Origin of the sequence: Parafrankia irregularis (assembly GCF_001536285.1) — a bacterium.
Classification (GTDB): Bacteria; Actinomycetota; Actinomycetes; order Frankiales; family Frankiaceae; genus Parafrankia; species Parafrankia irregularis.
This window is the reverse complement of the sequence record NZ_FAOZ01000003.1, coordinates 460,664-518,334: the sequence shown is the minus strand read 5'-3', so window position 1 is coordinate 518,334 and position 57,671 is coordinate 460,664. Positions and strand designations below refer to the sequence as shown.

Annotated in this window: 46 protein-coding genes (2 of these 46 running past the window's edge); 12 read left to right on the top strand and 34 right to left on the bottom strand. The window is 71.4% G+C overall.

The genetic code is table 11. The annotated features are described in order from the left end of the window. Both AWX74_RS07055 and AWX74_RS07050 read left to right on the top strand, forming a co-directional pair. A protein-coding gene (locus tag AWX74_RS07055) for an enoyl-CoA hydratase/isomerase family protein (protein WP_207550266.1) crosses the window boundary here: on the top strand, positions 1–431 show its 3' end. 475 nt of this gene lie to the left of the window's left edge; the window shows 431 of its 906 coding nt (coding positions 476–906); the start codon falls outside the window, past its left edge; it ends in the stop codon at positions 429–431. 13 nt (positions 432–444) lie between these two features. After that, positions 445–1,659: a cytochrome P450 gene (locus AWX74_RS07050; protein WP_226930843.1), complete on the top strand. Its 1,215-nt coding sequence runs from the start codon at positions 445–447 to the stop codon at positions 1,657–1,659. Between the two features lie 118 nt (positions 1,660–1,777). Here AWX74_RS07050 and AWX74_RS07045 read toward each other — a convergent pair whose 3' ends face one another. The 10 genes from AWX74_RS07045 to AWX74_RS39425 all read right to left on the bottom strand — a co-directional run bounded on the left by AWX74_RS07045 (position 1,778) and on the right by AWX74_RS39425 (position 12,952). After that, complete coding sequence (locus AWX74_RS07045) at positions 1,778–3,079, bottom strand: MFS transporter (RefSeq protein ID WP_091272833.1); 1,302 nt, start codon at positions 3,077–3,079, stop codon at positions 1,778–1,780. Further along, complete coding sequence (locus AWX74_RS07040) at positions 3,076–4,086, bottom strand: ABC transporter substrate-binding protein (protein ID WP_242666113.1); 1,011 nt, start codon at positions 4,084–4,086, stop codon at positions 3,076–3,078. The genes AWX74_RS07045 and AWX74_RS07040 overlap by 4 nt, the downstream gene beginning before the upstream one ends. After that, positions 4,083–4,964, bottom strand: coding sequence for an ABC transporter ATP-binding protein (locus AWX74_RS07035; protein ID WP_091272830.1), 882 nt, complete (start codon positions 4,962–4,964; stop codon positions 4,083–4,085). Before AWX74_RS07035 ends, AWX74_RS07040 begins: the two co-directional genes overlap by 4 nt. Continuing rightward, entirely contained in the window at positions 4,961–6,178 is a 1,218-nt protein-coding gene (locus AWX74_RS07030) for a FecCD family ABC transporter permease (protein WP_242666112.1), read from the bottom strand. The genes AWX74_RS07035 and AWX74_RS07030 overlap by 4 nt, the downstream gene beginning before the upstream one ends. Positions 6,179–6,214: 36 nt before the next feature. Beyond that, on the bottom strand, positions 6,215–7,603 hold the full coding sequence (locus AWX74_RS07025; RefSeq protein WP_091272829.1) for a YcaO-like family protein: 1,389 nt from the start codon (positions 7,601–7,603) through the stop codon (positions 6,215–6,217). A gap of 41 nt (positions 7,604–7,644) precedes the next feature. Further along, positions 7,645–9,015 carry a YcaO-like family protein gene (locus AWX74_RS07020; protein WP_091272827.1) on the bottom strand — a complete coding sequence of 457 codons (1,371 nt, stop codon included), beginning with the start codon at positions 9,013–9,015 and terminating at the stop codon, positions 7,645–7,647. Beyond that, positions 9,012–10,829 (bottom strand): CocE/NonD family hydrolase, encoded by a 1,818-nt coding sequence (locus tag AWX74_RS07015; protein WP_091272825.1) that lies wholly within the window; start codon positions 10,827–10,829, stop codon positions 9,012–9,014. Before AWX74_RS07015 ends, AWX74_RS07020 begins: the two co-directional genes overlap by 4 nt. Continuing rightward, complete coding sequence (locus tag AWX74_RS07010) at positions 10,826–11,704, bottom strand: hypothetical protein (RefSeq protein WP_091272821.1); 879 nt, start codon at positions 11,702–11,704, stop codon at positions 10,826–10,828. Before AWX74_RS07010 ends, AWX74_RS07015 begins: the two co-directional genes overlap by 4 nt. Before the next feature lie 127 nt (positions 11,705–11,831). Then, positions 11,832–12,020 (bottom strand): streptamidine-related RiPP repeat protein, encoded by a 189-nt coding sequence (locus AWX74_RS07005; RefSeq protein ID WP_054567594.1) that lies wholly within the window; start codon positions 12,018–12,020, stop codon positions 11,832–11,834. Positions 12,021–12,490: 470 nt separating this feature from the next. Further along, positions 12,491–12,952, bottom strand: a complete 462-nt coding sequence (locus tag AWX74_RS39425) for a DUF3592 domain-containing protein (protein WP_131799417.1) — start codon at positions 12,950–12,952, stop codon at positions 12,491–12,493. A 17-nt stretch (positions 12,953–12,969) separates the two neighbouring features. On the opposite strand from AWX74_RS39425, the gene AWX74_RS39420 reads away from it, so the two are divergent. The 6 genes from AWX74_RS39420 to AWX74_RS06965 all read left to right on the top strand — a co-directional run bounded on the left by AWX74_RS39420 (position 12,970) and on the right by AWX74_RS06965 (position 17,535). Next, positions 12,970–13,317: a hypothetical protein gene (locus AWX74_RS39420; protein WP_131799416.1), complete on the top strand. Its 348-nt coding sequence runs from the start codon at positions 12,970–12,972 to the stop codon at positions 13,315–13,317. A gap of 237 nt (positions 13,318–13,554) precedes the next feature. After that, a complete protein-coding gene (locus AWX74_RS06985) occupies positions 13,555–14,031 on the top strand; it encodes a rubrerythrin (RefSeq protein WP_091272813.1) in 477 nt (158 codons plus the stop codon). Positions 14,032–14,113: 82 nt separating this feature from the next. Continuing rightward, positions 14,114–15,001, top strand: a complete 888-nt coding sequence (locus AWX74_RS06980) for a hypothetical protein (protein ID WP_091272811.1) — start codon at positions 14,114–14,116, stop codon at positions 14,999–15,001. 370 nt (positions 15,002–15,371) lie between these two features. Then, complete coding sequence (locus AWX74_RS06975) at positions 15,372–15,797, top strand: FG-GAP repeat domain-containing protein (RefSeq protein ID WP_091272809.1); 426 nt, start codon at positions 15,372–15,374, stop codon at positions 15,795–15,797. Between the two features lie 24 nt (positions 15,798–15,821). Then, the gene (locus AWX74_RS06970) at positions 15,822–17,072 is read left to right on the top strand and encodes an FG-GAP repeat domain-containing protein (RefSeq protein WP_207550265.1); all 1,251 of its coding nucleotides are present in this window, start codon (positions 15,822–15,824) and stop codon (positions 17,070–17,072) included. Positions 17,073–17,085: 13 nt separating this feature from the next. After that, positions 17,086–17,535 (top strand): HEAT repeat domain-containing protein, encoded by a 450-nt coding sequence (locus AWX74_RS06965; protein ID WP_091272805.1) that lies wholly within the window; start codon positions 17,086–17,088, stop codon positions 17,533–17,535. A gap of 38 nt (positions 17,536–17,573) precedes the next feature. On the opposite strand, the gene AWX74_RS06960 is transcribed toward AWX74_RS06965, so the two are convergent. The 10 genes from AWX74_RS06960 to AWX74_RS06915 all read right to left on the bottom strand — a co-directional run bounded on the left by AWX74_RS06960 (position 17,574) and on the right by AWX74_RS06915 (position 29,937). Next, positions 17,574–18,419 carry a sugar phosphate isomerase/epimerase family protein gene (locus tag AWX74_RS06960; RefSeq protein ID WP_091272973.1) on the bottom strand — a complete coding sequence of 282 codons (846 nt, stop codon included), beginning with the start codon at positions 18,417–18,419 and terminating at the stop codon, positions 17,574–17,576. A 66-nt stretch (positions 18,420–18,485) separates the two neighbouring features. Beyond that, positions 18,486–19,475 carry a beta/alpha barrel domain-containing protein gene (locus AWX74_RS06955; RefSeq protein ID WP_091272802.1) on the bottom strand — a complete coding sequence of 330 codons (990 nt, stop codon included), beginning with the start codon at positions 19,473–19,475 and terminating at the stop codon, positions 18,486–18,488. Continuing rightward, a complete protein-coding gene (locus tag AWX74_RS06950) occupies positions 19,472–20,728 on the bottom strand; it encodes a CaiB/BaiF CoA transferase family protein (protein ID WP_193209658.1) in 1,257 nt (418 codons plus the stop codon). Before AWX74_RS06950 ends, AWX74_RS06955 begins: the two co-directional genes overlap by 4 nt. A gap of 86 nt (positions 20,729–20,814) precedes the next feature. Then, positions 20,815–21,609, bottom strand: a complete 795-nt coding sequence (locus tag AWX74_RS06945; protein ID WP_091272799.1) for an IclR family transcriptional regulator — start codon at positions 21,607–21,609, stop codon at positions 20,815–20,817. Between the two features lie 64 nt (positions 21,610–21,673). Further along, positions 21,674–22,432 (bottom strand): maleate cis-trans isomerase family protein, encoded by a 759-nt coding sequence (locus AWX74_RS06940; RefSeq protein ID WP_091272797.1) that lies wholly within the window; start codon positions 22,430–22,432, stop codon positions 21,674–21,676. A 114-nt stretch (positions 22,433–22,546) separates the two neighbouring features. Beyond that, entirely contained in the window at positions 22,547–24,583 is a 2,037-nt protein-coding gene (locus AWX74_RS06935) for an oxidoreductase (RefSeq protein ID WP_091272795.1), read from the bottom strand. Then, positions 24,580–25,410 carry a TauD/TfdA dioxygenase family protein gene (locus AWX74_RS06930; RefSeq protein ID WP_091272793.1) on the bottom strand — a complete coding sequence of 277 codons (831 nt, stop codon included), beginning with the start codon at positions 25,408–25,410 and terminating at the stop codon, positions 24,580–24,582. The genes AWX74_RS06935 and AWX74_RS06930 overlap by 4 nt, the downstream gene beginning before the upstream one ends. A gap of 117 nt (positions 25,411–25,527) precedes the next feature. After that, positions 25,528–26,358 carry an SDR family NAD(P)-dependent oxidoreductase gene (locus AWX74_RS06925; RefSeq protein WP_226930845.1) on the bottom strand — a complete coding sequence of 277 codons (831 nt, stop codon included), beginning with the start codon at positions 26,356–26,358 and terminating at the stop codon, positions 25,528–25,530. Then, positions 26,355–28,061 (bottom strand): thiamine pyrophosphate-binding protein, encoded by a 1,707-nt coding sequence (locus tag AWX74_RS06920; protein ID WP_091272789.1) that lies wholly within the window; start codon positions 28,059–28,061, stop codon positions 26,355–26,357. The genes AWX74_RS06925 and AWX74_RS06920 overlap by 4 nt, the downstream gene beginning before the upstream one ends. Before the next feature lie 49 nt (positions 28,062–28,110). Further along, positions 28,111–29,937, bottom strand: a complete 1,827-nt coding sequence (locus AWX74_RS06915; protein ID WP_091272786.1) for a flavin-containing monooxygenase — start codon at positions 29,935–29,937, stop codon at positions 28,111–28,113. Between the two features lie 421 nt (positions 29,938–30,358). Between AWX74_RS06915 and AWX74_RS06910 the strand changes: the two genes are divergently transcribed. Together AWX74_RS06910 and AWX74_RS06905 are read left to right on the top strand one after the other, a co-directional pair. Then, positions 30,359–31,597, top strand: coding sequence for a MaoC family dehydratase (locus AWX74_RS06910; protein ID WP_091272784.1), 1,239 nt, complete (start codon positions 30,359–30,361; stop codon positions 31,595–31,597). Next, on the top strand, positions 31,594–32,337 hold the full coding sequence (locus AWX74_RS06905; protein WP_091272782.1) for an SDR family NAD(P)-dependent oxidoreductase: 744 nt from the start codon (positions 31,594–31,596) through the stop codon (positions 32,335–32,337). Before AWX74_RS06910 ends, AWX74_RS06905 begins: the two co-directional genes overlap by 4 nt. 50 nt (positions 32,338–32,387) lie before the next feature. Here the strand turns inward: AWX74_RS06905 and AWX74_RS06900 are convergent, their stop codons facing one another. From AWX74_RS06900 to AWX74_RS06865, 8 genes are all read right to left on the bottom strand, one after another. Continuing rightward, positions 32,388–34,151 (bottom strand): ABC transporter ATP-binding protein, encoded by a 1,764-nt coding sequence (locus AWX74_RS06900; protein ID WP_091272780.1) that lies wholly within the window; start codon positions 34,149–34,151, stop codon positions 32,388–32,390. Positions 34,152–34,172: 21 nt separating this feature from the next. Then, positions 34,173–35,408 carry a phytanoyl-CoA dioxygenase family protein gene (locus tag AWX74_RS06895; protein WP_091272778.1) on the bottom strand — a complete coding sequence of 412 codons (1,236 nt, stop codon included), beginning with the start codon at positions 35,406–35,408 and terminating at the stop codon, positions 34,173–34,175. A gap of 417 nt (positions 35,409–35,825) precedes the next feature. Next, positions 35,826–37,049, bottom strand: coding sequence for a glycoside hydrolase family 1 protein (locus AWX74_RS06890; RefSeq protein WP_091272776.1), 1,224 nt, complete (start codon positions 37,047–37,049; stop codon positions 35,826–35,828). A gap of 40 nt (positions 37,050–37,089) precedes the next feature. Continuing rightward, positions 37,090–38,019, bottom strand: coding sequence for an SMP-30/gluconolactonase/LRE family protein (locus AWX74_RS06885; RefSeq protein WP_242666111.1), 930 nt, complete (start codon positions 38,017–38,019; stop codon positions 37,090–37,092). A gap of 14 nt (positions 38,020–38,033) precedes the next feature. Then, positions 38,034–39,563, bottom strand: a complete 1,530-nt coding sequence (locus AWX74_RS06880) for an aldehyde dehydrogenase (NADP(+)) (RefSeq protein WP_091272773.1) — start codon at positions 39,561–39,563, stop codon at positions 38,034–38,036. Between the two features lie 40 nt (positions 39,564–39,603). Beyond that, entirely contained in the window at positions 39,604–40,617 is a 1,014-nt protein-coding gene (locus tag AWX74_RS06875) for a zinc-dependent alcohol dehydrogenase (RefSeq protein WP_193209659.1), read from the bottom strand. Beyond that, positions 40,614–41,798, bottom strand: a complete 1,185-nt coding sequence (locus AWX74_RS06870; protein WP_091272771.1) for a mandelate racemase/muconate lactonizing enzyme family protein — start codon at positions 41,796–41,798, stop codon at positions 40,614–40,616. Before AWX74_RS06870 ends, AWX74_RS06875 begins: the two co-directional genes overlap by 4 nt. Further along, positions 41,795–42,814, bottom strand: a complete 1,020-nt coding sequence (locus AWX74_RS06865; RefSeq protein ID WP_091272769.1) for a U32 family peptidase — start codon at positions 42,812–42,814, stop codon at positions 41,795–41,797. Before AWX74_RS06865 ends, AWX74_RS06870 begins: the two co-directional genes overlap by 4 nt. 253 nt (positions 42,815–43,067) lie before the next feature. Between AWX74_RS06865 and xylA the strand changes: the two genes are divergently transcribed. Both xylA and AWX74_RS06855 read left to right on the top strand, forming a co-directional pair. Further along, on the top strand, positions 43,068–44,246 hold the full coding sequence (xylA, locus tag AWX74_RS06860) for a xylose isomerase (protein WP_091272767.1): 1,179 nt from the start codon (positions 43,068–43,070) through the stop codon (positions 44,244–44,246). Positions 44,247–44,273: 27 nt separating this feature from the next. Next, a complete protein-coding gene (locus AWX74_RS06855) occupies positions 44,274–45,812 on the top strand; it encodes an FGGY family carbohydrate kinase (protein WP_091272765.1) in 1,539 nt (512 codons plus the stop codon). Positions 45,813–45,911: 99 nt separating this feature from the next. Here AWX74_RS06855 and AWX74_RS06850 read toward each other — a convergent pair whose 3' ends face one another. The 6 genes from AWX74_RS06850 to AWX74_RS06825 all read right to left on the bottom strand — a co-directional run. Next, positions 45,912–48,398, bottom strand: coding sequence for an alpha-L-rhamnosidase (locus tag AWX74_RS06850; RefSeq protein ID WP_091272762.1), 2,487 nt, complete (start codon positions 48,396–48,398; stop codon positions 45,912–45,914). Positions 48,399–48,420: 22 nt separating this feature from the next. Further along, positions 48,421–50,856: a glycoside hydrolase family 3 N-terminal domain-containing protein gene (locus tag AWX74_RS06845; protein WP_091272759.1), complete on the bottom strand. Its 2,436-nt coding sequence runs from the start codon at positions 50,854–50,856 to the stop codon at positions 48,421–48,423. Positions 50,857–51,040: 184 nt separating this feature from the next. Continuing rightward, positions 51,041–52,360, bottom strand: coding sequence for an ABC transporter substrate-binding protein (locus tag AWX74_RS06840; RefSeq protein ID WP_091272757.1), 1,320 nt, complete (start codon positions 52,358–52,360; stop codon positions 51,041–51,043). 71 nt (positions 52,361–52,431) lie between these two features. Continuing rightward, complete coding sequence (locus tag AWX74_RS06835) at positions 52,432–55,299, bottom strand: branched-chain amino acid ABC transporter permease/ATP-binding protein (RefSeq protein ID WP_091272755.1); 2,868 nt, start codon at positions 55,297–55,299, stop codon at positions 52,432–52,434. Positions 55,300–55,304: 5 nt separating this feature from the next. Continuing rightward, positions 55,305–57,524: an ATP-binding protein gene (locus tag AWX74_RS06830; RefSeq protein ID WP_091272752.1), complete on the bottom strand. Its 2,220-nt coding sequence runs from the start codon at positions 57,522–57,524 to the stop codon at positions 55,305–55,307. A gap of 57 nt (positions 57,525–57,581) precedes the next feature. After that, positions 57,582–57,671, bottom strand: partial view of a glycoside hydrolase family 3 N-terminal domain-containing protein gene (locus AWX74_RS06825; RefSeq protein WP_091272750.1) — the end only. The gene runs 2,370 nt beyond the window's last position; only the last 90 of its 2,460 coding nucleotides appear in the window; its start codon lies beyond the right edge, outside the window — the gene reads right to left on this strand; the stop codon is at positions 57,582–57,584.

Sequence of the window (57,671 nt, the reverse complement as noted above, 5' to 3'; positions counted from 1 at the left end):
CCTGCGACCTGGTCGTCGCCGCCGACAACGCCAAGTTCATCGAGATCTTCGCCCGCCGCGGGCTGGCCGTCGACGGCCTCGGGACCTGGCTGCTGCCGCGGCTGGTCGGCCTTGCCCGCGCCCGCGAGCTGGTCCTGCTCGCCGAGGACATCCCGGCCACCCGCGCCGCCGAGATCGGCCTGATCGCGCGGACCGTGCCCGCCGAGGAACTCGCCGCGACCGTCGACGACCTGGCCACCCGGCTCGCCGCCGGGCCGACCCGCGCACACAGCGCCAACAAGTGGCTGCTCAACCGTTCGCTGGACGTCGACCGGCACACCCTGGCGCAGGAGGAGGCCTGGGTCGTGGAGGCACTGTCCTACACCGAGGACGCCGACGAGGGCGTGCGCAGCTTCGTCGAACGCCGCCCCACCCGCTTCCGCGGCTTCTGAGCAGGGGGAGACCATGACGCAGGGGGAGACCATGTCCACCGCCACCGACGTCTACTACGACCCCTACGACACGGACATCGACGCCGAGCCGCACGCGGTGTGGCGGCGGATGCGCGACGAGGCGCCGGTGTACCGCAACGACCGGTACGACTTCTGGGCGCTGTCGCGGCACGCCGACGTGGACGCGGCGTCGCGTGACCCGCGGACGTTCAGCTCGGCGCGGGGAACGACGCTGGAGCTGCTCTCCTCCGGCGGTGAGGCGCCCCGGATGATGATCTTCATTGACCCGCCGGAGCACTCGCGGCTGCGGGTGCTGTTCTCCCGGGCCTTCACCCCGCGGCGCATCTCGGCGCTGCACGAGCAGATCCGCGAGGAGTGCCGCACCCTGCTCGACCCGCATGTGGGCAGTGCCGGGTTCGACTACGTCGCGGACTTCGGCGCCCAGCTGCCGTCGCGGGTGATCTCGGCGCTGCTCGGCGTGTCACCGACCGACCAGCCGCGGATCCTCGACGTCATCAACACGATGTTCCACATCGAGCCCGGCGTCGGCATGATCAACGACACCGCCCTCAACGCGATGTTCGAGCTGCACACCTACCTCGTCGACCAGCTCGCCGAACGGCGCGCGCACCCCCGCGACGACATGTTCAGCGCCCTCGTCCAGGCCGAGCTCACCGAGGACGACGGCACCACCCGCCGGCTCGACGACCAGGAGGCGGCCAACTTCGGCGTGCTGCTCGTCTCCGCCGGTACCGAGACCGTCGCGCGGCTGATCGGCTGGGCGGGCCTCGCCCTCGCCGACTTCCCCGACCAGCGGGAGCTGCTCGTCGCCGACCCGGGCCTGATCCCGAACGCGGTCGAGGAGCTGCTCCGCTACGAGGCCCCCTCGCCGAGCCAGGGCCGCAGCCTCACCCGCGACGTCACCCTGCACGGCGTCACCATCCCCGAGGGCAGCAAGGTCCTGCTGCTCACCGGCTCGGCCGGGCGTGACGAGCGCGCGTTCCCGAACCCCGACGTGCTCGACGTCCGCCGGCGTATCGAGGCGCATCTGTCCTTCGGCCTCGGCGCGCACTACTGCCTCGGCGCCGCCCTCGCCCGCCTCGAAGGGCGGATCGCGCTGGAGGAGACCCTGCGCCGCTTCCCGCGCTGGGACGTCGACCGGGCCGGCGCCGTGCGCCTGCACACCAGCACCGTGCGCGGCTACAAGAACCTTCCGATCGCCGTGTGAGCGCGCTGGTCCACTGGGAGTAGCCGGGGTTGAAGCCGGCCCGTGAGTGGAACAGCGATATATCGGAAACGGTGCCGACCTGGTTCGACCGGTCAGTTCGTGCGTGCGGACGGTGTACTCAGGCCGGTGCTCGGGTTGGCCGCGGGGCGGCGGGCGTGAGCGCGCCGAGATGGTCGCGGTGGCGCAGCCGGGTGAATGCTCCCGTGAGCAGGGAGAGGGCGAGTCCGCTGCTGCCGAGGGTGAGGGCGGGGCCGAGTCCGGCGTGCTCGGTGACCAGCCCGCCGAGCAGGGCGCCGGCGGGTTGACCGCCCCAGGCGATGATCCGTGCGGTGGTGTTGACCCGGGCCTGGAGTTCGAGAGGCGCGACGGTCTGGCGGATGACGATGCCGTTGAGGCTGACGAGGGTGTTGGTGGCCTGCCAGCCGAGCAGGGTGAGCGCGCCGAGGGTGAGGGTGCGGCTCGCGGACCAGCCGGCGAGGAAGAGCAGGCCGGCGGCGAGTCCGCCGAGGGTGATCCATCCCACCGGTAGATGCCGTTGCAGGGGCGGGAGGAGAAGGCTGGCGAGGAGACTACCGGCGCCGGCGGCGGCGTAGAGCAGGCCGATTCGTCCGTCGTCGCTGGGCAGGTCGAGGTGGCGGACGGCGACGACGACGATCAGGCCGGTGATGAAGCCGGCGGTGAGACTGTTGCCGACGCCGAGGAGGGTGAGGGTGCGGACCAGTCGGTGGTTCCACACCCAGCGCAGTCCTTCGCCGATCTCCGCGGGTAGCGACCGTCCCGCCGGCGGCACGCCAGGCGTCGGCGTCAGCGGTAGCGGTAGGCGGGCCATGAGCACGGCGGACACGGCGAAGCTGGCTGCGTCGACGGCTATTGCGGTGCTTGCTCCGAGGGCGGTCGCGAGCAGGCCACCGGTTGCGGGGCCGAGCAGGGCGATGACGGTGCTGACGGCGCTGAGGCGTCCGGTGGCCTGTCCCATGAGGCCGGGCGGAACGAGGGCTGCCAGGGCGCGGAACCCGGCAGCGTCGGAGAAGGTCAGCGCGGTCGCGCTCCCGGCGGCCGCGACCAGCAGGTGACTGGTGGTCAGCAGGCCGGCGGCGTCGGCGAGCGGGATGCTGGCCAGCAGCAGGCAGCTGGCCAGCGCGGACAGGCCGAGGACGCGGCGTGGGTCGAGGCGGTCGGCCCAGGCCCCGGCGGGCAGGCCGAGCAGGAGGTAGGGGGTCGCTTCGAGGGCGGTGAGCAGCCCGGTGAGCGCTGGGCTGCCGCTGCGTTGGTAGATCAGCAGTGGCAGGGCGACAAGGCTGATCGCGGAGCCGGTCCAGGAGATCGCGCGGGCGGTCAGGAACAGCCGGTAGCCCCCTGCTGCCTGGCCGGTGGGGGTGTGGTCCGGCGGGGCCGCGTCGGCCGGAGGCGTGATGGTCATGGATGCAGGGCGGCGGCGAGGGTTTCGACGCCGTCGACGCCGGCGAGGTTGGTCGAGTTCCACTGCGGCAGGAAGACGACCCTGCCGGTGCGGACCGCGGTCACCGCGGACAGGGTCTCGGTGAGCGTCGTACGGGCCGCCGTCTCGGTCTCAGCGCCGCTGAGCAGATAGACGAGGGTGCCCGGGTTCTTCTGGAGGAGGCTCTCCTTCGACAGCTCGCCGTAGTACTGCCCGGCGGGCAGGGTCCCGGCGTAGATGTTGATGGCGCCGGCGCGGGTGGCGATGTCGCTGTAGACGCCTTCGTAGGTGTAGATCGCCCCACCGAAGCTACTGATCATCGCGATGGGGACGGGTCGCGTGGCGTTCACCTTCGCCGCCACCGCGGCGAGGCGGGTGTCGATCTGGCCGGTGAGTTCCTGTGCCCTGGTCTCGACGCCGAAGATCTGGCCGAGGGCGGCCAGGTCGGTCCTGACGTCGGCGACCCGGGCGCGGGTGGCGTCGTCGGTGCAGAAACCGCTGAGGATCATCACCTGGGTGCCCTGGGCGGCGAGCTCGTCGATGGTCGGTAGCTGCTGGCCGTCGAACAGGTAGGAGCCGTCGGCCCAGATCAGGTCGGGGCGGGCGGCGAGGAGCCGCTCGCGGCTCGGGGCGGCGTCGCTGAGCACAGGGATGTCGGCGACGGCCTCGGCGTAGGTGGATCCGGCGGTGCCGTTGCCGGTGTTGTACTGGCCGACGACCCGGTCGGTGAGGCCGAGTGCGGCGAGCAGGTCGGTGCTGGTGGGCCAGCCCGAGACGATCCGGCTCGGCGCCTGGTCGAAGTGCAGGGTGCGTCCGCAGTTGGTGACGGTGACGGGGAAGCCTTCCTGCCGGCTGCCGGAGGAGGGGGCCGCTGCGGGGGCCGGGGAGTCGCCACAGGCGGCGAACGGGGCGCCGGACATCAGGAACGCCAGGGCGAGTGCAGGGGCGGTGCGGCGCAGCCGGTGCGGGCGAGAGGCGCGGTCGTTCACGGGGTTCCTTCGAGGCGCGGGGGTGATGACAGCGGTGTGTCGCTGGCGGGGGCAGGGCCGGGCGACGGGTGGTCGGCCGGCTCGGCCGGCCGGGGTGCAGGGGGCGCGGTGAGGGCGGCGAAGGCGAAGTGGGGGCGGCCGGTGATGGGATGGATGGTTCGGTGGGCGGCGACCTTGAACACCTGACGGAGCAGTTCGGGGGTGAGGACGTCGGCGGGGGGACCGGCCGCGAGGAGTTCTCCGTCGGCGAGGACGTGGACGATGTCGCAGTAGGCGGCAGCGAGGTCGAGGTCGTGCAACGCGGCCAGGACGGTGATGCCGAGGGAACGGACCAGGTCGAGCAGGTCGAGCCGCGCGCCGATGTCAAGGTGGTTCGTGGGCTCGTCGAGAACGAGCACCCGCGGCTGCTGGGCGAGCGCGCGGGCGAGCAGGACGCGCTGTTTCTCACCACCGGACAGGCCGGCGAAGGGCCGGTCCGCCTGCCCGGTCATGCCGACGGCGCTCAGCGCGTCGGTGACGACCGTCCGGTCGTTCTGGGACGCCGGGCTGAAACTGCTCTGGTGCGGGAGGCGGCCGGTGGCGACAATGTCGCGGACCCGCAGGTGGACCTCCCCGGCGTTGTCCTGGGTGAGCGCGGCCACCTGCCGTGCGGTGGCCCGCGGGCCGAGATCACGGTGCAGGTCGACACCGTCGAGGAGCACGGCCCCGGCTCGGGGCCGCAGGGCGTGGTAGACGGTCCGCAGGGCGGTGGACTTGCCACTTCCGTTCGGTCCGAGCAGGCCGACGAACGTGCCCGCAGGGCAGTCCACCGTCAGGTCCCGCACAATCGGCGCGCCGGCCAGGTGAACCTCGACGGCGTCGAGGCGCAGCCCGGTCACGGCGTACCCGCCGGGGTGCCGCGGCGCAGAAGTACCAGGAAGAACGGAACCCCGACGACGGCGGTCACGACGGTGAGGGGCAGTTCCAGCGGCATGCTGACCGTCCGGGCGGCGAGGTCGGCAAGGACCAGGAAGTTCCCCCCGAGCAGGGCGGACAGGGGCAACAGCCGCCGGTGGTCGGCGCCGACGATCAGCCGTACGCAGTGCGGAGCGACGAGGCCCACGAACTGCACCCCTCCCGCGACCGCGATGACGGCGCCGGTCAGCAGGGCGGTGACGACGAGCAGTTCGGTGCGCAGCCTGCTGACGGCGACACCCGCGGACGCGGCGAGGTCGTCGCCGAGCAGCAGGGCGTTGAGCGCCCGCCCGCGCAGAACCAGCCAGCCGGTGCACACACCGACGACCGCGGCCGGCAGGCCGAGCTTCTGCCAGTCCGCTCCCGACACCGTCCCCAGCAGCCAGAACAACAGATGCGCCAGCTGGTTGCTGCTGACACGCAGTTGCAGGTAGCTCGTCGCCGCCTGCAACAGGTAGCCGAGCGCCACGCCGGCCAGCAGCAGCCGGCCCGGGTCGACGCGGCCCCCGTTCCGGCCGAGCACCAGCACCGCGCCGAGGGTGAGCAGGCCGCCGGCGAACGCTGCCCCCGACACACCCAGCCGGGCCGGCCAGCCTGCGCCGCCGAGGGTCAGTGCGGCGACGGCGGCCAGCCCCGCGCCGGAGGAGACCCCCAGCACGTAGGGGTCGGCGAGCGGGTTGCGGACGACGGCCTGCAAGGTCGCGCCGGCAACCGCGAGACCCGCGCCGACGACGAACCCCAGCAGGACCCGGGGGACCCGGACCTGCCAGATGATCTGGTCGTTGACCCCGGTCCGCGGCTCGCTGCCACCCAGGCCGGCCGCGGTGTGTGCGAGCACGCTCGACCACACCTCACCCACGGGGAGGCGGACCGCGCCGAGGCTCACGGCGAGCGCGAGGACGACGGGTGTCGCGGCGACGAGTGTCACGAGAAGGACCAGGAACCGGCCCTGGCCGGTGGTCGGTGACCGGGACGCCGGCAGGCGCGGCAGGGGTGTGCGCCGTCGCGGCTGGCGGGACGCTCGCGGCGGTCGGGTGACCGGTGGTGCGGTCGAGGATGCGGTGGACAGGATCTCCCCCAGGAGGAACGGTGCGGCGCGGAGCGCCCGACCGGCGAAGGGCCCATGGGCTGCTTTCACGTCGGCCCACGAGGCGGTCCCGTGAGCCGGCGTCGGTCAGTGCGGCAGCGGTATCGACGGCAGGACCGCGGTGCGCGGTGCGGTGCGCGCCGCGGGCAGTCGGTGTCCGCCGAGGAACGGCAGTCCGACCGCGGTGTTGCTGTACAGGCCGGGGACGACGACCCGCGTGACGTGCAGACCGGCGCGGCGTACGTCCGGCGTGGTCACGTCGACCGCGACCGCCCGGTGACCGGCTCCGGCGAGCCGGTCGACCAGGTCGGCCGCTGCCGGTCCGGGTGCGTGCGCCGGAGCGGAGCCGAGATCCGTCAGCTCGACGGATCCGACGATGGTGTCCGCAACGGTCCGGCGGAACCGCTCCCGCGCGGCCGGGTCGAGGTAGAGCTGGAGGTGGCAGCCGTAGTCCACGACGTCGGACAGGTCGTCGCGGTAGGAGCGGAGGTAGGCCCGATCAGACCGCCAGGGCCGCAGCGGGCTGGTCGGGCTGGCCGCGACCTGGGCGTAGGGCCCGTCGGGGTCGTCGTAGTCGGCGACGAACAACTGCAGCTGCAGCGCCTCCCCGCACGCTTTCAGCGCCGCGTCCACCGGGTCCGGATGCACCCCCATGCCCAACGTCAGGTAGCCGGTCCGGTCGTCGGTGACCAGCGCCCCGACGACCGGCACGCCGAACTCGTCGTCGAAGGCGAGGAACCGGACGTCCAGCGCGCCCTGCGGCCCGCGGCAGAAGTCCCGCAGCCAGCCCGGCGGCACCGCTTCGCGAAGGCCCCGCCCGCCGAACCAGGACATGGTCATCGCGTCACGTTCGACGACTTCCAGCAGCGCGCCCCCCTCGGCGCTCGCGCGGTCCGGGCCGGCGGCGAGACCGGCCTGGATGATCGGGTTCGTCCGGGGCACCGGATGGGCGGCGGCGGGAGCGTTCCAGGACACCCAGACGAGCGACGCCGGCACGAGGACGGCGATGCCGGTGCGCAGGTCCCGGCCGGCCGCCCACTGCTGTTCGAGGTCCCGGCTCATCGGGACCAGGGGGAATCCCGGCGTCGCGTACTGAGCAGGTGAGTACAGAGCGAGCTGGTCCGGGTCGATCGCCTCGACGCCGGCGTCGGCGAGATCCCGGTAACTGGCGGTGGTCAGCCCCGCCGGGACGAGGTTGCCGCAGTACCGTTCAGCGGCCTCGCCCAACGCCGCGGCGAGGGCGCGCCGTGGATCCGCGAAGGCGTAGCCGGCCCCGGTGGCGTCCGCCGGCCACGGCCCGAACCAGGTCGTGTCGCACAGCCAGGCGTGGGTCAGGCTGAACGACGGCGGGAACCAGGGTGGGATCCGGCGGGGTGCCAGCCGACGCACGACCCCCGTCCGCTCGTCGTACAGCGACGGGTACGGCAGGTCCGCGGCGGGCGGCTCGGGGATCAGGTCGGTTGTCGTGAGATTCATGAGAGGTCAGCCTCCTTCGTCACCGAGAAGGAACCGCGCGTTCAGGCGAGCGGCAGGGGGTGGCGGACGAGGTCGTCCTCGGTCAGCCGACGGCTGCTCCAGCCCAGCGCGGCCGGAACGTCGTAGAGTCGCCGGCCGCCGCGCAGCGGGTAGGCCGGTGGACCGTTCCCGACCAGCCCGGGCACCACGACGCGGACCACGTGCAGCCCGGTGCGGGCCACGTCGGGGGTGGTCAGATCGACCGACACCGCCCGTAGCCCACGCCCGTGCAGGCGCTCCAGGTAGGCGGCGCGCGTGCCGTCGAGGGATGAGCCGTCAGCTCGGGGCAGGTCGTCGAGACGGACGGCCTCGTCCGGACACAGCCGGCCCAGGGCGCGGCGTTGGACGTCGGGATCGAGATAGAGCTGGGCCACGGCCGGCAGATCCACCAGCTCCCGATAGTCCTCACTCACCGAGGCGCCATAGCGGCGGTCGACGCGAAACGGCAGGAAGACGTGGTCCTCGATGTCACCGGCGGCGACCGCGCGCCACACGTCGCTGTCGGGGGTGGCGAGCTGACGGGTCAGGGCCAGCAGCTGCAGTGCCTCGACCAACGCCTTGACCGCTGCGGTCGACGGGTCCGCGCGGCAGGCGCTGCCGAACGCGACGACGCCCGCCGCCTCGTCGGCGAGGAACGCGGCAAGGACCGGAACGCCGAACTCGGAGGGCACCGCCAACAGCCGCACGGTCAGCGGATGGTTCGGGTCGGGGCGGCCCAGCTGGCCGGTCACCCGGCCGTCGTCGAGGACCGTGCGGGCCGGGGCTCCGGACGCCCACCAGATCGTCGTCGCGTCCCGCTCGAACAGCTCCTCCAACGCGGCCGTCTCCGCCGCGCCCCGGCTCGTCCCCGCGGCGATCCCGGAGTACATCAGCGCGTGCGTCGGCGGCTCGCCGCGGTGCGGGCCGTGGAAATAGTCCAGATAGACCAACGACGCCGGGACGAGGACCGGCCCACCGGCGGCCAGGTCGGTACCGGGCACCCAGGCGACCTCCAGCTCCCGGGTGAACGGGACGAACGGGAATCCATGTGTCGAGTACTGCCGGTCCGAGTACAACGCCAGGTCGTTCGGGTCGACCGCCTGAACACCCCGCGCGGTCAGCGCGTCCCAGCTCGCTGCCGGCAGGTCGGTGGGCACCGCGTTGCCGCAGTAGCGCTCCACCGCCTCACCGATCGCCGCCGCCCGCGCCCGCCGTGGATCGCCGAGAGTCGCCCCGAAGCCGAACCCGTCCGCGCGCCACCAGGCGAACCGGTCGGCGCGCGCAACCCGTGCGCTGCGTCCCAGCCAGCCCGACGGCATGCCAGGAGGGGGTGGCTGGTCGACCACTCCCGTCAACAGCCCCAGCCGGTCATCCACGAGCGGTTCGCCGTTCATGGATGTGACCCTTCGCCCGCACCCGTTACCGCGAGCAACTGGTCATCCCCCGAACCGAAGGCACGCTCGGCCGGCCCGGCTGTCCTGTCCCGCCCGGCTGTCCTGTCCCGCCCGGCCGTACTGTCCCGGTCGGCCTTCCCGTCCCGCTCGATCTCCGCAGCGACGCCGAGGCCCATCACGGAGAGCACGAGGCGGATTCCTGCGCGAGCGGGCTCGAACAGCACGGTCTGCGTGTACGGCCGTGTCGCGGCGGTGGTGTAGCGGTCCTGCCCGGTGCCCAGGTTCCGGGCCAGATTCGGATGATCACTGCCGGTGATCTCCAGGACCAGTCGAGCCCCCGTCGGCAGTTGCTCCACCGCACCTGCCAGCGTGACGGCGAAGGCCCCGCTGGTGCCGGCCGGTGCTGTCCGGACGGCGCTGCCGAAGGCGATCTCGAACAGCGCGCCGTCGACCTGCCAGCCGAGCACCCGCACGATCCAGTCAGCCGCCGGGCCGTCCGCCGCGGCCGACAGCTCCACCCGTCCACTGCCGAGGAGCGTGACGGGGGCGGGCAACGGGTCGGAGATGAACCGGACGGCGTCCTTCCGGCCGAGCAGGGGCCGGCGGTCCGCGCCGGGGACCGTGGAGGGAAAGGGCTCCGCCGGGTCGTAGCGGAAACTCCGCCCGCCGGCCGGTCCGGAGTCCTCGACGGACAGCGTTTCGTCGGCCCCGGCGTACCAGACCGCGTCGGTCGCCGGGGCCGGCGGCCACTGGGCGCATGCGACCCACTGATCGGCGCCGCGGACGAAGACCTCCGCTCCCGACAGCGCCTGCGAGGCCGGCGGCGTCGGCGCGTGCGGTGCGGATGCCGTGGGTGACACCGCGGGGAGGGCCGAGGAGGCGGGTGCGGGCCGCAGCACGGCCCGCAGCCAGTCGATGCAGCGTGTCCCGAAGTCGTAGCGCGACGCCGGTCCGTGGTCGCGGTCGCCGACCCGGCTGGTCGGGGCGAATGCGAGATCGTGGCCCCACGCCCCGACGAGCATTCGCCTCGGCGGCCGAGGGGTGACCGCGGAGCCGACGAGGTCCCAATGGGTGAGGGTCTCGGTGACCAGCAGGTCGTACCAGCCGCCGACATGGAACGCCGCCGCCCTCACCCCGGCCAGCTCCCCGTCGGTCAGCACCTCCGGACCAGGTTCGGGACCGTCGTGCAGAAGGTCGGCCCAGTGCGGCAGGGACGCGCCCATCCGTGCGGGGAGCTCGCAGACGGGAAGGTGGTCGAGCACGTCGGGCTGGCGGGCGTGCACCAGGCGGACCAGCCCGTCCCGGCTGGTCCGTCCGTCCGCTCGTTCCAGCCACCAGTAGGCGTGCTCGGCGAGGCGCAGGATGCCGCTCGGCTCGAACTTGGTCCGGTGCAGGCCCATCGACGGGCCGAGGCTCACCACCGCCCGTACCGCGTCGGGGCGCTCCACCGCCAGGGCCCAGGCGGTGAACCCGGAGTAGGAGCCTCCGTAGGCCACGAGCTGGCTATCGCACCACCGCTGGTCGATGATCCAGTCGGCCAGCGTGGCACCGTCGGCGCGCTCGTCGCGGTATGGCCGCCACTGCCCGTCCGAGTCGTACCGGCCCCGCACGTCCTGCACGACGTAGCCGAAGCCCCGCGCTGCCCAGCCCTGGCCCTCGGCGAGATGGGCGCTGCGCCCGTAGGGGGTGCGCGTCACGACCACCGGGACGGGCCAGTCCACCCGTGGCGGCAGGTGGACGTCGACCGCGAGCGGCGTTCCGTCCGCGCCGGCGACCCGCAGGTTCGTCCACATCTCACCCGGCGCCGCGCTCATGTGCGCACCGGCCCGGCGGGTCGCGCACCACGCCGCGGCGCGGCGGGTGACGCCACGACCGGCAACGGGAGGACCGGATGACGGCGCATCTCACCGTCGGGACCGACCTCGACCTGGACGTCGATCTCCGGCAGCTGGTCGGTTGCCCACCAGCGCTCCACCTCGCCGAGCAGCAGCCCGGCCGCGACCGCCACGACACCGCGCCCCGGCCATGGCACAGGCGGAGGTTCGGACGTCGATGCGCCCAGCCAGGACCAGTGCGCCAGCAGCTCCTCCGGCGCGCCGGCAGCTGCGAGCCGACGACCCCGCACGTCCTCGTAGCCGGCGCTGCGGCCAGGCACCGTCAGCGGACCAGCGAACAGCGACAGCCCTTCCATGTGCGCACGTGTCCACGCTGTCGCGTGCTGCCCGCACCATCGCTCCACTCGCCGCCAGTCCGTGTCCGGCAACCAGCCCGCGCAGTCCACCAGCACGTCCGCGCCGCGCACGACGGTCTCGTCGACCGGCCCGCGCCGCACCCGCGTCGCCCACCCTGCCGCGAGATCCGCGACGAGCCGCGCGACCGGGCCATCCCCTGCCACATGCAGCACCGACGGCCCCGGCCGGGCCCTGGCTGACGAATCCGCGTCGACTATGACGCCCCGTTCTCGGAGCGCGTCGGCCAGCTGGCCGACGACCGCGTCGGACCGCTCGTCGCCGTCCGTGACCAGTCGCGCCGGCTCCGCCTTCCTCGGCGGGGGGCCACACAGACGCTCCCGAAGCCGCGCGACCGCCTCCGACGGGCCCGTCACCCGCAGAAACGCATCCCCTGGCCCCAGGACACGCCAGCTGCCGTCCGGGAACTCGTACAGGTGATGCCCCTCAGCCAGCCTCACCGACAACCCTCCTTTTTGCTGTGGCGGCAACCGTGCCGTGGCGGCGACCGTGCTGTGGCGGCGACCGTGCTGTGGCGGCGACCGCACGGGGGCCGGGCCGCTTGGGTGCGACCCGGCCCCCGCCGACTCAGCGAGCGATCACGAACGGGCTGTGGACCAGCGCGTTGGTGCCCGGACCCTGCGGCGCCGCCACCGGGGCGGCCACCGCGACCGGCTCGATCACGAACGGGCTGTGGACCAGCGCGTTGGTGCCCGGACCCTGCGGCGCCGCCACCGGGGCCGCCGCCGCGACGGGTTCGACTCGGAACTCACTCACGACTGCCTCCTACCTGTAATGAAAACGGAAACCATTTCCGTGTCGCAGACAGTAGGTGTGTCGGGAGGGTGGACGCAACCAGTTCGGGCAACTACTTTCGGTCACGATCGGATGGTCTGGGTGGTAGGGGGACGCCGCGGCCGACCCCGGATCCCGCGCCCCGTGCTCGCCGGCGGGTCATCAGGCGCGAAGTCGACCGGCTCCTCCGGCGGGTACCGCCGGGTCGACGCCATCGCGGCGAACCGCCCACGGAACCCGAACCTGTCAGGCCGTTCCGTGCTCGCCCGCTCCGATATCGCGTGCGCCTGCGCATCAGAACCGTTCGGGGTTACAGGAACCTCCCCGCTCCCCGTCGCCGTGTGACAGGCAGGTCGCGAGGGCCGCGGCCTGGCCGAGTGTGCCCAGGACGTCCACAGGTTCGGATCACGGGGATGGGCTGCCCGCCGGGCTACCGGCGAACTCACCACCCGTCACGCCCTGAAGGGCCACCACCCGACAAAAAACAATATGAATGCCCCCAGCAGGCCGATCCCGAGGGCCAGGAAGGTGAAGCCCATGACGACCCTCGCGATGCCGGGTTCGGAGGGGCTGTGGGCGAGACTGGTGGGATCGCCGCGGTCGTAGACAACGTCTACCTGCCCGCCTGCCGGGTAGGAGCCGGAGACCTCCCCGACATACTTCTCGCCGCCGACGGTATAGCTCACCCTGGTGGTGTGTTCTTTCCAGCTGGTGGTTTCATCGCTCCTCCACTCGTAACGTGTGGAGAGTGCCACGGCAGTCGTGTGCACGCCATTGTTCCGTAACGAGAGATCGGACATGGCATTGTCGAGCAGCCAGCGGTTCACAAGCAGCAGCGGGGCGAGACCGGCCAAGAAGAACAACGAATAACCGACAACTGTCAGGTCGCCTCGGAACCGGTATGGCAGACGCATCAGGAATCCCTGGTCCGATGGAGAGCGCGGTCGGTTCCGCGGGCGGAGCACAGCGCCTCTTCCCACGCGGCGACCGGCTGCCCGACCGCCTCATCTCCGGTCCGAAGATACAGGGCCTCGCCGACCGGAGCAGCAACCGCGAGGCGCGGGCGAGATTCCTTCGGTCGACGCCCTCGCCCGGCCATCCGTACGCGGTCCGAAAGATTGCCGCCACCAGCATGTTTCGGCGCATGACCCTGGTGGGCACCGCGATGGAGCTCGGGTGCCTCGGCAGGCCGCACGCCGAACATCTGGCGCCGGTCGTCACCCGTTTCCTGGCAGCCTCCGGAAGGCAGGTCGACGCCGGGCCCCCGGAACAGCCCTGACCGTTCAGCAGGTTGGTGACCAGCGGGCGGTCGAGGTCCCGCTGGGTGGTGCGGTCGCAGACGCCGGCGTACATGTCGACGGCGAGCTTCGCCACGCCGAGTGCCTCGACCGGGAAGACGGCGCACCAGGCCGATCCGCGGCGCCTGCTCGGCGATGACCTCAGATCTGTGACTCTTCCGGTCGCTCTGGTTATCCTTGGAAGGGCCCATGCTGCGGGTTGTCGAGGAGGCGGCAGAATGGATGAGCAGGATTTCCGGGCGGCCGCCCGGGATCTCTCGCGACTCGACCACCTGGATGTTCCCGAGCTCGAGGTCGTCTACAAGCTGGAACGCACATCCGGGTTCTTCTACTTTCAGCTCGCGGACAGCCTCCGAAACGAAGAGGCCGCCGAACTTCTTCGCCGCAACGGCCGCGGGGAGTGGGGCCATGCCAGCCGGATGCAACAGGCCCTCACCATCAAGCTCGGGTGCCCGTACGAGCCTTCCGCGGACCTGGAGGGCGGCTATCCCCTCGGGCCGCCACCCCCGGTGGACGCGGCATTGCTGGCCGCCATCGCACGCGGCGAGCGGGCCGGTGACGCCGACTACCAGCGGTGGGCCGGCACCGAACCCGACCCGAACGTCGCGCGCCTGCTCCGGATCAACGGACGCGAGGATTCGCAGCACGCCGACCGGGTGGCCCGGGTGAGTGCCCTGCTCGACGCAGATATGTAGAACCGCGCCAAGGACGACGGCGGCGCCGGTCCGCGGATGCCACGACCACCGCCGAAGCGGTTCCGGGGCGTAGGGTTCGCGGGTGGCTACTGCCGCCGAGTACGCAGCTGGCCGGGTGGACGCGGTGCGCGACGATCCGGCGGGGCGGTTGGCGTTGCTGGGCTCTCTCTACGCAGCGCCACCGGGGTGGCCCGAGCTGCGGCTGCCGTATCGGCGGGCGGCATTGGCATTCATGCGCTGGCAGCTACGCCGCGGCCTGCTCGCCCCGGTGGACGGTGAGGCGCCGGGAAGTGCTTGGTGGCGGGCCGTCAACGAGCGGCTTCTGCGTGACACCGCCGAGGCGCGTGGCCACGTGGTTGGAATGGGTGGTCCGATGTCCTCGCCGAGCGCCGCGTCGTCGGTGGCGTTCGCCCGCCGGCCTTCGGTACAGGCGTGGTACCGCGCGCACAACGCGAGCGTCGTGGCCGCCTATCTCGAGCACCGGGCACTGGCCGACGCCGAAAGCTATGTGGAGCGGTTCTTCCTGAACCTGGTGCTGGTCCGCGTACTGTACGCGCACGCGCTGGTGGCCGCTCCGCGCCTCGCGATGGGCTGGTTGGGGCCGGTCGCGCCCCTGCTCGGTGACCCGCGGGTGAGAATGACCGGAATCTTCCTGTCGCTGTCCCGGGTGCTGCCCGACCGGTATCCCCTTGAGGGCGATCTGCAGGGGTATATCGACGACGAGCACGGCCTCGGTCGGCTGCTCGACGTCGGGATGATCGTGCCGCGTCTGGACGCGCTCTACTCCTGGTCGGCCGCGGAGCTGTCGATTCCCGAACTCACCGGGCTGATCCGGGACCGGGTCCCGTGCTATGCCTGGGATCCCACCGACAGGGAGCCCTGGGACCCGGCGCCGAATCCGGTCGTTCGAGCACTTCGGTGGATGGTTCCACCCGGTGGGGCAACCCACGCCGGCGGCGGCACTGTGTGACCGGCGCTTTCAGCTCCCATTCCGCCCGCGCGCCCCAGCCCTGTTGACCCGCGCAGCCGGCAGCTGGCACTGCTGCCAGTGCCCGTTGCGAGAGATAAGGACTCCGTGCACCCGGCGGCGTGATCCGCTGTGTACCGATTCGCGCTTTCTGGGTATTGATGTGTCCTGCTGGCGGCAGGCACCCCCGGTGTTGACTGGTGCATTTCGAACGAATCCTGCGGCTTTCCGTGTCACCCAGGCGACCCGCGGATATTTTGCAGGGTGAATCCCGATAGCCTCGCCGCGGCGGTGATGACGCACCCCGGCAGGAGCGCCCCGCCGACAAAATCGCCGTTCACGACGATGCCGGGCATCGTCGGGAGGAGATGTGATGACCGCGAAACGCGCCGACTTCGATGGCGACGGCCGCGCCGAGATCCCGGTGGTGAGCCCCTGGGGCCTGGGGATCCTCGAGTACTCCGGCGGCACGCTGACTGCGCCGGCCATGCAGCCGAACGGCACCCGCTTCGGCGGCTGGCTGCTCAACACCGCCGACAACCGCTTCGACGCCCTCGGTGACCTCGACGGCGACGGTCGCGACGAGATCCTCGTCAGCAGCCCCTGGGGCGTCGGCGTGCTGGAACAGGCGGGGAGCACCTTCGGCTGCCCGATGCTGGCCCCGAACGGGACTCGTTTCGGTGGGTGGCTGCTGAACACCGCGGACAACCGTTTCGGCCCGGTCGGCGACTTCGACGGTGACGGGCGTGACGAAATCCTGGTCACCAGCCCGTGGGGCATCGGGATCCTCAAGCTGTAGGGCTCCACCTTCACCGTGCCGATGATGGCGCCGAACGGGACTCGTTTCGGTGGGTGGCTGCTGAACACCGCCGACAACCGTTTCGGCCCGGTCGGCGACTTCGACGGTGACGGGCGTGACGAAATCCTGGTCACCAGCCCGTGGGGCATCGGGATCCTCAAGCTGTCGGGCTCCACCCTCACGGTGCCGATGATGGCGCCGAACGGGACCCGTTTCGGGGGCTGGCTCCTCAACACCGCCGACAACCATTTCGCCACCCCGGCCGACTTCGACGGCGACGGCCGCGACGAAATCCTCGTCACCAGCCCGTGGGGACTCGGGATTCTCCGGCTCTCCGGTGGCACACTGACCTCCCCCGTCATGGTCTCCAACGGCACCCGGCTCGGTGGGTGGCTGCTGAACACCGCCGACAACCGCCTCGGCCCGGTCGGCGACCTGGACGGCGACAAACGAGCCGAGATCGTCATCACCAGCCCGTGGGGCCTCGGTGTCCTCGAACTCAACGGCTCGACGCTGAACAGTCTGATGCTGGCTCCGAACGGGACCCGTTTCGGGGGCTGGCTCCTCAACACCGCCGACAACTACGTCGACATGGTCGTCGACGTGGACGGCGACGGCAGCGACGAGATCATCGTGACCAGCCCGTGGGGCATCGGCGTCCTCGAACTCAACGGCCCGTCACTGAACAGTCTGATGCTGGCTCCGAACGGCACCCGTTTCGGCGGCTGGCTCCTCAACACGGCCGACAACCAGATCGGCGTCGGGGACCAGCTCGTCCGGCTGCACATCAAGATCCTCACCACACCGGACGTCAGCATCGAGAACATGATCGTCGCCATGGCGCGGGCCTACGAGGCCGTCGGCATCCGGGTGCACCGGGTGAGTACGGAGACCCTCAGCCTGCCCGCCCTCAACGACCTCGACGTCGGAACCTGTCAGCTCGGTGTGACCACCACCGAGCAGAACCAGTTGTTCAACAACCGCAACAACGCCGGTCCGCTGGATGTCGTCGTGTACTTCGTCCGCAGCACGGTGCCGCCCTACAACGGCTGCGCGTCGCATCCGGCGGGGCGGCCGGGGGCCGTCGTCGCCCAGGGCGCCACGGAGTGGACGCTCGCCCATGAGGTGGGGCATGTCCTCACCCTGCGGCACGTCGATGACAACAACCGCCTCATGACCGGCAACGGCACCGCGAACATCACGAACCCGCCGCCGGACCTGGTCGCCACCGAGGTCAACAGCATGCGGGCCAGCCGGCTCACCCACGCGATCTGAGCAGGAGACGACGATGGCCGTAACCATGAACGACGTCCGAGCCCGCCTGGACCCGGAGGAGGTCGACTACACCTCCGCCGCGCGGCTGGGAGCCGAAGCGCTGCCGTTGCTCGCGGAGCTGGTCCGGGGGAACGACACCATGCTGGCGTCGAAGGCCGCCTACCTGGCCAGCCTCATTCCCGGCGAAGAACGTCTCCCGGTGCTGGGCGCGGCGGCCGCGTCACCTCATCCGAGGGTCCGCGTCGCTGCCGCCACTGGGCTGCGCAACCTCGACGAGGCCGACGCCGACGCGCTCGCCCAGCGACTTCTCCGTGACGAGGACGTCGGTGTCCGCAAGCAGTCCGTCCGCGCGGCGGCAGTCTTCTCCTCGCCGGTTCTGACGGAACGGATTCGGCAGATCGCGCAGGACGACCCGGAGATCGCCCTGCGCCACATCGCCGCGGCATCACTGGATCGGGGGTAGGGCGCACGGGCGGCCCCGGCCCGAGGCCGCCGGCCACCTCATCCGCTCGGCGAGAACCGCCCGCGTAGCGCGGCCGACGTGGCTGTGAACGCCTGGCGGGCCATTTCCGCCGGTCCGAGTGCCGTGAGTGAGGCTGAATACACCTCGGTCGCGATGATCGGCGCGGCTCCCGTCGCGGTGAGAACGTCCAGAACCGCGTCGATGTCGATGTCGCCGACGCCGGGTAACAGCCGCGCGGTGGTCGTCTCCACGACGGGGTCCTCGGCCGGCGCGGCGGGCGCGTCGCAGAGCTGGACCACGTCTATCCGTGCTGGGGATATGGCCCGCAGTACGTCCTCCCTCGGGCCGCCGGGCTGGCGGAACCAATGCCAGAGATCGAGGACGAGACCGAGGTTGTCGCGGTTCACCGCCTCCAGTAGCCGTGCCGCCTCGGCAAGGGTCGGCACCACCGTCCACGGCAGGAACTCGAAGCTGATCCGCAGGCCCTGGTCCGCCGCGATGTCGCACAGGCAGGCCAGTCGCGCGGCGACCTCGTCGAAGCCTGCCGTCCCGGGACGCGCGGTCGTGATCGCGATGATGTGCGCTGCCCCGGCGCGCCGGGCGAGGTCCACGAGCGGCGCGGCTTCCGCCGCGATCGCGGGCCGGTCGGCGGTAGCCCACTCGATCGCCACCTCCACGGTGGCGATCGACAGCCCGCGATCACGATGGCGGTCGAAGAACTCCTGCGGGGCCATTCCGGCGGTGACGGCGCCGTCGAAGTGGGAGCTCGTCATCTGGACTCCGCTGAAGCCCGCCGCTGCGACGGCGTCGACGAGCGAGCGGACGTCGTCGGCGTCGGCCGGACGGCCCGGCGGTAACAGTGTCGGTGCCGAGATGACGGTCATGAGGATGATCTCCAACCGGAGTGCGGGGAAGGGTCCAGGACGGCGTTCAGTTCTGTCGGGTCGTGGTCACGCCCTCGGCCGGGTCGTGGTCACGCCCTTGAAGGTGCGGAGGATGTCGCTCCATCGGGCGTGGGTCATCTCGCGGGCGGAGCCGCCGCGGCTGCGGTGGTCGAGGGCTTCCCGGCCGGTCGTCAGCCGGGCCAGTTCCGACACCCGGGCGTAGGCCTCCTCGTCTATGCCGGTGGTGACGCCGAGAGCGCCGGTGAAGGCGAGGAGATCCTCGGTCGGGAGGTTCCCGAGGACGTCGGGCTCACCGGGAAACCACAGGTCGCCGCCGATCCCGCAGAACGCCGACTCGAGCCAGTCGACGCCGACGCCCAGCGCGGCGAGCACGTTCGCGAGCGCGAAGCCGTTCCGCGCGTGCAGGTGCAGGCCGATCTCAAGCGTCGGGAAGGCGGCACGGGTGGCTTCCAGGGAGTCGACGATCTGCACCGGGTTGGCCATGCCGACGGTGTCGCCGAAGTAGACGCCCACCGCCCCTGCGTCAACGGCCCGCCGCACTGTCTCCAGGCGGATCGCCGGATCGGTGGCACCCACGCACGGCGTGAAGTACGCCATCGCGATCCCGACGATGAGGGCCGCGCCGGCGGCCCGGGCGATCTCGCCGATGGCTGGCAGGTCGGCCAGCACCTCCGCGACGCCGCTGCCCTGGTTGAGGCGGCTGACCTCCTCGTCGCAGCAGGTCAGGGCGACGAGGTAGTCGAGCTCGCACTGCCCGGCGCGGTGCGCGCCCCGCAGGTTGGGGACGAGCGCGCGGTACCGCACCCCGGGCTGGCGTGGCACGGCCGCGAGGACTGCCTCGGCGTCGGCGAGCTGGGGCAGCACTCGTGGGTGCGCGAACGAGGCGACTTCGATGTCCCGGACGCCGGCGTCGATCATGCGTTCCACGAGTTCGACCTTCGCCTCCGTCGGCACGATCCGCTCGACCGACTGCAGGCCGTCCCGCAGGCCCACCTCCACGACCCTGACACCGGGCTGGAACGTGAGCGAGCTCATCGGATCACCCCGCGGCGACGGAGGTCGGCGACCGTGTCGGCGTCGACGTCGAGCTCGGCGAGCAGTTCGTCGGTGGCGTCGCCGAGCGGCGGGCCGGCCCAGCGGATCCGCGCTGGCGTGCGGTCGAAGCGGGGCACCACCGCCTGCATCGGCAGGGTCGTGCCGTCCTCGCCGACCTCGACGTCGACGATGGACCGCCGCGCCGCGAAGTGCGGGTCGTCGAGCATTTCCGGCGCCCGGTAGATCAGGCCCACCGGCACCGCGTGGGCCAGGCAGCGGTCCTCGACCTCCCGGCGGGTGAGTGTGCTCGTCCAGGCGGTGATGATGTCGTCGAGGGCCTGCTGCCGGCGGCCTCGGTCGGCGTGCGTGGCGTAGTCCGGGTCGTCGGCGAGCGCGGGCTGGTCCATCGCCGCCGCCAGCCGCCGGAACACGGTGTCCTGGTTCGCCGCGATGAGCAGGTCCGCTCCGTCCGAGGTCGGGTACACGTTGGAGGGCGCGACCCCTGGCAGTACCGAGCCGGTGCGTTCACGAACATGGTCGAACGCGGCGTAGTCGGCCACCAGCGACTCGCTCATCGCGAGGACGGCTTCGTACAGGGCGCAGTCGACGACCTGGCCGCGGCCGCTGCTGGCGCGCTCGACCACCGCGGCGACGGCGCCGAGCGCGCCGAGCGTGCCGGCGAGGCTGTCGCCGATGGACAGCCCGGAGCGGCTCGGTGGTCGGTCCGGCTCGCCCATGAGGTGGCGTATCCCGCCCATCGCCTCGCCGATGGAGCCGTAGCCCGCCCGGCCGGCGTAGGGACCGGTCTGGCCGAAGCCGGTCACCCGGACCAGGATGAGCCCGGGGTTGGCTGCCGAGAGCTCGTCGTAGCCCAGGCCCCAGCGTTCCAGCGTGCCGGGGCGGAAGTTCTCGACGACGATGTCCGCGGTCGCGGCGAGGCGGCGCACCAGGTCCTGGCCTTCGACGCTGCGCAGGTCGCAGCCGAAGGATCGCTTGTTGCGGGCCAGCACCGACCAGTGCACCGGCGCTGCGGTGCCGTCGGTGTGGCCCCACCGCCGCATCGGGTCGCCGCCGGCCGGGTCCTCGATTTTGATCACCTCGGCGCCGTAGTCGCCGAGAAGCTGGCCGCAGAAGGGACCCGCGATGAGCTGGCCAAGCTCCAGGACCCGCAGGCCCGCGAGCGGTCCGTCGCCCCGTCGTCCCTGATCCTCGGGACCGGGCGGATCACTTGTGGCCGCGGACACATCAGTCATGGTCGTGGTCACCCCACCACATCACTTGTCTCGTTCGGACATCGGCACGGTTCGACTGTCGGCACGGCACACGTCAGACGTGGACATCAGAGCAGCTGTTGCGAGATCGCCTTGGCGCACTCGACGAGGGCCGGGGCATGCTGGGCGGCGCTCTCGGGTGAGAGCCGGAACGCGGGCGCGCCGATGGCCAACGCCCCGACGAGGGCGTCGCGTGCATCTGTCAGCGGAGCCGCCATGGAGCTGAGTCCTCGCTCGCGCTCCTCGGGCGAGTACGCCCAGCCGCGTTGGCGGGTGAGTGCCAGGTCGTCGGTGAGCCGGTCGACGGAGGTGATGGTGTTCGGCGTGAACGCGGGCAGGCCGGCGTCGAGCGCGAGCGCGAGTGCCTCCGGCTCGTGGGCCATGAAGATCTTGCCGGCGGCACCCGCGTTGAGCGGCTGGATCTGACCCACCTTGCCCTGGTAGATGATCGACTGTTCTGAGTGGCTCATGAGCACGGCCACTCGGGCACCGCCCTGGCGGACGTAGACGATGCACGATTCGCCGGTGCGGTCACGCAGGTCTCTCACGATGGGCCTGGCCGCGTCGATCAGGTCGGAACCGGCGGTTGCCGCGGCCGACCAGGCCATCACCCGTAGTCCGATCGAGTAGTAGTCGCCGGTCCGCTGGAGCAGGTTCTCCTGGACGAGTGAGCGCAGGATCCGGGCCACCGTCGTTGTCGGAAGGCCGGTCGCGGCCCGGACGTCGGAGGCCCGCAGCCGCGGCTGTCCCCGGGAGAAGCAGTCCAGGATCAGAGCCTGGCGGTGCAGCACCTGGACGGCGTCACTGTCGCGCGTCACGCCGGGCGGGCCCTGCTCGGTGTCGTTGCGGTTGTCGTCGTGCACGCCTGCCGGTGCCTCTCGTCTGGTCGTCGGTTCGTCTGCCCGCCGCGTCGCGTCGCGGGGACCGTCAGTGCCGGAGCAGGAGGGAGCCGAATCCCTCACGCCGGTCGGGGATCCCATGGCGGCGCAGTGCATGCCAGTACGTCGCCGTGTTGACGGCGATGACCGGAAGCCCGAGCCATCGTTCCGCCTCGTCGGCCAGCCGCGCCATGGACAGGTTCGCGCCGAACTGGATGATCGCGCGGGGTCGCCCGGCGGCGAGTTCGGTGAGCGCCGCGCGGACGTCCGCCTCGGGTGTGTGCGAGATCTGCAGGGGCGTGGGCGCCCGTAAGTGGATCGCCTGCTGGTATCCGTAGCCGATCTCCTCGACGAAGGCCTTCAGATGTGCGTCCGCGTCCGGCATGTACGGCGTCACGAGTGAGACCGGCCCGTCGTCGACACCGAGAGCGCGCAGCGCGGCCGGCAGCGCGTCCGCCGCATGGATGAGCGTCAGCTCCCCGAAACGGGTGTTGAGCCGCCGCTCGATGACCCGCGCGGCGCCGACACCGCCCCGGTACACCGCCTCGATGGACACGCCCATCACGACACACGTCGGCTCGACGCAGAGCACCCGTTGGACGGCATCGTCCAGGCCGCGGTCGATGGCGTCGACGAGCTCCTGGAATCCCACATCGCCGTCGATCGGCTTCTCGGGGATGTGGATGCGCGCGATGTGGTTCGTCACGCCATAGGGGCGCATCGCGTCATATTCGGGCTGTACCACCGTGTTGACCGACGGCGTCACGACACCGAACTTGGCCCGGTAGCCGAGTGGATCGCCGGACATCGGAGTCCTCCTGGTCGATAGGGACGGATCGGAGGGACACACACCGGGCGGTGCCCTGTGTCTCGCAGCGCGGCGAGCGCCTGCGGCCCGCGCGGTATCTTCCACGGCGCCGACTCATGACGCGCTGGCCGCGGACGTGCCCACGAGCCGCCGAGCCGCGAGTTCGCCCTCCCAGATCGCGTCGAACACCCGGCGCGGGGCAACACAGTCGCCCACGCCCACGACCTGCCGTTCGACGGCGCCGAGTTCCCGGAGCAAGGCGTCGTTCGCTCGCTGTCCAGTCACCAGCACCACCGCGTCGACGGGCTCGCGCTGCTGCCGCTCGCCGTTGTGGACGTCCGTGAGCGTGACCTGGTCGTCCTTGATCTCGACGAGCTCGACGCCTGCGGACAGCCGCACGCCGAGCCGGCGCAGGCGACCTGTGACGGACGGCAGATCGTGACTGTCGGTGAGTCCCGCTCCGACGTGCGTGAGCCGCGTCGCGATCTCGACGGTGCGGCGCCGCGCACCGCCGGCGAGATGCTCGGCGACCGCGAGCGCCCGGCGATCCCCGAGGTCGTCGACCACGAGCACCGAGGCCGGCAGGTTCACCTGCTCGCCGAGCACGTCCTGCACGGTGAAGACGTTCCACTGGTCGGTCCCGGGCACGGCGGGCGCGCCCGGGGCCCAGCGGGCCGGGCGCAATGCCGTCCACCCGTCCCGGCGTGGTGACGACCCCGTCGCGATGATGTGGGCGTCGAACTGGCCGGCGAGGTCCGCGACGGTCGCCGCGTGGCCCAGCCTGATGGTGACACCGGCCTTGAGTAACTGGTCGGTGAGCCAGTCCGTGATGCCGAGCCACTCCCGGTAGGGCTCGACGGCGCTGAGCCAGCGCACCTGACCACCGGTCGTGTCGGCGCGCTCGAAAACGGTGACCTCCCAGCCGAGTTCGGCGGCGGTCAGGGCGGCCCGCAGCCCCGCCGGCCCGGCGCCGACGACCGCGACACTCCCCGTCGAGGCCGGTGTCGAGGGCGTGGCTGGTGCCGCGGCGAGGAGGGCCTCCCGGCCGACGGCGGGATTGTGGATGCAGGAGAGCGCGGCGCGAGCGATCGACGCGATGCAGTGGTTCGCGCCGACGCAGGGCCGGATGTCGTTCGCGCGTCCCTCGGCCGCCTTCCTCACCCACTCGGCGTCGGCGATGAGCTGCCTGGCCATGCCGACGAAGTCGGCGTCGCCGCGCAGCAACACCCCTTCGGCCATGTCCGGCGTGGTGATGCGGCCCACGACGACGACGGGCAGTTCGCCGACGGCGGACCTGATCGACGAGGTCGCCGTGATCTGATGACCCACGGGTGTGGGCGACGCGCCGTAGATGAGCATCCGGTCGAGGTAGGTGCCCTGGGAGACGGAGATGTAGTCCACCGCCGCGGTGGCCGCGATGCGCCGGGCTATCTCCGCCCAGTCCGCGGTCCGCAGCCCGTTCTCGACGTCGCCGTCGTCCCCGTTGATCCGGATGCCGACCACCATGGTCGCCGGTACGGCCGCACGCACGCGTTCAATGATGCGCCGGACCAGGCGGAACCGGTTGTCGAGGGAGCCGCCGTAGTCGTCGGTGCGGTGGTTGGTCGCGGGGGAGAGGAACTGGCCGAGCAGGTATCCGTGCGCCAGGCCGTGGATCTCGACGCCGTCGAGGCCGCCGTCGACCGCGAGAGCCGCGGAACGGGCATAGCCCTCCACGAGTTCGTCGATCTCGGCGGCTGTCATCTCGTGCGGGATCTCCCGGTAGACCGCGCACGGGACTGGGCTCGGCGCCCACACCGGCAGGCGGCTCACGACGCTGTCGGTCTCCCGGCCGCGGTGCCAGAGTTGGGCGAAGAGCAGCGTGCCGTGCGGCTGGACCGCGGCGGCCACCGTGCGGTAGCTCTCGACCACCGAGGGCTCGTAGGCGAGCACGACGCCCGTGCGGGGCTGACTTGTGGGATGGACCGCTGTCGCCTCCATCGTGATGACGGCGACGCCCTTCGCGGCCCGCTCACCGTAGTAGGCGGCATGCGCGGCCGAGTAGGTGTGGTCGGTGGTGAACTCGGTGGCGTGGGCCGTCATCCAGACCCGGTTGCGGGCGGTGCGCGGCCCGAGCCTGCCCGGCTGGAACAGCGCTGGGTAGTGCCTCAATGGATCGGTTCGTCGCCGAGGAGGGTGGTGCGGTGCATGGTGCGGGGCCGAGTCCGGTCGAATGGGCAGGCGCGGTGCAGCAGGCCCCGGTTGTCCCAGATCACCGTGTCGCCGACGGACCAGCTGTGCCGGAGCACATTGTCCGGCGTGGTGGCCCGGGCCTCCAGCCCGGCCAGCAGCGCCCGTCCCTCGTCACGGTCCATCCCGACGATGTGGGACGCCGTGTGCCCGAACACGAGGGACCGCCGCCCGGACCGCTGCTCCCACACCAGCGGGTGCTCCCGTGTGGGGCGCGAGGCCCACTCGGCCAGCTGCTTCGGCGTCGGGTCCGGGTAACTGCGCCGCTGTACCGCCTCGAAGGTGTGCACGACGCGCAGCTTCGCGTACTGCTCCTTCTCCGCCTCGGAGAGAGCCTCGTACGCGGCATAACTGCTGGCGAACTCGGTCTCCCCGCCGTGGTCGGCGACCACGCGCGCTGTCAGCACGCCGGCCCTCGGCGGCGGGCCGCCGTCCAGGCAGCCGTCGATATGCCAGCCGTCGTTGCTCCGGAAGTACTCGGCGTTGCGGTTCGACGGCTCAAAGTTGATCTCCATTACCTCCGGCAGCCGATATCCGCGGAAACGGGCCAGCTCGCCCAGCCTCCGGCAGAACTCCACCTGCACTTCATCGTCGAGGTGAATTTCCCGGAAGAGCAGAACTCCGTGCTCCGCCAGCGCGGCGAGGCAGGCGTCCGGGAATTCTTCGTCATGCAGGAGGCGCTCGCGATCGATGTCCAGGACCTCGACCCCGATCCGTTCCGACAGCTTCTTCGTCGCGATTGCGGCCATCTGGCGCTCCTTCCTGCGCGGCCCGGCTCGTCGGCTGCCGGCTTCGCGTCGTCTCGTTCGGCCCGCGGGATGTCGTCCGGCGGGTGCTCGCGTCATGCATCCGTCCCCTGGCAGGGTTCAGATGCGCCGCCCCGGCGGTACCGGGTTGTGGGTCCGTGGCCAGCGGAACATGCCGCTGGACGCGTGCTGTCCGCCGTTGAGCAGGAGGGTCACACCCGACAGCCATGACGCCTCTGCCGAGCAGAGGTAGAGCGCCGCCGAGGCGACGTCGTCCACGTGCCCGATCCGATTGAGTGGATAGAAGGACGCCATCGCGGCCCGGTCCTCGGAGGTGGTGAGCCGGTCGGCGATGAGCTCGGTCTCGACCGGGCCCGGAGCGATCGCGTTCACCCTGATCCCGTGTGTTCCGAACTCCATGCCCAGTGTCGACGTGATGTGGTTGAGAGCCGCCTTCGCGGCCCCGTACAGCACTGCCCCAGGTGACGGGAAACATCCGCCGACCGAGGTGATGGTGAGGATCGCGCCCGCGATGCCGCGGTCCCTCATCGACTCGGCGGCGCGGATGGAGGTCATCAGCGCGGCGCGAACATGCAGCCCGAAGACGTGGTCGAAGTCGTCGGTGGTGACGTTGAAGGTCCCACGTTCGAGGCGACCGGTGTCGCCGGCCGAGTTGATCAGGACGTCGATCCTGCCGAGCGCGGCGAGGGCGCGCTCGACAAGGTCGCCCGGCGCGCCGGGCTCGGTCAGATCGACGGGTAACGCCCATGCCTGCCGCCCCAGTGCCTGGATCTCCGCGACAACCGCATCGAGCTGCTCACGGCCGCGGGCAGCGACCGCGACATCCGCCCCGGCCCGTGCCAGGGCCAGGGCTACCGCCCGCCCGATGCCCCGCCCGCCGCCCACGACGAGGACCCGGCGGTCGACGTAGGAGAACGGTGGGGCTGTCAATGTGCACCTTCCGTTGCCCACGTCGCGTACTCGCCGTAGTTCGGCATCTCCTCGGAGTTCGCTTTCGGGTCGACCCTGACATGGATGACGCCGGGCCGGCCGCTGGCGTAGGCGCGCTTGATGGCCGGGGCGATCTCCTCGTCGCGCTCGACGTACTCGCCGTGGCAGCCGAAGCCCTCGGCGACCTTGTCGAGGCGGGTGTTCGTGCTCCAGTGGGTGCCGGTCTCCAGCGAGCCCTGGCCGAAGGTCCGCTTGTAGACGCCGACCTCCAGGCCCCAGGCGTGGTCGACGGCGACGACGCAGACCAGCGGCAGGTTCAGCCGGGCGGCGGTCTCCAGCTCGGCGATCTGGAACTGGAACGCCGAGTCGCCGGTGATCAGCATCACCGGGCGCCTGCGGCCGTCGGCCACCGAGGCGCCGACGGCGTAGGGCAGCCCGGTGCCGAGGTGGCCGAAGTTCTGGTTCCACATCACGTCGTGCGGCTTCGCCTGCGAGTACGTCCAGCCGAAGATCGTCGTGGCGCCGCCGTCGCGGACCATGATGCCGTCCGCGGGGAAGGCCCTGGTCGCCTCGACGATCAGCCGGGCCGGATGTACCGGCGACATGCCCGACGGCGCGCTCTCGGCCAGCTGGGCCAGCCGCTCGGCGTCCCTTCTGATCCAGCCCGCCAGATCGGGCGGCGGTGTGCGCGGGGCGCTGGCGAGCGCCTCGACCAGCTGCGGGACGATCGCCCGCAGGTCCCCGACCAGCGGCACGTCGTACGAGCGGTTCACCCCGATCGCCAGCGGGTCCTGCTCCACCATGATCCATTTCCGGTCGGCGTCGTTCGGGGCCCAGTGCCGGCCCCGGCCGTGGTGCACCGGCTCACCCAGTTCGGTGCCGATCGCCAGGCACAGATCCGACTTCACCACCGCCTCGACCGCGGAGGCGGAGAAGCCGTACGGGAAGGTGCGGTCCTCCAGTCCGTCGATGTAGGAAGTGCCGCCGGAGGTCTGGATGACCGGGCAGGCCATCAGGTCCGCCAGTGCCTTCACCGACGCGCCTGCCCGGGAGGTGTGGACGCCGTGGCCGACCAACAGCACCGGCAGCCTGGCCGCGCCGATCAGTCGCACCGCCTCGGCGATCCCGTCCGGGCCGGCGGTCTGGCCTACCAGCCGGTAGCCCTGCGGCGGCAGCGCCGGCGGAACGTCGAGCTCCTCCTGGATGACGTGCGAGGGGTACTCGATGTAGACCGGGCCCGGTGTCCCGGACAGCGCCCTGCGCAGGCCCTCCCGGATCACCTCGTCGGTCTGGTCGGCGAACTCGATACTGGCGCAGTACTTCACCGACGGCGCGAACAGCTCGGCCTGCTTCACGAACTGGATCCGGCCACGGCGGACCCGCTGCTCGGTGATTCGGGCACGCTGCCCGCCGAGGAAGATGACCGGTGAGTTCTCGACCTTGGCGCACATCATCGCGCCGGCCAGGTTCGCCACCCCCGGGCCGAGCGTGCCGATACAGACGGCCGGCTTCCCGGTCATCCGGGACACCGCCTCGGCCATGAACCCGGCCGACTCCTCATGATGCGGCGCCACAACGTTCCAGCCGCGCTCCTCGGCAAGGTGGAACAGGTGCACGAAGTTCGGGTCGGGAATGCCGAAGATGGTGTTGATGCCCTCGGCTTCGAACAGGTCCAGGATCCGCTCGTAGACCTTCACCGGCATGGTCCCCTCGATGGCCGTCGCGCTGGTGCGGGCGACGCTGTGGGCTGGCTCATCGGCCCAGCGCGAGGCCGGTCAGCTCGCCCGTTTCACGCCAGGCCCGCAGCAGGTCCTCCATGGCGTAGAAACCGGGCCAGTAGGGATCGCCGAGGACCGAACGAATCTCCTGTTCACCCTCGTTGTTGTAGTAGCCGGGCGTGCATTCCCGAACGAAGGTGGTGTTGTCGATCGCGGTCGCCCGGATGGTGGCGACCCATTCGTCCTGGGCTTCGGCGGTGGGCTCGACGGTGCTGACGCCGCGGGCAAGGGCCTCGGCGATGATGTAGGCGATGTGGTCGGCCTGCTGCTCGAACATGGAGGTGACGCTGGCGGTGATACCGCCCTGGATGTACCCGGTGAACATGAGGTTGGGGAAGCCGTGGCTGGTGATACCGTGCAGAGTGCGGTAGCCCTTCGCCCAGTGGTCATAGAGTGAAAGGCCGTCGCGTCCCGTGAACGGGTGGATGGCAAGACGCCGGTCGAGATCGGTGGTGATCTCGAAACCGCTCGCGAAGACGATGCAGTCGACCTCGTGCTCGATCCCGTGTGCGATGACACCCTTCGGGGTGATCCGTTCGACGCCCTTCGTGCTCGACACGTCGACCAGGGTGACGTTCGGCAGATTGAAGGTTGGCAGATAGTCGTCGTTGAAGCACGGCCGCTTGCACAGAAAGCGGTAGTAGGGCTTCAGGGCCTCGGCCGTCACCGGATCCTCGACGATGGCCTCGACGCGCTGGCGTAGCCTCTCCATCACCTGGTAGTCCACCGTCTCGCGCAGTGCGAGGAACGCCGCCGGGTCGGCGAGGGCCGCCCACCCGTCGGTGGCATCCAGATGCGCCTGCAGGTTGCGGCTGATCTCGGTCCACCCGTCGCAGACGAGGTCGGGCTGGCCTGGGCCGAACGCCTCGTAGGCAGCCGTGTGGAAGCTGCGCTGCCGCTCCCGCTGCCAGCCAGGGCGTAACGTCCGCACCCATTCGGGATCGGTCGCCGCGTTGCCGCGTTGATCGATGGAGGACGCCGTGCGCTGGAAGACATAGAGGTGCTCGGCGGCGCGGGCGAGATGCGGAACCACCTGGACACCGCTGGCGCCCGTACCGATCACCGCCACCCGCTTCGTGGCGAGCCTGTCGAGACCGCCGTGGACGTCGCCGCCGGTGTAGGAGTAGTCCCATCTGGCCGTGTGGATCGTGTGGCCTTCGAAGTCGGAGATGCCCGGTATTCCGGGTAACTTGGGCCGGTTGAACGGCCCCTGGCACATGACGACGAAACGGGCCCGGATGTCGTCGCCCCGATTGGTGCCGATCCTCCAGCGGCTGGTTGAGGCGTCCCACGCGAGCGACCGGATGAGTGTGCTGAACATGGCGTTCTCATAAAGGCCGAAGTGCCGGCCGATGCGCTGACAGTGTTCGCGGACCTCGTCGCCGAAGGTGTACTTCTGGGTGGGGATGTACCCGGTCTCCTCCAGTAGCGGCAGGTAGCAGTAGCTGTCCGAGTCGACCTGGATGCCGGGGTAGCGGTTCCAGTACCAGGCTCCGCCGAAGTCGCCGCCGAACTCGAGGATTCTCAGATCGGTCACCCCGGCCTGCCTGAGCCTGGTCGCGGTGATGAGGCCGGCGAACCCGCCGCCGAGGATCGCCACGTCGATATCCGCGGAGACCGGCGGGCGCGGCACGACCGGCGTGTACGGGTCGGCCTCGTAGAACTCCTCGAATGCGCCTTCGGCTTCCAGGTACTGCTTCTGTCCCTCCGGGCGAAGCCGCTTGTCGCGCTCGGTCAGGTATTTCTCCCGGAGAGCCGCTTGGTCGACCTCGGGCGTCTCGGTCGGTGCGCAGGTCTGCATGCGAGATCCTCGGTTCGGGATTGTCACAGGGATGTGAGTCGTCGGCGCCGGAGGGTCGGGGAGTCCTGGAGGTCGGGGCGTAGCAGGTCGGGCTGTCCAGAGCAGCTCGTGGCGAGTCTCGCCGGTGACCCCCGTCACGAGGAACTCTGGACGAAACCGCATCGTGGTGTCAATATCCGCCATACGGTCTTCCGGGCTCCGCCGCTGGTCCCCCGCCGGCCTCGGCGGGGCGGCGAGGGGACCTCCAGCCCCGGTCGGCCGGCACACCGCGCCACGTTCCGGCGGGCGCTCCATGCAACTGCTGGCCGTGGCTCGCGGGCCGGTGCGTCAGCAGTCCGGCGGGCCTTCTGCCGTCGGTGAGCAGCTCGTGGCCGGCGCGAGCATTTCCCGTGGACGTCAGACCGACAGTCGGGAGCGCAGGATGAGTGGACAGAGCACGACGGCACCGACAGACGCGGACTCGGTGGGAGCCAGGCTCGACCTGTCCGACGTCGACCATCGCGTGGGCCAGCTGGTCGGCGGCGGGCAGCTGTGGGATCCCTGCAGTGCCTCGGACATCCGTCGCTGGGTGATGGCTATGGACTACCCGAACCCTCTGCACTGGGACGAGGAGTTCGCCCGCGGGTCGAGATACGGCGGCATCATCGCGCCTCAGTCCATGGCGGTCGCGCTGGACTTCGGGCATGGCGCCCAGCCGGCCTGCGTGGGCCACATCCCCGGTAGCCATCTCATCTTCGGTGGTGAGGAGTGGTGGTTCTACGGCGCGCGGGTGCATGTGGGCGACCAGCTCTTCCAACAACGGCGCTTCCACGACTACAAGGTGGTCGAGACGAAGTTCGCCGGACCCACGATGTTCTCCCGCGGTGACACGATCCACACCAACCAGCGCGGCACGCTGGTGGCGCGCGAGCGCTCGACGGCGATCCGTTACCTGGCGGCGGAGGCGGAACGCCGTGGCATGTACGACAAGCAGCTCGGTGCGGTGAGGAGCTGGACCGCCGAGGAGCTCGCGGAGATCGAAAAGGTCCGCCACGGCTGGATACTGTCGAACCGCCTGGGCGTCTCGCCGCGGTTCGACGATGTGGAAGTCGGCGCCAGGCTGCCGCGTCGAGTGATCGGCCCGCACAGCATCGCGAGTTTCACCACCGAGTACCGCGCGTTTGTCTTCGGCATCTGGGGCACGGCGCACTGGGTGGCACCGCCGGGCGTCGAGGATCCATGGATCAATCAGGACCCGGGCTGGGTGGACGGGTTCGGCTTCGACGAGGAAGGCGCCCGGATCGACCCGCGGCTGCGCGACGGCCTCTATGTCGGCCCGTCACGTGGCCATGTCGACGCGGACAAAGCCAGCGAGATCGGCATGTCCCGTGCCTACGGGTACGGCGCGACGATGGGCGCCTGGTGCACCGACTACCTCGCCTACTGGGCTGGCGTCGATGGCATGGTGCGCCATACCAGGGCGAACTTCCGTGCTCCTGCCTTCGAGGGAGACGTCACCTACTTCGACGCCGAAGTCGTCGGTAAGGAAACCGACTCGGTCTGGGGTGCCCCGCTCGTCCACATCAGGCTGCGGCTCGTGAATCAGGACGGACAGGTTCTGGTGGACTGTACGGCCGAGGTCGAGCTGCCGGCCGGCCCCGGCAGGGGAGCCGGTCAGTGAACAGTCGCGTGGCCATCGTCACCGGTGGCGGATCGGGAATCGGCGCGGCGATCGCTCGCCGGCTGGCCGCGGACGGACTCGCGGTGGCGGTCTTCGATCTGAACGGCGCTACTGCCGAGGAGACCGCCGCCTCGATCGCGGCCGGCGGCGGCAGGTCCCTCGGCCTTGCTGTCGATGTGACGGACGCCGCCGCCGTCCAGGCCGGAGTCGAATCCGTGCGCGGCCGGCTCGGCCGGCCGGTGATTCTGGTCAACAATGCGGGGATGACGCCACATGGGCCGTTTCTGGAGATCACCACCGACATGTGGAACCGCTCTCTGGAAGTCAACCTGACAAGCGCCTTCCACTGCTGCCAGGCCGTGCTGCCCAGCATGCTCGACGAGGGATGGGGGCGCATCGTCAACATATCCTCGTCGAGTGTCAACACCGGGCCGCCGCAGCTCGCCTCCTATGTTGCTGCCAAGTCAGGTGTCGTCGGCCTCACGAAGGTCCTCGCTCGCGAGTTCGGTCCGAGGGGCATCACGGTCAACACCATTCCGCCGGGCTTTATCGACACTCCCATGCTGCGCCAGTCCGAGAAAGGCGGGCTCATGCGCGTCGAGGAGCAGGAATCCGCCACGCCGGTCGGCCGCATCGGCCGACCGGAGGACATAGCAGCTGCCTGCGCATTCCTTGTCCGCGACGAGGCCGGCTACATCACAGGCCAGGTGATCGGAGTCAACGGGGGCCGCAACACCTGACTCCCCGGTCAGAGGACGAGCTGTTGAAGACGGTGATCTCCCGGGCGGCCTCACGCCACCGACTGCTCATGGCAGTACGAGCGATAGGTCGTCGAGGTCCGGAGCAGCGAGGCGTGTGTGCCGGCGTCGGCGACCCGTCCGCGTTCCATCAGGACGATCTGGTCACAGTTGCGGATGGTGGCGATCCGATGGGCGATGATCAGTGACGTCCTCCCGGACAGCAGCCGGTCCAGCGCGTCGAGCACCGCGCGTTCGCTGCCGGCGTCGAGCGCGCTGGTCGCCTCGTCGAGCACGACGATGGGGGGGTCCTTCAGCATCACCCGGGCGATGGCGAGGCGTTGGCGTTGCCCGCCCGAGAGCATGACGCCGCGTGCGCCGAGCTCGGTGTGGATTCCGTCCTCCCAGGTGCGTACGAACTCCCACGCGTTGGCCGCCGCGAGCGCCGCCTCGATGTCCTGGTCGGTGGCGGTCGGCTGGGCGAGCCGCAGGTTGCGTGCCAGCGAGCCGCTGATCAGGACCGATTCCTGGAAGACCACACCCACGGCGGCGCGTACCGAGGCCTGGGCGACCTCGCGGATGTTCTGGCCGTCGATGGTCACCCGGCCCTCGGCGGGGTCGAACAGCCGGAGCAGCAGTTGGGCGACGGTGGACTTGCCGGCGCCGGAGGAGCCGACGAGTGCGACGCTGCGCCCCGGGGGGATTGTCAGGTCGAAGCCGTCGAGGACGAGGTGTGACTGTCGTCCGGGGTAGGCGAACGAGACCTGTTCGAAGGCGATGCCGCCCCGGGCGACGGCCAGCGCGGGAGCTCTCGGGAGATCGCTCACCGCAGGTCGTTCCTCGAACAGCTCCGCGGCCCGTTCGCCGGCGGCCAGGCCGGCCAGCACCTCGGGCAGGCTGGTCATGACGACGGTCAGCGAACTCGACCCGCGCAGCCAGAAGCCCCAGACGGCGACGACGTCGCCGATGGAGAGCGTCCCCGACGCGGCCCGCCAGGCGCCGGCGAACAGGAGCAGGAAAGGCGCGACGAACGAGAGGTGGAAGCCGAGCGGGTCGGCGTAACGGTGCTGGAGCCGCGCGAGGGCCTCGGAGCCGGCCCGCACCCGGTCGGTGCCGCCGCGCACCTGACGCAGCGCGTCATCCTCCGCGTTGAACGCCTTCAGGAGCGTGTTCACGCCGAGCATCTCGGCGAGGGTCCCGCAGGTGCGGCCGAGCTCGTCGCGGATGTCGCGACTGTGGCGGCGAAGCCGCGGGAGCACCAGCAGTGTCCACCCGACTGCCACCGCGAGCAGGGCCAGCGCCATCAGGGCCATCCAGGCGTCGACCCAGACGATGAGGCCCACCGAGATGACCAGGACCGCCAGCGCCCACCACACCCCCAGGCCCTGCCAGACCGTCACCTCGAGGCGCTCGATGTCCTGGTTGATCGCGGCGGCGACGTCACCGACCCGTGAACGGTGGAAGAAGTCCATCGACAGCTGCTGGACGTGCTCGTACAGGGCACGTCGCAGGTTGTTCGCCCAGCGCGTCGCGCCGCGACGGCACCAGGTGTGGGCGAAGTAGGCCGCCACGAGGAAGGTCACGGAGAGGGCGGCCGCGGCGACTACGGGCCCCTGCCAGCCGTCGTGCAGGAACCGGTGCGGGTCCTGCTGGATGCGGTCGAGCACGACCCGGAACACCGCCGGCGTGAGACTCTGCGCGACCGCGTCGATGAGGATCAGCGCGTAACCGCCGACGAGCAGCATCCTGCCGTCGCCGGCGTGGCGCAGCAGTGTCCGCAGGGCGTGCGCGCTGTGCCCCGAGGACTCATGCGCCATGGGGACGCCTGTTGCCCGTCGTCATGTCCGGCTCGCGTCGTCGAGAAGGATCTGGGAGATCCGTTCGCGAAGCGCTGCCAGGGCCTGGCCGCCGCCACCACGGGCACCGGTGGCGTCGTCCGCGCGCGGAGCAAGGGAGAAGCCGGTGTAGATGACGCGGCGCTCCGCGACGAGGGGCGGAGTCGACTCGTGGAGGGTGCAGGTCAGGTGCACCGTGACGTCGCCCGGCTCGGTCGGTACGGCGACGACGGGCAGGTACGGCCGGGACTTGGCGATCTCCACCGGCATCAGCACGCGGTGGGACCCGGCGATGACGCGGAGCTGGCCGTTCGCCTCGCCGCTGCCGGTGACCGCGATCCCGGCGACCAGGTTCGAGCAGTGATACGCATGGCGGCCGAAGTGGCAGTCGCGATGAAAGCTCACGTCGGAGGCCCCGACCGTGACGCCGATCGGCTTCATGAGCGCCTCGGGGCCACGACCGTGCACCGGAGGCTGTTCAAGGAGTTCGTCGCCGGCCAGCACACGGCGTAACTGGTCCCAGCGTTCGTCCCGCAGGATGGCCGAGGTCGCCGGGGAGCGGGCGATGAACTCCTGGAGCCGCACACAGCGGCGGCTGCCGTCCTCCAGGGTCGCCCACCAGGAACGCCCGTCACCCTCACGGTAGTGGGGGAGCGCCCGGTCGATGTCGGAGCTGACCTCCTTCATGTCCGCCGGGTCCAGCCAGCCCCGCAGGTGAAGGTAACCGGCCTCGCGCAGGAAGTGGGCGACGTCCGCCGGGTCGTCCGCCGGGGTGAGGACGCGGTCGAGGTCGAGCGGAGCCCCATGACGATCAACGAAGTCGGTCGTGTCGTCCACGACCGGCCAGCCCTCGAGCAGCGTCAGCCAGAGCGAGTCCCATACGGAGACGTCCGTCTCGGACCCGTCGCGGTAGCGCAGCTCGCGTGCGGTCAGCATCGCGTTGAACGATCGCTGGTTCTGCGCCCAGTCGGAGAACCCGGCCTCGTCGAGCGTCACGACCAGAGCACCCGCGACGATGCCACGGGTGACGACCAGGGTCGTTCCGTCACTGGAGAACGACCAGGAGACGGCGCCGATCTCGATGGAGAGCGGGGGCGCCTGCAACGAGGCGATTCCCCGTGCCACGAGAGGGCCGTGGCGCGAGACGAGCCCCGGGAACTCCCGGGCGAGAAAACTCTCCATGTCGACGTGGCGCAGGTCGCCGTCGCGGCGTGTACGGCGGTCCAGAGGTATGGGCATGACGTTTCTCCCGTCGGAGTGTGCCGCCGACAAGCATCCTGCTGATCTCTGCGTTCGGGCCGCATTGTTCGGACTGCTCGGTGCCGCGGAAAGCCGGGCCGCAGAGAAGGATGCTCGACACTCGATGTCATCAGGAAACGGCCGGCGGCAAACCGAAATCCGCGTCCACTGTCGATCAACACGGTCCGGCGGCACGGCTCGACAATCGGCATGTCTGTGGGACTGAACCCTGGCCTGTGCACCCACCGCGGAACATGTAGGAGCCTAATGCAGAGCACTAGTGCGCGCAAGTTACTGGTTGGGCGCCGCTGTTCGTCCCAGTTCTCCATCCCCTTCAGCGCGGGCGTCTACGGATGGACGGTCGCCAGGTCAGGCCGGCGTCGGTGTTTCCGCCGCGGGCGGGGTGCAGCCGTCGATTCAGGCGGGTCCGCCGGCGCGGGCGATCTTGCCGAGCCATCGGGCGGAGGGCTTGACGGTGCGGGCGAAGGTGGTGCGGTCGACGGCGACGAGTCCGAAGGTCATCTGATAGCCGGACGTCCACTCGAAGTTGTCGAGCAGCGTCCAGTGCAGGTAGCCGCGGACGTCGACACCGTCGGCGATGGCACCGGCGAGCCCCTCGAGGGCGGCGGTCGTGTAGGTGATCCGGGCGTCGTCATCGTCGGTGGCCATGCCGTTCTCGGTGACCAGGACGGGCACCCCGGTGTGCTGTGCGGCGAGGCGGACGGTGTGGCCCAGCGCCTCGGGGTAGACCTCCCATCCGGTCTGGGTGGTGGGGGCCCCGCCGGGAACAGGCAGGACGCCGTCGGGGCCGATGCGTTCGCGGGTGTAGGTCTGGACACCGATGAAGTCGTCGTCGCGGGAGACGTGGAGCCAGTCGAGGAGGGCGGCCTGGCGAACGGCCTGCCAGCGTTGTTCGCCGCCGTCGGCGGGCTGCAGATCGATGAGGGCCAGCGTCCAGCCGACGGCGGGGTTCCCCGGCCCGGACTTGATCGCCTCCACGGCCTTGCGATGCGCGTTCGCCATCACCTCGACGGCGGGGGCGGCCCACGCCGCGCCCGCTCCCGCCGTGCCCGTATCCTCGGGCTGCCTGCTGGCCGCCAGGCCGAGGGCGTCTTCGCGGGACGCGGCCGGGATGATGCCGAGATGCACCATCAGCGAGATGACGTTCGGCTCGTTGAACGTGCACACCCAGGGCACCAGGTCACCGATGTGCTCGGTCACCCGACCCGCATACCGGGCGAACCGGTCTGCCGCCGTGGGATTCGTCCAGCCTCCCGCCTCGGCGAACCACCACGGGGTCGAGAAGTGGTTGTAGGTCACGACCGGAGTGACGCCGTGCTCGAGGCAGGTGCCGACCATCCGTCGGTAGTGGTCGAGCGCGGCGCGCGAGAAATAGCCTTCCTCGGGCTCGATCCGCGCCCACTCGACCCCGAAGCGGTAGGCGTTCAGGCCGAGACCGGCCAGGGTGGCGATGTCCTCCGGATACCGGTGGTAGTGGTCGCAGGCGTCGCCTGAGGGCTCGGCGAACCGGGAGTTCTTCGCCCATTCGCTGCGCCACATGTCGGAACCGACGTTGCCGCCCTCGACCTGGTGCGGCGCGGTCGCCGCACCCCAGAGGAAGTTCTCGGGGAATGTGCTCATGTCGTCAGACCTCTCGGACAGATGGAGGTTGCTGTCTGCGCTAACCCGTGAAAGGCAGCACGGGGAGTCCGCGGATCCCCACATCCACGGCGTAGACGGCGCCGGCGGTCGGATATCGCTCGAGGTCCGTGCGAAGCGTCGACGTCGTCACGTAAAGGGTCGCGAGGTCGGCGCCACCGAACGCACACGCCGTGACCTGCGGGACCGGTAGGGCGATCACCTCGTCGAGGTCACCGGCCGCCGTGTACCGGCAGATCGCCGCGCCGCCCCACAGCGCCGCCCACACACCGCCCTCGGCGTCGACGGCGAGTCCGTCCGGCTTTCCCCGCGGCACGGCTGCCCACGGCCGCCGACCGGTGAGACCGGTGTCGGGGTCGTAGTCGAAGACGTCGATGCCGCCGGTGGGTGTGTCCACATAGTGAGCTCTGCTGCCGTCCGGGCTCCACACCAGTCCGTTCGAGATCGTCACTCCGGACAGGACGACAGTGGTGGTGCCGTCGGGATCGAGCCGGTGGAGTGCGCCGGCGCCTGTGGCCTCGTCGTACGCCATCGAACCGCAGTAGAAGCGCCCGTCCGGGTCACAGCCGCCGTCGTTCATCCGCAGCCCCCGATCGGCGGGCCACAGCTCGGGGAGGAGACGCGGTTTCGCGGCGGCCGCCGGGCCGGCCTGGAACGGTGAGGCAGGCGACCTCGGCAGGGCGGGCGGTCCCGTTGGCGGCCCCGGCGGAGTGAGTGGCGCCGTCGGCGGCGGGTCGAGCAGCGCGAAGCCGCGTTCGAGCGCGAGAACCGCGCCGCCGCCCGCCCTGGGACGCACGGCCGCGGCGACGGTGCCGACGTGGTGGCGGCCGACCGCGCCGGTCTCGGTGTCGAGCGCGAGGACGTCGCCGGCAAGCATGTCGACGAGGTGCAGGCCGCCCCAGGACGGCACCCACACCGGGCCCTCCCCGTGGCGGGTGACCGGCCCGGTCACCTGGTGGATCCCGGTCATGCCCGGGCCGGGCCGGTGTCATCCGGGATGGCCGGCCGGCCGTCGTGTCGCCGCGGCAGCTTCCACGGGTTGGCGTCGCGCAGCGCCGCCGGCAGCAGCGCGTCCGGAACCCCCTGGTAGGTGACCGGGCGGAGGAAACGGCCGATCGACGTCGTCCCGACGGAGGTGAACGTCGAGGTGGTCGCGGGGTAGGGGCCGCCGTGGGTCATCGCGTGGGTGACCGAGACGCCGGTCGGCCAGCCGTTCCAGAGCACCCGGCCGGCCCGCCGGGACAGCTCGCGAAGCAGGTCCCGGCTGAGGGCGGCGTCCACGGGGTCGTCGGCGTCGCCGTGGACGGTCGCGGTCAGCTGGCCCTGGATGGCCCCCGCGACCGCGGTCAGCTCGGCCGGGTCCGTGTAGGTGACCAGGACGGACGCGGGGCCGAAGACCTCGGCGCCGATGACGTCGAGGTCGGCGAGCAGGTCGCGCGCGGTGGTGGCGAGCAGCGAGGGCCTGACCGCGCCCGCCGTGCCACCCGCTGCGTCGCCGGCGGTGAGCACTCGCACCGCCGGATGCCCGGTCAGCGTGCCCAGGCCCGCCTGGAAGCCGTGCTCGATGCGCTCGTTGAGCAGCGGCGCACCGGCTCGCCCGGACAGCGCCGCGGTCAGTGCGTCTTCGGCCGCGCCGGCCGGGGCCAGCAGGAGCCCCGGCTTGGTGCAGAACTGGCCGGCGCCGAGGGCGAAGGACTCGACGTAGCCCGCCCAGATCTCGGCTCCGCGGCTATGGGCCGCGCCCGGGGTGACGAAGACGGGGTTGATGCTGCCCAGCTCGCCGTAGAAGGGGACCGGGTCCGGCCTGCCGGCGGCGAGGTCGAACAGCAGCCGCCCGACCCGGAGGGATCCGGTGAACGCGCCGGCCCGGACCCGCGGGTCGACGAGGGCGTCGCGGCCGGCGGTGTCGCCTTCGACGAGCGCGAAGACCCCGCCGGGCGCGCCGGCGCCGGCGAGCGCCTCCGTCACCAGGCGGGCGGTGTGCCGCGACAGCTCGGGGTGCCCGGGGTGTGCTTTGAGTAGTACCGGGCAGCCGGCGGCGAGGGCGGCGGCGGTGTCGCCACCGGCGACGCTGAACGCGAACGGGAAGTTCGACGCGGCGAAGACGATCACCGGACCCACCGGAACGAGCATGCGCCGCAGGTCCGGGCGGGGCCCGGTCGGCCAGCCCGAGTCAGGGGCGTCGAGGGCCGCTTCCAGGTAGGCGCCGTCATCGAGCAGGTCGGCGAACAGCCGGAGCTGGAACGTGGTGCGCACGAGCTCGCCCCGCAGCCGCGGCTCGGGCAGCCGCGTCTCCTCACCGGCCAGGCCGACCAGCGCGTCGGTGTCGGCGTCGAGAGCGGCGGCGACCTCGCGCAGCATGCGGGCCCGGTCCTGGGGGGAGAGCGCGCCGTAGGGGGCGGCCGCGGCCGAGGCGGCGGCGAGTATCCGCTCGAGTGCCTCCGGTGTCGTGGCGGACGGTTCGGTCGGCGGGGTGGGCGCTTTCGAGGGGGGCATCAGGAGCTCTCGGTCTGTCGCGGTGGAACGACGGGCTGGGCTACGGGCTGAGCAGGATCTTGGTCACCCCGGGCCCGCCGCCGTCGAGGAGTTCGAAGGCACGGTCGACGTCGCGCAGGGGGAGGTCGTGGCTGATGACGAGGTCGGGCCGCAGCATCCCGCTGGTGAACGCACGGACCGCGTGAGTCCAGGCACGGGACGGTGCTCCGAAGACGGTGTGGACTGTCAGCTGGTTGGTGACCAGGTCGATCGGGGGGAGTGGGCTGTCGTCGCGGGCGGCCAGGCCGGTGAGGACGACCGTCGCGCCGCGGCGGGCGAGCGTGGTGGCGAGTAGTGCGCTGCCGGGTGCGCCGGCGGTTTCGACCACGGCGTCGAAGCGGCCTCGCCAGGGCTGAGCTCCTGCCTGCAGTGGGCTGATCGTCGCGGTGGCGCCGCAGGCCGTGGCCAGCTCGTCCCGGCCGGAGCGCGGATCGATCGCGATCAGTTCGTCCGGCCCGCCGGCGGCGAGGAGCTGCAGGGCGAGCAGGCCGAGCGTGCCGGCGCCGACGACGGCGATGCGCGTGCCGGGCACGGGTGCGGCGCGCAGGCAGGCGGCGGCGGAGCAGGCCGCCGGCTCCAGGACGGCGGCTGCTCGCAGGTCGGTGCCGTCCGGCAGGGGGTGCAGCAGGGCTGCCGGTACGACCAGTTCGTCGGCCCAGGCTCCGGCCCGGGTGAACCCGGTCTCGTCGTAGGGGCCGTCGCAGAGGTTGGTGTCGCCTTGCCAGCAGGGCCCACACATCCGGCAGGCACGGAATCCTTCACCGACGACGGCGCGGCCGACCAGCGCTCCGTCCACGCCGGGCCCGACGGCTGTCACGGTGCCGGACCATTCGTGGCCTGGCACGACAGGGTAGGTGACGTAGGAGGCCGGGCGGGTGCCGCGCAGGATCTCCCGGTCGGACCCGCAGATGCCGGCCCAGGCGACCCGGACCAGGGCCTCTCCCGGGCCTGGGGCGGCGGGCGTGGACGCGCGCAGGGCGAGATGACCGGGGCTGTCGATCCAGACGGTGGTCACGGTGTTCGGCCGGCCGCGGCGGGACCTCTTGCCGGCCGGGTCCCGCGCAGTTCCCAGCCTTCCTGATAGAGGTCGAAGTGGGCGCCCTGGGAGGGCCGGTCGCGGATGAAGTCGATGTCGAGTTCCACTCCGAGGCCGGGTGCGGTGGGCAGGGCGAAGTAGCCGTCGACGACGGGCGGGCATCCGGGGGCTGCCAGTTTGACCTCCTCGTCGGCGAAGTCGTTGAAGTGTTCCTGGATCTTGAAGTTGGGGGTGGTGGCGGCGAGGTGGAGGTTGGCGGCGGTGAGGACTGGGCCGCCGACGTTGTGCGGGGCGACGAGGATGTAGTGGGTCTCGGCGGTGGCGGCGAGTTTGCGGGTTTCGGCGATGCCGCCGAGGTGGCCGATGTCGGGCTGGATGATGTCGGCGGCGCCGAGGTCGAACAGTTCGCGGTATTCGATCCGGTCGTGGATGCGTTCGCCGGTGGCGACGGGCAGCGCGATGCCGGCGGCGGCCTTGGCCAGCGCGCGAAGGTTCTCCGGTGGTACCGGCTCCTCGACCCACGACGGTTCGAACTCCGCGACCGCGGCGGAGATCCGGATGGCCTCGTGGGGTGAGAACCGGCCGTGCATCTCGACGAGGATCTCGACGTCCGGGCCGACGGCGTCGCGGACGGCTTCGACGAGGCTGATCGAGCGGCGTCGCTCGGCGGGTTCGAGTTCGGCCCAGCCGGGGCCGAACGGGTCGAACTTGAGAGCCTGGTAGCCGCGTTCCACGACCCGGCGGGCGGCGGCGTGGAACTCCTCCGGGGTGCGCTCGACGGTGTACCAGCCGTTGGCGTAGGCCTTGATCCGGTCGCGGACCGCACCGCCGAGCAGCCGCCAGACGGGTTGCCCGAGTGCCTTGCCGACGATGTCCCAGCAGGCCATCTCGACACAGGCGATGCCGGACATGACGATCTCGCCGGCGCGGCCGTAGTCGCCGCGTTTCATCCGGCCGACAAGAGACTCGATGTCGAACGGGTCGGAGCCGAGGACGTGGTTGTCGCCGGCCTCGGCCAGATAGCCCAGCAGCGCGCGGGTGTGGCCGAGCATGCGTGTCTCACCGACGCCGACCAGGCCGTCGTCGGTGCGCAGCCGCACGTAGGTCAGGTCACGCCAGGGGGTGCCGAGGACGAACGTCTCCAACTGCGCGATTTTCATCGTGCCACCGCCGGGGTGTGGGTCGAGGACGGCTCGGTGGTCGGCACCGGCTGACTGGTCGGTGCCGTGGTTGCCTCGGTGGTTGGTGCCGGCACGGCCAGGTCGGCGGCGGGCAGCACCGAACCGGCGGACGCCAGGTCGGGTGCGTAGCGGTGAAGGAGTTCCAGGCCGATCTCGGCCCGGCGGACCCGTTCACGGCCGAGTGCGATCGCCGTGGCGGTCAGATGCGTCCCTGCTGGGTAGATGTTGGGGGCGCCCCGCAGCCCGAACTTCAGGTAGACCGGCGCGGCGACGCGGACGATCTCGGCGATCTCGAAATGCCGCACGAAGCCGCCGAGGTCGTCGGGCGCTTCCACGTACAGGTCGATCGGGATGTCCACCGCGGCGCGCACCGCCGCGATCTGCGCGAGTGACAGGTCGGTCGGGACGTTGTACGAGTCGGCGCCCAGCCGGGCGGCGATCCGGATCGAGGCCGGGTTCGCCAGCCCCATCTGCACGCTGGTCTTGAAACGTAGATCGGCGGGCAGTTCCCCGGCGGCTCGCATCTGCGCGGCGATCGACAGCACACCGAGGTCTGTCACCAGGGTCCCGCGGATTCCGGCCTCGGTCATCCGGCGGATGTCCTCCAGCACGTGGACGAGCTGCTCGACGCCGCGGGCCTGGGCCCCGAGGCCCGCGGCGCCGGGGGCGAGGGAGGCGGCGCCGACGTCCCAGCCGGCCAGCGGCCGGGCGAACAGGCTGACCTCGATCCCGGCTGCCGCGCCGAGTTCGGCCATGGTGCGCAGCTCGGCCTGGGTGAGCAGCAGCCCGCCGCTGCCCTGGGAGACGCGGTGCACCGGCACGGCCCGCTGGTCCGCCTCCGCCAGCACCGCGGCCAGCGCCTCCGGCCCCTCGACGCTCGGAATCTCGGTCCGGTAGGCCGCGCCGTCAGGGAAGCGCCCGATGCTGCTCGGCAGCTCCCGCGGATCCTCGCCGGGCAGACCGGCGGCCCGCAGGAATTCTCGTGTCAGTTCCATCTGAGGGTGTCCTCCGCGTGGGAGTGTCGGTTGGCGCCGGCGATCTCGCCGGGCCACCGGGCCGACGGGATCACGGAACGGACAGCGGTAGCGGATCTTGTCGTGCGGTCCGCGGCGATCGGGTCGAACGTTCTCGCGTGGTCGGGATTCGTTCGGCGTCTTCCGGAGCACTAGCGGGCGCTAGTGATGGGCTGTAAGTTAACAGCGCCTACTAGTGCGTGCAAGTTCCTCGGCGGGAAGGGTGGGATGCGGGATGGTGCGGCAACCGACGAGCCAGGACAGGTTCTCGTTCGGGCTGTGGACGGTGGGCTGGCCCGGGGCGGACCCGTTCGGTGCCGCGACCCGTCCGGTGCTGGACCCCTGGGAGTACGCCGGCCGGCTGGCCGAGCTCGGGGCGTGGGGGATCACCTTCCACGACAACGACGTGTTCCCGTTCGACGCCGACGAGGCGACTCGCGATCAGCGGGTCCGCCGGCTCCGGGACGCGGCGGATGCCGCCGGGCTGGTGATCGAGATGGTCACCACCAACACCTTCACCCACCCGGTCTTCAAGGACGGCGGGCTGACGTCCAACGACCGGTCGGTGCGCCGGTTCGCGCTGCGCAAGGTGCTGCGCGCCGTGGAGATCGCCGCCCAGTTGGGCGCGAGCACCTTCGTGATGTGGGGCGGCCGCGAGGGCGGCGAGTACGACGGGTCGAAGGACGTCTACGCGGCCATGGAACGCTATCGGGAGGGCATCGACACCGTCGCCGGCTACATCAGGTCGCAGGGCTACGACCTGCGGATCGCGCTGGAGCCGAAGCCGAACGAGCCGCGTGGTGACATCTTCCTGCCGACCGTCGGGCACGCGCTGGCGCTCATCGCGGAGCTTGAGCACGGTGACATCGTCGGGCTCAACCCGGAGACCGGCCACGAGCAGATGGCGAATCTCAACTACACCCACGCGCTCGGTCAGGCGCTGTGGAGCGGGAAGCTGTTCCACCTCGACCTCAACGGCCAGCGAGGCCTGAAGTACGACCAGGACCTGGTCTTCGGTCACGGCGACCTGCTGTCGGCGTTCTTCACGGTCGACCTGATCGAGAACGGCTTCCCCGGCTACCCCGACGGCCCGCGCTACACCGGGCCCCGCCACTTCGACTACAAGCCGTCGCGGACGGAGCATCTGGCCGGTGTCTGGGAGTCGGCGCGGGCGTGCATGGCGACCTATCTGCTGCTCGCCGAGAAGGCGGAGCGGTTCCGCGCGGACCCCCGGGTGCGGGAGGCGATGGCCTACGCCGGCGTACTCGAACTCGCCGAGCCGACCCTGGCGCCCGGTGAGACCGCGGCCGACCTGCTGGCCGACCAGGACGGCTTTGACCCCGACAAGGCGGCCGAACGAGACTTCGGTTTCGTCCGACTGCAGCAGCTCGCCGTCGAGCACCTGCTCGGCTGACCGCGCCGAGCGCAGCGGGAGAAGACGATGACCCTGGTTGCGGGCGTCGATTCGTCGACCCAGTCGTGCAAGGTCGTCATCCGTGAGGCCGGGTCCGGCAGGTTCGTCCGTGCCGGCAGCGCACCGCATCCCGACGGCACCGAGCTCGACCCCGAGCACTGGTGGACCGCGCTGCGCACCGCGGCCGACCGCGCCGGCGGGCTGGGCGACGTCGCCGCGATCTCGGTCGCCGGCCAGCAACACGGCATGATCTGCCTGGATTCCGACGGCGACGTCATCCGGCCGGCACTGCTCTGGAACGACACCCGCTCGGCCCAGGCGGCCCGGGACCTCGTCACCGACCTCGGCGGCGGCGACCCCGCGGCGGGCGCCGCCGCGTGGGCCGGCGCGGTGGGCTCGGTCCCGGTCGCGTCGTTCACCGTGGCCAAGCTGCGCTGGCTTGCCGATCACGAGCCGGACGCCGCGGTACGCATCGCCGCGATCGCCCTGCCGCATGACTGGCTCACCTGGCGGCTGGCCGGAGCCCGTTCGCTCGACACGCTACGCACCGACCGCTCCGACGCCTCGGGCACCGGCTACTACGACGCCTCCGCCGGTACCGCGGACGTTCCAGACGGTGCCACGGGCACCTCCGGCCGTGCAGCCGACGCCTTCGGTGGGCATCCTGCGCCCGCCGGCGGCTACCGTCGCGACCTGCTCGCGCTCGCGTTGCGGCGCACCCCCGGCGAGACCGCGCGGATTCGCCTTCCCGAGGTCGCGGCGCCCGGCGAGGCAGTGGGCCGCGGCGACCCCGGCGCCGGGCTCGGGCATCTGTTGCTGGGCCCCGGCTGCGGCGACAACGCCGGTGCGGCCCTGGGCCTGGGACTGCGGCCGGGCGCGTGCCTGCTGTCACTCGGCACCTCGGGCGTGGTCGCGGCTGTGTCGCGGGTCGGCACCCGGGACGCCTCCGGCGCGGTGGCCGGTTTCGCCGACGCCACCGGCCACCATCTCCCGCTGGCCTGCACTCTCAACGCCAGCCGCGTCCTCGACGTCACCCGCCGGCTTCTCGAGGTCGACCACGACACGCTCGACACCCTCGCCCTGCGTGCCGAGCCGGGTGCGGGCGGGCTGGTGTTCGTGCCCTACCTCGAAGGGGAACGCACCCCGAACCTGCCCACCGCCACCGGCTCGCTGCACGGCCTCTCCCTCGCCTCGACGACCCGGGAGAACCTCGCCCGCGCGTCGGTCGAGGGCCTGCTGTGCCTGATGGCCGAGTGCGTCGACGTCATGCGGGCGCAGAACGTCGACGTCGGGCGGGTGACGATGGTCGGCGGCGGCGCCCGCTCACGGGCGGTCCGCGCACTGGCGCCGGCGGTTCTCGGTGTCCCGGTCGCCATCCCGTCGCCCGGTGAGTATGTCGCGGACGGCGCCGCCCGCCAGGCCGCCGCGGTGCTGCTCGCCGGTCAGCCCGACTGGCCGGCGGTGGACGCCGCCACCCACACCGCACCGCCGTGTCCTGAGATCCGGGAGAAGTACCGCGCGGCGGCGGCCCTGGCCGCCGAAGACGCGACCGCCAGCGCTGTCTGAACGGTCTGGGCGCAGAGGCGGGGCGACCGCGACGTCCGAGGCCCGGTCGCCGGCCCGGTAGCCAGCCCGGTCACTCGGACAAGGCCGCGCGGGCCCGCGTCACGCCTGGAGGATGGCGGCCAGATCGTTCTCGATGGCTGCGGCCTGGCCGGGGAAGTAGAGCAGCAGCGTACGAAGGTTCGGCAGGGAGGGCTCGGTACCGGTGTCCGCGTCGCCGAACTGCGGCAGGTGCCGGCGCAGGACGGCGCGCAGCGCGGCCCAGGTGGTGGTGTCGCGGAAAAGGACGTTCAACGGCGTGTCGAGGGTGTAGCCGGGGCGATCCTGCGCGGCGGGCGGGACGTCGTACTCCCAGTGGTGGTCTCCTTCGGCGACCTGTTCGGTCAGCCCTTCCGGATGGTGGGGGAGGACGACCTCGGCGACGGCGCCCGCGGGAATGGTGGCGTCGACGGCCAGGCGGCCGTCCGGGTCGTGCCGCCAGCGGACGCGGACGCGCCCGAGCGGGGTGTCGTGGGTGACGGTGGCGTGGGTGAGCCCGCCGCCGGGCCGGGGGGCGATCCGGATGCGGCGGTAGCCGGGCTCGGCCGGCTCGAGTCCTCCGACGACGCGGTGCAGCCAGTCGGCGATCGCGCCGAGGGCGTAGTGGTTGAGCGAGGTCATGCCGGTGTCGTTCAGCGAGCCGTCGGGCCTGATGGCGTCCCACCGTTCCCAGATCGTCGTCGCGCCCCGGGTCACCGGGTAGAGGAAGGACGGGCACTCGGTCTGCAGGAGCAGTCGGTAGGCGATGTCGAGCTGGCCGGTGCGGCTCAGGGCGTGCGCGACGAGCGGCGTGCCGGCGAAGCCGGTGCTGATGCGGTGCCCGGCCTTGGCGACCAGCTCGGCGAGCCGCCTGCCGGCACGCGTCAGCTGCGCCGGTTCGAGGAGGTCGAAGCAGACGACCAGCGCGTAGGCGGTGACGGTGTCGGCGGCGAGGAGCCCGGCGGGAGTGACCCATTCGTCGCGGAACGCCGCGCGCACCCGCCGGTGCAGTGCCTCGTACCGGGTGGCGTCCTCGGCGTGCCCCAGAACCCGGGCGGTGCGGGCCAGCTCACGGGTCGTCCTGCACAGGTAGGCGGTGGCGACGACGTAGGGGTCGGTCTTTCCCCCGGCGGGGTTGTTCGCCGGAGCGTCGGGGTCCAGCCAGTCGCCGAACTGGAAGCCGCTGTTCCACAGACCCCGTTCGTCGAGCATCGCCTCGACACCGTCCATGAACGCCGTCATGGACGGGTACTGGCGGGCGAGAACCGCCGGGTCTCCGTACTCCTGGTAGAGCGCCCACGGCAGGCTCACCGCGACATCCGCCCACAGTGCCGTCGGCGTGGTGATCGGCATGGTGAGCGCGTCCGGGACGACGAGTGGCACGTGGCCCTTCTCGGCCTGTTCGGCGGCGAGGTCGGTCAGCCAGGAGCCCAGCAGGCCGCGCATGTCGTAGAGGAAGGCGGCGGTGGGGGCGAAGGCGTTGAGGTCACCGGTCCAGCCGAGGCGCTCGTCGCGCTGCGGGCAGTCGCTCGGAACGCCGACGATGTTGCCGCGCAGGGACCAGACGACGTTGCGGTGCAGCTGGTTGACGAGCTCGTTCGAGGTCTCGAACCAGCCGGTGCGGCGGACGTCGCTGTGGACGACGACGGCCACCAGCGCGTCGGCGGTGAGCTCGCCTGGCCAGCCGTCCACGTCCACATAACGGAAGCCGTGGAAGGTGAACCGCGGCTCCCAGGTCTCCCCGGCGGGGTCACCGCGCAGGGTGTAACGGTCCGTCGCCAGTGCGCTCCGGTTGGTGCGGAAGTCGGGCTCGCCGTCGATGAGCGTCTCGGCGTGGCGCAGGGTGACGGTTGTTCCGGCGTCGCCGCGGACAGTGAGACGGACCCAGCCCGTCAGGTTCTGCCCGAAGTCGGCGACCGTCCGGCCCGTGGGTGTTGTCAGGACCTCCACGACCGCCAGCTCCTCGATCCGCCGGATCGGCGGAGCCTCGCCGGTGACGAGGGCGTCGAGCCCGCGGTCGACGATCTCCGCGGCGGACCAGGCGGCGTCGCCGAATCCGGGCTCGCACCAGCCCACCGGGTGCAGCCGGGCGTCGTAGGTCTCGCCGTCGTAGAGGCTGTCGGCGAGGACCGCGCCGGTCCCCACACGCCACGAGGCGTCGCTGCCGACCACCTCGACCCGGTCGCCGTAGTCGAGTTCGAGCTGCAGGAAGGCCGCGGGCCGGCCGGCCCACACCGCCCGCCGGCCCTCCTCCCAGGTCAGCCGCCCCACCGCCCAACCTTCGCCGAGGACCGCGCCGATCGTGTTCGCCCCCTCGACCAGCAGGTCGGTGACCTCATGCCTGCTGACGACGAGCCGGTGCGCGTAGGACGTCCAGCCCGGGGCGAGGACCTCGTCGCCGACCCGGCTGCCGTTCAGGTGCGCCTCGATCAGGCCGAGGGCGGTGACCTGCAGGGTCGCTGACCGCAGCCCGCCGCCGACGGTGAAGTCCCTTCGCAGGTACGGCGCCGGCCGGCCGTCGGCCGAAGCGCCCGCCTGCGCGATGAAGCTGGCTTTCCACGGAGATGCCATCGAACCTTCGACTCCGATCTGGTCAGGCGGTGCGCGCGGGAACGGTGATCGTGGCGTGGGCGCGGATATCGTCGCTGCTGAAGCCGGCGAGCAGGGTCACCTCGCCGGCCTCGATGCCCCGGGTGCCGTCGACCTGTGTGTAGAACAGGCGCTCCACGGGAGCTTCGAGCGAGACGGTCGCGCGCTGCCCCGCAGCCAGCGTCAGCCGGGTGAAACCGATCAGCCGACGGACGGGGCGGACCACGGTCGCCGCCTCGTCGCGGGCGTAGAGCTGGACGACGGTCTCGCCGTCGACGCCGCTGGTGTTGGCCGCGGCGAGCCGGGCACGCAGGAGCCCGTCGACATACTCGACGGCCGCCCCGGCGGAGTCGTCGAGGGCGACCTCGAACGTGCTGTAGGACAGGCCGTGGCCGAAGGGGTAGAGCGGGCTGTTGTCGGCCAGGTCGTTGTAGCCGTGCCGGGAGCCCGTCGGGTGGTCGTAGCCACTGCCGTAGTGGTGCCCGTGGTAGAGGGGCACCTGGCCGAGGTGGCGGGGGAAGGTGCTGGGCAGCTTGCCGCTGGGGTTGACCGTGCCGAAGAGCGTGTCGGCGATCGCGGCGCCAGCCTCCTCGCCGAGCAGCGGTGCGAGCAGGACCGCGTTGGAGGCCTGGGCGACGGCGCCGAGCAGGAGCGGCCGCCCGGAGACGACCACGGTCACCAGCGGCTTCCCCGTGGCTGCCAGCAGGGCGACGAGCGCCTCCTGGTCGCCTGGCAGGGTGGGGGAGGCAGTCGACTGGCCTTCCCCGGCGGTGTTGTTGCCGACCCAGCCGGTCCGTTCGCCGACCACGGCGACGACGATGTCGGCACCGGCCACCGCCTGCTCGACGGCGGCGCTGTCCAGCGGGTGCTCGGCGGCGGCGCTGTCCAGCGGGTGCTCGGCGGCGGCCTCGAACCGCCCGAGGGGGACGTACACGACGGACGGGTCGGCCTGCCGCAGCGCGTCGAGCACGGTGGGCGCGTCAGGGTGGAGCCTGCGGGCCTCGGCCTCGAACCGTTCGTCCATCCCCGGCATCCGGGGCTGGAAGATGTCGGTGAAGACGAAGGTCGCCGGGTCGACGCCGGGGACCTGCCCGGTCATCACCGCGACCATCCCCAGCGGCACCTCGGCGTTCGAGACCGAGGTGTAGGCGCCGAAGTGGATGCGCAGCTCGTCGGCCGCGGGGCCGACCACCACGATGCGGCCGGCCCGGGGCGTGAGCGGCAGTGTCCCGTCGTTGTCGAGCAGGACGATGCCCCGCTCGGCGATGGCACGGCGTACCGCCGCCGGCTCGCCGGGATCCGGTGTCCTGGGTGCGGGAGCGGGTCCGCGCGCCGACATGCCGGGGATGAGGCCGGCGCGGGCCTTGGCGGTGAGGACGCGGGCGGCGGCGGTGTCGATGATCGACTCGTCGAACCGGCCGCTCCTGACCTCCTCGACCAGGTGGGAGTAGTTGGTGTCGCCGGGGAGCTCGACGTCGAGGCCGGCGCTGACCGCCTGGACGGCGGCCCGCCCCGGCGAGTCCGCGGTGTGGAAGAAGCGGGTCTGCAGTGTCACGGAGTCGTAGTCGCTGACGACGAGGCCGGTGAAGCCGAGCTGGTCGCGCAGCAGCTCGGTGAGCAGCCAGCGGTCCGCGACGCAGGGGACGCCGTCGATCTCGTTGTAGGAGTTCATGATGGTCGCGAGGTCGGCCTCGGCGATGGCGCGGCGGAACGGCTCGGCGTACTCGTCGACGAGCGCGCGCCGGCCGAGCTGGGTGGCGGCCTGGTTGAGCCCTCCTTCGGAGGCGCCGTAACCGACGAAGTGCTTGCCCGTCGCGAGCACTCCGGAGGAGCCGTCGGTGCCCTGGATGCCGCGCACGAACGCGACGGAGAACTGCGCGGCGAGCTCCGGGTCCTCCCCGTAGGTCTCGTGCACGCGGCCCCACCGTGGATCCCGGGCGAGATCCATGACCGGTGACAGCGCGTGCTGGATCCCGGCGGCGCGCATCTGGGCGGCGGTCACGGCGGCGGCGCGCGTCACAAGCGCCGGCTCCCAGGTGGCCGCCTGCGCCCAGGAGGTCGGGAACTGCGGGCCCGAGCTGTGCAGCAGGCCGCTGATCGCCTCGATGTGCACGAGCGCCCCGATCCCGAACGGTGTCGCCTCGCGCACCGCCGCCTGGACCCGCGCGAGATCGGACCGCAGGCTGTCGGCGTCGTGGCCGAGGAACCACCCCAGTGACAGGTGCCCCACCCCGTGCGGCCGCAGCGCCGGCAACCGTTCGACGTCGATGGTCGGGCCGGCCTTCTCCGCGCCCGCGCCCGCGCCGCCGGGCCTGGGGCTGGTCGGACGCACGACGAGGTCGGTGACGGCGAATCCGGTGAGCTGGGCGACCTTCTGCTCCAGCGTGAGCTGGGAGAGCAGGTCCGCGACCTTGCCGGGGGTCAACGCGGTGGCGGTCATGACTTTTCCTCTCCATGGCGCGGTTCGCCCGGCATGCGCGGTGTCTCTCCGACCGGAAGCGGGAACGACATGTCCTGTCTCCTGACACCGGTGGCCCGGTGTCCCGGTGGCCGGCCTGCTCGGGTGAGCCGCCGCCCGGCCGTTTGTCGCCGGCCGGGCGGGGCGGCGTTCGGGCAACGGCTGGTCAGCCGGCGGAAAGAAACGCCTTCTTCGCCGGATCCCACGGAAGGATCGTCGGCGGGATGTCGCCGGCCGGCGACTGGCGGCTGTACGTCGCCGCGTCGACGAGCGTCGGTATGTGGAAGCTGCCCAGCGAGAAGGCGGCGTCCTGGAAGGATTTGTAGGTGAGGTCCTTGCCTGCCTTCTCGGCGATGGCCTGGAACAGGGTCAGGTAGCGGCAGGCCACGGATTCGGAGGTGCCCCAGGAGGGTTGCCCGGCAGGCGTGAGGGCCGGCTCGACGATCTTTCCCCTGGTCTGGGGCAGGGCGGCCTCGACCGTGGAGCTACACGGGTTGATCTTCGGGTCGGAGTAGTTCGTCGCCTGCCCGAGGGCGAGTGAGTCGTCGAGGACGCTGAGATCGCCGTTTCGATTCGTCAGCACGTAGGAACTGGCCGTGTTGGCATTCGCGAACAACAGGCGGGGGCGATAGCCGGTCTTCTGCAGTTCGGTCGGGAACTGGGCCTGGGAGCCTCCGACGAGGAGCACGGTGTCCACACCCGCCGACTGGAACTTCTGGATGAAGACGTTCAGCTGCGACGAGACGGCGGCGGGGTCGGTGGTGTCGGCGTCGAGAACACCCGTCTCGGTGACGGGAATGTTCTTCGAGCGCAGGGTGGACAGGACGACCTTGTCCAGGACGGCCTGGTCGTCGCGGTAGGCGACGACCGCGAGCTTCCTGCCCCGCAGGACGCCCTTGTCGATGTACAGCTGCAGGCCCTCGCCGAGCTCGTCGCCGCCTCGGAGGTCGGAAACCCAGGGCGCCTGGGCCCTGGCATAGCGCTCGGCGGTGAGATCGCCGCCGACGACCAGCGTCTTGTGGGTCTGCACATAGCAGTTCACATCTTCGGCGTTGAGGCTGCCGAGCGCGGCGAAGACCTTCTCGTCCTCGGTCAGCCTGACGCAGGTCTCCGAGGCCCCGGCGGGCGACAGCACATCGACCGCGCCGAACACCGGAACGATTCTGCGGCCGGCGATGCCGCCGTCCTTGTTCACCTTGTCGACCAGTGCCTGGAAGACGGCCTGATAGTCACCGTGGTCGACATCCACATACTGCTTGACCTTCTCCAGGTCGGGATAGACAAAGCCGATCTTTATGCTGTCGGAGGTGACCCCGGGCGCGGTCGCCGAGGCCGGCGGAGGTGGATACGCCTCGGGAGTAGCCCCCCCGGCTGATGGCGTGCCGCTGTCGTCGTCCGACTCGACGCTGCACGCGGCGAAGGTGAGCGCGGCGGTAGCCGCGAGGAATAAGGACCCGAATCGGTGGGCACGGCGACGCGAAGTCATCTGAGGGAACTCCAGAAAAACGATGGCTGGCGGAAAGGGAGGGATCTCGGTGGATGTTGCGGGTGCTTTGCTCACGGGGACGCCGGCGTGCCGATGGCCTCGTTGTCGTTCGCCGCCGGTCCGGGCACGCTGCCGCTCCGGCTGATGGCGCGTTCGTCGGTGCCGAGGTAGCTGGCGATGACCTTCGGGTCGTCGCGGACGACTCCCGGCGCACCCTCGGCGATGACCCGTCCGGTCTCGAGGCAGTAGACGCGGTCGCTGATGCCCATGATCAGGGGCATGTCGTGTTCGATGACGAGCATGGCGGCGTCGAGTTCGCGGCGGATCTCCTGGATGAGTGGCCCGAACGCTTCCGTCTCCCGCTGGGCCACCCCCGCGGTCGGCTCGTCGAGGCAGAGCAGGCGCGCGTCGAGGGCGAGCAGGCCGGCGAGCTCGACGATGCGGCGGGTGCCGGTGGACAGGTCGGCGATGAACGCGTCCGCGTAGCGGCCGAGGCCGAGGAAGCCGATCAGGTCGTCGGCCGCGGCTCGTTGGGCGCGTTCGTGGCGGAAGCTGTGGGGCAGGTGCAGGGCGGTGCGCAGGAGCCTGGTGTGGCCGCGTGCCTCCAGCGCGATCTGGACGGTCTGGCGGACGGTGAGCTCGGGGAAGAGGGTGGCGGTCTGGAAGGTGCGGCCGAGTCCGGCGCGGGCGCGGGTGGCCGGGCTCGCGTTGGTGATGTCCTGCCCGGCGAGCTCGACGGTGCCGTCGGCGGCGAGGAAGCCGCCGATGGCGTGCATCAGGGTGGACTTGCCGGCGCCGTTGGTGCCGATCAGCCCGACGATCTCGCCCGGCTGGACGTGGAGGGACACCCCGTCGACGGCGGTGAGGCCACCGAACCGGACCCGGAGGTCGCTGGTGGTGAGGACCGGCCGTCCTGTGGGGAGCGGTTCGCGGGGGACGGTTCGGGTGAGCGCCTTCGCCGCGGTGGCCCTCGGAGCGGTGGTGGGTGCGGGGCCGAGCCGGCTGTCGGCGAGGCGCAGGAAGGCGTCGCGGGCGGCGTAGCCGATCTGGACGAGGCCGCCGGGAAAGTAGAGCAGCAGGATGAGCAGGCCGAGACTGGAGGTGAGCAGCGGGATGAGGTCGTTGTCGGGGAAGATGGCAGGCAGGCCGATGACCCAGATGGCGCCGAGGACGGGGCCGTAGACCGAGCCGAGGCCGCCGATGACCACGATCGACACGAGCGCGAGCGAGTCGGCGGACAGGAAGTACCTGTCGGCGTAGGGGACGTTCTGGACGGTTCCGGCGAGCAGGCTTCCCCCGAGGCCGGCGATGCCGCCGGCGAGCGCGAACGCGCGCAGCTTCACCCGGGTCGTGCCGACGGTGTAGGCGGCGGCGGTCGCCGGGTTGTCCCGGACCCCGACGGTGGTCCGCCCGATGCCGGAGCGGCGCAGCCGGGCGACGACGGCCAGCACGACGGCGAGTACCACCAGGACGAGGTAGTAGTAGCTGCGCTGGCTGGTGATGTCGATGCCGAAGGCGGTGGTGCGGGGGAACGAGGCGCTGTGGGCCCCTTCGTCCTGGAACAGCTCGCGCCGGTAGAGGTACTGCTCGGCGGCGATACCGAAGGCGAAGGTGCTGACCGCCAGAAGCAGCCCGCGCACGCGCAGCGCCCCGGTGCCGACCAGCGCGGCGAGGGCGGCCGTGCCGAGGCTCGCGAGCAGGACGGACAACGGGAAGGGCAACGCGTTCAGGCTGAGGGTGCTGCCCCCGAACGGGATCCGCAGGCCGCGGTTCAGCGCCGCGGCGGTGAGGGCGCCGAGGCCGGCGAAGGCCATCTGCCCGAGGGAGAGCTGCCCGGCCCAGCCGGTGAGGATGGTGACCGAGGCCGCGCAGATCGCGTAGCAGAGAATGATCGTGTAGAGCAGCTGCCGGGATGGCTGGTGGACCAGCAGCGGCAGGACGACGGCGAGCAGGCCGAGGAGCAGGAGCGGGCCGCGCTCCAGGTGGCGGACCCACCAGATGTCACGCAGCCGCTCGGGGATCGGTGCGGTCCTGGGGGCGAACGAGAACGCCGAGGTCCCGGTATCCCGGCCGCGGCTGACGACGAGGACCGCGGCCAGGACCAGCAGGAGGATGACCAGGTCGGTGAGACCGGGCTGGTCGAGCCAGTTGAACTGGACGAACGACTGCAGCAGCCCCAGCAGCACACCGGCGAGCATCGCGGTCCACAGCGACACCATCCGGGCGATCACCGCCGCGGCCAGGGCGCGGACCAGGGTGGTGGGGCCGAGCGTGGCGATCTGGTCCAGCGACCTGTTCTGTGCCGAGATCAGGATGAGGCAGAGTGTCCCGATCAGCCCGGCCAGCGCCCACATGGCGGTCGAGACGGCCTTCGGGCTGATGCCCTGCAGCCGGGCGAGCTCGGGGTTGCTGGCCGAGGCCCGGACGGTGCGGCCGAGCACGGTGCGGCTCAGGAAGAGGCCGAGCAGGAGGGCGACGGCAGGGACCGTGACCAGGGCGCTCAGCTGTGCCCCGGTGATCCGCAGGTCGCTCGCCGGCGACCAGGCGCCTCCCCAGGGCACCGGGTAGTGCTCACTCGGGTGGTCGTCGAGGTCCGGGAGGGCGGTGACGACGGTGAGGGCGAGCTGGGCGACACCGATGGTGGCGACCAGCAGGATGACCCGGGGCGCGGAGAACAGCCGCCGGATCACCGTGAGGTCGACGAGCGCGCCGAAGGCCGCGCCGATGAGCAGCGACAGTGGCAGCGCCACCCAGTAGGGGACGTTCCACCGGACGACGAACAGCGCGAACAGTGCCGACCCGATGAGGCCCATGTTCGCGACGGCGAAGTTGATGACGCGGGTGGAACGGTGGACGAGGACGATGCTGATCGCGAGCAGGCCGATGACGAGGCCACTGACGGCACCGTCGAACAGCAGCTGGGTGGTGGGCATCTGCATGGTGGTCAGCCGCCTTCCCGGCCGAGGAACACCGCGCGGGCCAGGTCGTCGCGTTCGGCGAGCTCACGGGCCGGCCCGGTGAAGCGGACCTGGCCTTTCTCCAGGAACACGGCCCGGTCGGCGATGGCGAGGGCGATGTTCAGCGACTGCTCGACGACGACGATCGTCAGCCCGTCGGCCTTGAGCCGTTCGAGGATGGCAAGCAGGTCCTGCACCACCGCCGGCGCGAGGCCGAGGGAGAGCTCGTCGATGAGCAGTACCTCGGGGTCGTGCAGGAGGACCATCGCCAGCGCCAGCATCTGCTGCTGGCCGCCGGACAGTGACCCCGCCAGCTGTGACTGGCGGCCGGCGAGGTCGGGGAACAGCCCGAGGACATAGCCGAACCGGCGGTCGCGGTCGGCGCGGTCGCGGCGCATCCGGAACGCCGCCATCTCCAGGTTCTCCCGGATGGTCATGTCGGCGAACACGCCCCTGCCGCCGGGCAGCAGGTGCACGCCGTACTTCCCGCGCTGTTCCGGCGAGACGTAGGTGATCGTCCGGCCGCCGAGCCGCACGACGCCCCGCGACGGGGTACCGAGCCCGCAGACGACCTTCAGGATCGTCGACTTGCCGGCGCCGTTCGTCCCGAGCAGCGCCAGGGTCTCGCCGCGGCGTACCTCGAACGCGACGTCGAACAGGACCTGCACGTTGCCGTAGGAGAAGTCGATGTTGTTGACCTGCAGCACCGGGATGTTCTCGGGATCGGCCTTCTGCCGGTCGCGTTCGGCGAGTTCCTCGCGCAGGTCCGCGACCACCAGCGACAGGTCGCTCTTCACGAACGACGCGCCGCGGATCATCATCAGGCCGCCGACCAGGGTCGCCGGGATCCCGATCACCAGAACGGCGACCCGGGGGTCGTAGGCGTTGCTGATCAGCCCGGAGAGGATCGCGCCCCCGGTGGCACCGACGAAGAACATGTAGACGGCCGCCAGCGCCATGCCCAGCCCGCGCAGCCGGTAGGGCGTCACCGACTGCACCACCGGGCCGACCATCGCGAACGCGACCGACGCGAACACCGCACCCGGAATGCTCAGCAGCATGAAACCGACCCAGCCCGGCATGAGCCACTGGACCGGCAGCAGCACCGCGCCCGGCAGCACGCACAGGCCGAGCAGCCGCACCGCACGCTGCGGGTCACGGTGGTAGAGCCGGTCGTAGCGGGGTGCGACCAGCGGCAGCGCGACGACCAGCGCGGCACCGCCGAGCGAGCCCATCAGGCCCCGCTGGAACGTCGACATGCCGTAGTGGTCATCAGCCCACAGGTTCGCCAGGACGCTCGTGGTGAACAGGCTGAACCCGAGTGCGGAGAACGCGATGATCGCCGTCTTCACGGTGCGGATGCGCATCAGCCGGGCGAACGCGGCCTCGACCGAGATCGGCATCGGCTCGGCGTCCTCCACCACCTCACCGAGGACCGAGCGCATCTCCTGCTGGCCCCGCGGTGGCTCCGGCAGCCGGAACGCGATGATCGCGACTGCCAGGGCAGGCAGCCCGAGGATCAGGAACGGCCAGCGCCAGCCGTCGTCCCCGCCGGCCCAGGTGGCTATTCCGGCGACGATCAGCGGGCTCAGCGCGCCGGCGACGCGCGCCGCGCCGTAGATGGAGGCGGAGAGCCGGCCCCGTACCCCGATCGGGTAGGCGTCGGCGATCAGCGAGCCGTGCACCGTGTTGTTGCTCGACTTCGCGACCCCGACACCGAACCGGGCCAGAAAGAACAGGAACGCGTTCGCTGCCAGGCCGGAGGCGAGGACCATCGCCGAGAACGCGACACCGGCCCAGCCGATCACGCGGCTGCGCCGCAGGTGGTCCGCCAGATAGCCCATCGGCAGGGCACCCAGCACCAGGAAGGCGCCAGCCGCCGCCGAGATGAACACGATCGCGCCGTCGGAGAGCCCGAAGGAGTCCCTGATGTCCGGCGCCAACACAGACAGCGCCGCCGACTCCAGTTCGTCCAGGGCGTTCAGCAGCACCAGGATCAGGAAGGTCAGCGACCCGCCCGCGGCCAGCCCCTCGCGCAGCGACAGCGCCTCGCCACCGACACCCGGCAGGAGATCGTCCGCGAACAGTACGTCCCGCTGTTCCTGAGCCTGCCGCTGCTGCCGTTCCGCCTCCGCGTCGATCAGACCGGCTGCCAGACCGGCTACCGAGGGCACGGACTCCCCGGTGGAGGTGTCGGCGGCGCTCATGAGCGCGCCTGGTCGGCGGGTGCTGCCCGGAACCCGAACATGTCGGACACCGTTGGCCTACTTTCGGAGGGTTGTCCGCGACGCGGGTAAGGCGTCGCCGATGGTGACTGTGGACAGGTAGGTGCGGTGGCCCTCGAGAACCACCGG

What these genes read in the sequence shown, in the direction of transcription:
- AWX74_RS06900 (WP_091272780.1), bottom strand. Translation starts at nt 34,151, where the DNA reads ATGGCGCATGAGTCCTCGGGGCACAGCGCGCACGCCCTGCGGACACTG.
- AWX74_RS06840 (WP_091272757.1), bottom strand. Translation starts at nt 52,360, where the DNA reads ATGACTTCGCGTCGCCGTGCCCACCGATTCGGGTCCTTATTCCTCGCG.
- AWX74_RS06930 (WP_091272793.1), bottom strand. Translation starts at nt 25,410, where the DNA reads ATGGCCGCAATCGCGACGAAGAAGCTGTCGGAACGGATCGGGGTCGAG.
- AWX74_RS06950 (WP_193209658.1), bottom strand. Translation starts at nt 20,728, where the DNA reads ATGACTGATGTGTCCGCGGCCACAAGTGATCCGCCCGGTCCCGAGGAT.
- AWX74_RS06845 (WP_091272759.1), bottom strand. Translation starts at nt 50,856, where the DNA reads ATGACCGCCACCGCGTTGACCCCCGGCAAGGTCGCGGACCTGCTCTCC.
- AWX74_RS06855 (WP_091272765.1), top strand. Translation starts at nt 44,274, where the DNA reads ATGACCCTGGTTGCGGGCGTCGATTCGTCGACCCAGTCGTGCAAGGTC.
- AWX74_RS07025 (WP_091272829.1), bottom strand. Translation starts at nt 7,603, where the DNA reads ATGAATCTCACGACAACCGACCTGATCCCCGAGCCGCCCGCCGCGGAC.
- AWX74_RS06985 (WP_091272813.1), top strand. Translation starts at nt 13,555, where the DNA reads ATGGATGAGCAGGATTTCCGGGCGGCCGCCCGGGATCTCTCGCGACTC.
- AWX74_RS06890 (WP_091272776.1), bottom strand. Translation starts at nt 37,049, where the DNA reads ATGAGCACATTCCCCGAGAACTTCCTCTGGGGTGCGGCGACCGCGCCG.
- AWX74_RS06955 (WP_091272802.1), bottom strand. Translation starts at nt 19,475, where the DNA reads ATGAGCTCGCTCACGTTCCAGCCCGGTGTCAGGGTCGTGGAGGTGGGC.
- AWX74_RS07050 (WP_226930843.1), top strand. Translation starts at nt 445, where the DNA reads ATGACGCAGGGGGAGACCATGTCCACCGCCACCGACGTCTACTACGAC.
- AWX74_RS06865 (WP_091272769.1), bottom strand. Translation starts at nt 42,814, where the DNA reads ATGGAACTGACACGAGAATTCCTGCGGGCCGCCGGTCTGCCCGGCGAG.
- AWX74_RS06970 (WP_207550265.1), top strand. Translation starts at nt 15,822, where the DNA reads ATGGCGCCGAACGGGACTCGTTTCGGTGGGTGGCTGCTGAACACCGCC.
- AWX74_RS07015 (WP_091272825.1), bottom strand. Translation starts at nt 10,829, where the DNA reads ATGAGCGCGGCGCCGGGTGAGATGTGGACGAACCTGCGGGTCGCCGGC.
- AWX74_RS07020 (WP_091272827.1), bottom strand. Translation starts at nt 9,015, where the DNA reads ATGAACGGCGAACCGCTCGTGGATGACCGGCTGGGGCTGTTGACGGGA.
- AWX74_RS06910 (WP_091272784.1), top strand. Translation starts at nt 30,359, where the DNA reads ATGAGTGGACAGAGCACGACGGCACCGACAGACGCGGACTCGGTGGGA.
- AWX74_RS39425 (WP_131799417.1), bottom strand. Translation starts at nt 12,952, where the DNA reads ATGCGTCTGCCATACCGGTTCCGAGGCGACCTGACAGTTGTCGGTTAT.
- AWX74_RS06915 (WP_091272786.1), bottom strand. Translation starts at nt 29,937, where the DNA reads ATGCAGACCTGCGCACCGACCGAGACGCCCGAGGTCGACCAAGCGGCT.
- AWX74_RS06830 (WP_091272752.1), bottom strand. Translation starts at nt 57,524, where the DNA reads ATGAGCGCCGCCGACACCTCCACCGGGGAGTCCGTGCCCTCGGTAGCC.
- AWX74_RS07045 (WP_091272833.1), bottom strand. Translation starts at nt 3,079, where the DNA reads ATGACCATCACGCCTCCGGCCGACGCGGCCCCGCCGGACCACACCCCC.
- AWX74_RS06835 (WP_091272755.1), bottom strand. Translation starts at nt 55,299, where the DNA reads ATGCAGATGCCCACCACCCAGCTGCTGTTCGACGGTGCCGTCAGTGGC.
- AWX74_RS06960 (WP_091272973.1), bottom strand. Translation starts at nt 18,419, where the DNA reads ATGACCGTCATCTCGGCACCGACACTGTTACCGCCGGGCCGTCCGGCC.
- AWX74_RS06870 (WP_091272771.1), bottom strand. Translation starts at nt 41,798, where the DNA reads ATGAAAATCGCGCAGTTGGAGACGTTCGTCCTCGGCACCCCCTGGCGT.
- AWX74_RS06895 (WP_091272778.1), bottom strand. Translation starts at nt 35,408, where the DNA reads ATGCCCATACCTCTGGACCGCCGTACACGCCGCGACGGCGACCTGCGC.
- AWX74_RS06880 (WP_091272773.1), bottom strand. Translation starts at nt 39,563, where the DNA reads ATGCCCCCCTCGAAAGCGCCCACCCCGCCGACCGAACCGTCCGCCACG.
- AWX74_RS06975 (WP_091272809.1), top strand. Translation starts at nt 15,372, where the DNA reads ATGACCGCGAAACGCGCCGACTTCGATGGCGACGGCCGCGCCGAGATC.
- AWX74_RS06850 (WP_091272762.1), bottom strand. Translation starts at nt 48,398, where the DNA reads ATGGCATCTCCGTGGAAAGCCAGCTTCATCGCGCAGGCGGGCGCTTCG.
- AWX74_RS06965 (WP_091272805.1), top strand. Translation starts at nt 17,086, where the DNA reads ATGGCCGTAACCATGAACGACGTCCGAGCCCGCCTGGACCCGGAGGAG.
- AWX74_RS06920 (WP_091272789.1), bottom strand. Translation starts at nt 28,061, where the DNA reads ATGCCGGTGAAGGTCTACGAGCGGATCCTGGACCTGTTCGAAGCCGAG.
- AWX74_RS39420 (WP_131799416.1), top strand. Translation starts at nt 12,970, where the DNA reads ATGGAGAGCGCGGTCGGTTCCGCGGGCGGAGCACAGCGCCTCTTCCCA.
- xylA (WP_091272767.1), top strand. Translation starts at nt 43,068, where the DNA reads ATGGTGCGGCAACCGACGAGCCAGGACAGGTTCTCGTTCGGGCTGTGG.
- AWX74_RS06940 (WP_091272797.1), bottom strand. Translation starts at nt 22,432, where the DNA reads ATGTCCGGCGATCCACTCGGCTACCGGGCCAAGTTCGGTGTCGTGACG.